The organism is Providencia sp. PROV076 (assembly GCF_028483405.1).
GTDB lineage: Bacteria > Pseudomonadota > Gammaproteobacteria > Enterobacterales > Enterobacteriaceae > Providencia > Providencia huaxiensis.
In genome coordinates this window covers 57,672-115,342 of the sequence record NZ_JAMPRR010000011.1, presented here as the reverse complement: position 1 = coordinate 115,342, position 57,671 = coordinate 57,672, and the positions used below count along the sequence as shown (strand labels likewise).

General features: G+C 41.6%; 42 protein-coding genes (2 of these 42 cut by a window edge). 14 read left to right on the top strand and 28 right to left on the bottom strand.

What is annotated here, in order from left to right:
• The 10 genes from PSF67_RS08150 to PSF67_RS08105 all read right to left on the bottom strand — a co-directional run.
• Positions 1-1,350 carry the 5' portion of a Na+/H+ antiporter gene (locus tag PSF67_RS08150; protein WP_272676737.1) on the bottom strand. It extends 297 nt beyond the left edge of the window, so 1,350 of the gene's 1,647 nt are visible here — the first part of the coding sequence; its start codon is at positions 1,348-1,350; the stop codon falls past the left edge of the window.
• A 267-nt stretch (positions 1,351-1,617) separates the two neighbouring features.
• The gene (locus PSF67_RS08145) at positions 1,618-2,166 is read right to left on the bottom strand and encodes a MarR family winged helix-turn-helix transcriptional regulator (protein ID WP_102139144.1); all 549 of its coding nucleotides are present in this window, start codon (positions 2,164-2,166) and stop codon (positions 1,618-1,620) included.
• Positions 2,167-2,245: 79 nt separating this feature from the next.
• Positions 2,246-3,001, bottom strand: coding sequence for a maleate cis-trans isomerase family protein (locus PSF67_RS08140; RefSeq protein ID WP_272524509.1), 756 nt, complete (start codon positions 2,999-3,001; stop codon positions 2,246-2,248).
• Entirely contained in the window at positions 2,998-4,029 is a 1,032-nt protein-coding gene (locus PSF67_RS08135) for a carbon-nitrogen hydrolase family protein (RefSeq protein WP_102139146.1), read from the bottom strand. Before PSF67_RS08135 ends, PSF67_RS08140 begins: the two co-directional genes overlap by 4 nt.
• A 9-nt stretch (positions 4,030-4,038) precedes the next feature.
• Positions 4,039-4,950 (bottom strand): fumarylacetoacetate hydrolase family protein, encoded by a 912-nt coding sequence (locus PSF67_RS08130; RefSeq protein ID WP_231068837.1) that lies wholly within the window; start codon positions 4,948-4,950, stop codon positions 4,039-4,041.
• Positions 4,951-5,049: 99 nt separating this feature from the next.
• Entirely contained in the window at positions 5,050-6,177 is a 1,128-nt protein-coding gene (locus PSF67_RS08125) for a cupin domain-containing protein (RefSeq protein WP_102139148.1), read from the bottom strand.
• A gap of 29 nt (positions 6,178-6,206) precedes the next feature.
• Positions 6,207-8,504: a bifunctional salicylyl-CoA 5-hydroxylase/oxidoreductase gene (locus PSF67_RS08120; RefSeq protein ID WP_195698135.1), complete on the bottom strand. Its 2,298-nt coding sequence runs from the start codon at positions 8,502-8,504 to the stop codon at positions 6,207-6,209.
• A 16-nt stretch (positions 8,505-8,520) separates the two neighbouring features.
• Positions 8,521-8,943: an acyl-CoA thioesterase gene (locus PSF67_RS08115; RefSeq protein WP_102139150.1), complete on the bottom strand. Its 423-nt coding sequence runs from the start codon at positions 8,941-8,943 to the stop codon at positions 8,521-8,523.
• 10 nt (positions 8,944-8,953) lie between these two features.
• Entirely contained in the window at positions 8,954-10,483 is a 1,530-nt protein-coding gene (locus PSF67_RS08110) for an indolepyruvate oxidoreductase subunit beta family protein (protein ID WP_206275870.1), read from the bottom strand.
• 9 nt (positions 10,484-10,492) lie between these two features.
• Positions 10,493-12,691 (bottom strand): thiamine pyrophosphate-dependent enzyme, encoded by a 2,199-nt coding sequence (locus tag PSF67_RS08105; RefSeq protein WP_166267243.1) that lies wholly within the window; start codon positions 12,689-12,691, stop codon positions 10,493-10,495.
• A gap of 747 nt (positions 12,692-13,438) precedes the next feature.
• On the opposite strand from PSF67_RS08105, the gene PSF67_RS08100 reads away from it, so the two are divergent.
• Positions 13,439-14,446, top strand: coding sequence for an AraC family transcriptional regulator (locus PSF67_RS08100; protein ID WP_166267241.1), 1,008 nt, complete (start codon positions 13,439-13,441; stop codon positions 14,444-14,446).
• Positions 14,447-15,364: 918 nt separating this feature from the next.
• Here PSF67_RS08100 and PSF67_RS08095 read toward each other — a convergent pair.
• The 11 genes from PSF67_RS08095 to soxR all read right to left on the bottom strand — a co-directional run bounded on the left by PSF67_RS08095 (position 15,365) and on the right by soxR (position 27,508).
• The gene (locus PSF67_RS08095; RefSeq protein WP_166267237.1) at positions 15,365-16,360 is read right to left on the bottom strand and encodes a fimbrial protein; all 996 of its coding nucleotides are present in this window, start codon (positions 16,358-16,360) and stop codon (positions 15,365-15,367) included.
• Complete coding sequence (locus tag PSF67_RS08090) at positions 16,351-18,834, bottom strand: fimbria/pilus outer membrane usher protein (RefSeq protein WP_210848795.1); 2,484 nt, start codon at positions 18,832-18,834, stop codon at positions 16,351-16,353. Before PSF67_RS08090 ends, PSF67_RS08095 begins: the two co-directional genes overlap by 10 nt.
• Positions 18,835-18,852: 18 nt before the next feature.
• Positions 18,853-19,557 carry a fimbrial biogenesis chaperone gene (locus PSF67_RS08085; RefSeq protein WP_166267233.1) on the bottom strand — a complete coding sequence of 235 codons (705 nt, stop codon included), beginning with the start codon at positions 19,555-19,557 and terminating at the stop codon, positions 18,853-18,855.
• A gap of 59 nt (positions 19,558-19,616) precedes the next feature.
• Positions 19,617-20,243 (bottom strand): fimbrial protein, encoded by a 627-nt coding sequence (locus PSF67_RS08080; protein ID WP_102139157.1) that lies wholly within the window; start codon positions 20,241-20,243, stop codon positions 19,617-19,619.
• 536 nt (positions 20,244-20,779) lie between these two features.
• Positions 20,780-21,676 (bottom strand): SphA family protein, encoded by an 897-nt coding sequence (locus tag PSF67_RS08075; protein ID WP_102139158.1) that lies wholly within the window; start codon positions 21,674-21,676, stop codon positions 20,780-20,782.
• A gap of 71 nt (positions 21,677-21,747) precedes the next feature.
• A complete protein-coding gene (locus PSF67_RS08070) occupies positions 21,748-23,361 on the bottom strand; it encodes a phytoene desaturase family protein (protein WP_272676736.1) in 1,614 nt (537 codons plus the stop codon).
• Between the two features lie 3 nt (positions 23,362-23,364).
• Positions 23,365-24,147 carry a cyclase family protein gene (locus PSF67_RS08065; protein ID WP_272676735.1) on the bottom strand — a complete coding sequence of 261 codons (783 nt, stop codon included), beginning with the start codon at positions 24,145-24,147 and terminating at the stop codon, positions 23,365-23,367.
• Positions 24,148-24,161: 14 nt separating this feature from the next.
• Positions 24,162-24,698 carry a flavin reductase family protein gene (locus PSF67_RS08060; RefSeq protein ID WP_229597520.1) on the bottom strand — a complete coding sequence of 179 codons (537 nt, stop codon included), beginning with the start codon at positions 24,696-24,698 and terminating at the stop codon, positions 24,162-24,164.
• 14 nt (positions 24,699-24,712) lie between these two features.
• Complete coding sequence (locus PSF67_RS08055) at positions 24,713-25,957, bottom strand: styrene monooxygenase/indole monooxygenase family protein (RefSeq protein ID WP_210844386.1); 1,245 nt, start codon at positions 25,955-25,957, stop codon at positions 24,713-24,715.
• A 35-nt stretch (positions 25,958-25,992) separates the two neighbouring features.
• Complete coding sequence (locus PSF67_RS08050; RefSeq protein WP_102139162.1) at positions 25,993-26,778, bottom strand: SDR family oxidoreductase; 786 nt, start codon at positions 26,776-26,778, stop codon at positions 25,993-25,995.
• Between the two features lie 232 nt (positions 26,779-27,010).
• A complete protein-coding gene (gene soxR / locus PSF67_RS08045) occupies positions 27,011-27,508 on the bottom strand; it encodes a redox-sensitive transcriptional activator SoxR (RefSeq protein WP_102139163.1) in 498 nt (165 codons plus the stop codon).
• 98 nt (positions 27,509-27,606) lie between these two features.
• Between soxR and PSF67_RS08040 the strand changes: the two genes are divergently transcribed.
• The 4 genes from PSF67_RS08040 to PSF67_RS08025 are packed head-to-tail and all read left to right on the top strand — an operon-like array spanning position 27,607 to position 32,445.
• Positions 27,607-28,035, top strand: coding sequence for a DoxX family protein (locus tag PSF67_RS08040; protein WP_102139164.1), 429 nt, complete (start codon positions 27,607-27,609; stop codon positions 28,033-28,035).
• Positions 28,036-28,047: 12 nt separating this feature from the next.
• Entirely contained in the window at positions 28,048-29,157 is a 1,110-nt protein-coding gene (locus PSF67_RS08035) for an efflux RND transporter periplasmic adaptor subunit (protein WP_210848792.1), read from the top strand.
• 10 nt (positions 29,158-29,167) lie between these two features.
• Positions 29,168-32,272, top strand: a complete 3,105-nt coding sequence (locus PSF67_RS08030) for a MexW/MexI family multidrug efflux RND transporter permease subunit (RefSeq protein ID WP_102139166.1) — start codon at positions 29,168-29,170, stop codon at positions 32,270-32,272.
• On the top strand, positions 32,269-32,445 hold the full coding sequence (locus PSF67_RS08025) for a hypothetical protein (protein WP_166267225.1): 177 nt from the start codon (positions 32,269-32,271) through the stop codon (positions 32,443-32,445). The genes PSF67_RS08030 and PSF67_RS08025 overlap by 4 nt, the downstream gene beginning before the upstream one ends.
• 67 nt (positions 32,446-32,512) lie before the next feature.
• On the opposite strand, the gene arnT is transcribed toward PSF67_RS08025, so the two are convergent.
• The 6 genes from arnT to PSF67_RS07995 form a co-directional block, all read right to left on the bottom strand.
• A complete protein-coding gene (gene arnT / locus PSF67_RS08020; protein ID WP_336313782.1) occupies positions 32,513-34,159 on the bottom strand; it encodes a lipid IV(A) 4-amino-4-deoxy-L-arabinosyltransferase in 1,647 nt (548 codons plus the stop codon).
• A gap of 364 nt (positions 34,160-34,523) precedes the next feature.
• Positions 34,524-35,798: a bifunctional O-acetylhomoserine aminocarboxypropyltransferase/cysteine synthase gene (locus PSF67_RS08015; protein ID WP_102139168.1), complete on the bottom strand. Its 1,275-nt coding sequence runs from the start codon at positions 35,796-35,798 to the stop codon at positions 34,524-34,526.
• 286 nt (positions 35,799-36,084) lie between these two features.
• Positions 36,085-37,344: an aromatic amino acid transport family protein gene (locus PSF67_RS08010; protein ID WP_102139169.1), complete on the bottom strand. Its 1,260-nt coding sequence runs from the start codon at positions 37,342-37,344 to the stop codon at positions 36,085-36,087.
• Between the two features lie 276 nt (positions 37,345-37,620).
• Positions 37,621-38,979 carry an anaerobic C4-dicarboxylate transporter DcuC gene (gene dcuC / locus PSF67_RS08005; RefSeq protein ID WP_102139170.1) on the bottom strand — a complete coding sequence of 453 codons (1,359 nt, stop codon included), beginning with the start codon at positions 38,977-38,979 and terminating at the stop codon, positions 37,621-37,623.
• A gap of 251 nt (positions 38,980-39,230) precedes the next feature.
• On the bottom strand, positions 39,231-39,686 hold the full coding sequence (locus PSF67_RS08000) for a regulatory protein RecX (RefSeq protein WP_102139171.1): 456 nt from the start codon (positions 39,684-39,686) through the stop codon (positions 39,231-39,233).
• A 270-nt stretch (positions 39,687-39,956) separates the two neighbouring features.
• Complete coding sequence (locus PSF67_RS07995) at positions 39,957-41,414, bottom strand: DUF4026 domain-containing protein (protein WP_195698124.1); 1,458 nt, start codon at positions 41,412-41,414, stop codon at positions 39,957-39,959.
• Positions 41,415-41,667: 253 nt separating this feature from the next.
• On the opposite strand from PSF67_RS07995, the gene PSF67_RS07990 reads away from it, so the two are divergent.
• From PSF67_RS07990 to PSF67_RS07950, 9 genes are all read left to right on the top strand, one after another.
• Positions 41,668-41,850 (top strand): hypothetical protein, encoded by a 183-nt coding sequence (locus PSF67_RS07990; RefSeq protein WP_102139173.1) that lies wholly within the window; start codon positions 41,668-41,670, stop codon positions 41,848-41,850.
• A gap of 237 nt (positions 41,851-42,087) precedes the next feature.
• A complete protein-coding gene (locus PSF67_RS07985) occupies positions 42,088-43,074 on the top strand; it encodes a hypothetical protein (protein ID WP_195698123.1) in 987 nt (328 codons plus the stop codon).
• Positions 43,074-44,219 carry a BamA/TamA family outer membrane protein gene (locus tag PSF67_RS07980; RefSeq protein ID WP_102139175.1) on the top strand — a complete coding sequence of 382 codons (1,146 nt, stop codon included), beginning with the start codon at positions 43,074-43,076 and terminating at the stop codon, positions 44,217-44,219. The genes PSF67_RS07985 and PSF67_RS07980 overlap by 1 nt, the downstream gene beginning before the upstream one ends.
• The gene (locus PSF67_RS07975) at positions 44,219-45,364 is read left to right on the top strand and encodes a DUF4056 domain-containing protein (RefSeq protein ID WP_166267814.1); all 1,146 of its coding nucleotides are present in this window, start codon (positions 44,219-44,221) and stop codon (positions 45,362-45,364) included. The genes PSF67_RS07980 and PSF67_RS07975 overlap by 1 nt, the downstream gene beginning before the upstream one ends.
• A 492-nt stretch (positions 45,365-45,856) precedes the next feature.
• Complete coding sequence (locus PSF67_RS07970; RefSeq protein WP_102139177.1) at positions 45,857-46,666, top strand: protein bax; 810 nt, start codon at positions 45,857-45,859, stop codon at positions 46,664-46,666.
• Between the two features lie 342 nt (positions 46,667-47,008).
• Complete coding sequence (locus PSF67_RS07965) at positions 47,009-48,427, top strand: MBOAT family O-acyltransferase (RefSeq protein WP_210848787.1); 1,419 nt, start codon at positions 47,009-47,011, stop codon at positions 48,425-48,427.
• A complete protein-coding gene (locus PSF67_RS07960; RefSeq protein ID WP_210848786.1) occupies positions 48,414-49,583 on the top strand; it encodes an SGNH/GDSL hydrolase family protein in 1,170 nt (389 codons plus the stop codon). The genes PSF67_RS07965 and PSF67_RS07960 overlap by 14 nt, the downstream gene beginning before the upstream one ends.
• A complete protein-coding gene (locus PSF67_RS07955; RefSeq protein WP_166267820.1) occupies positions 49,555-50,781 on the top strand; it encodes an SGNH/GDSL hydrolase family protein in 1,227 nt (408 codons plus the stop codon). The genes PSF67_RS07960 and PSF67_RS07955 overlap by 29 nt, the downstream gene beginning before the upstream one ends.
• 627 nt (positions 50,782-51,408) lie before the next feature.
• A complete protein-coding gene (locus tag PSF67_RS07950; RefSeq protein ID WP_229597518.1) occupies positions 51,409-52,119 on the top strand; it encodes a helix-turn-helix domain-containing protein in 711 nt (236 codons plus the stop codon).
• Positions 52,120-52,193: 74 nt separating this feature from the next.
• On the opposite strand, the gene PSF67_RS07945 is transcribed toward PSF67_RS07950, so the two are convergent.
• On the bottom strand, positions 52,194-57,671 hold the 3' portion of the coding sequence (locus PSF67_RS07945; RefSeq protein WP_272676733.1) for an Ig-like domain-containing protein. It continues 1,179 nt past the right edge of the window; the window shows 5,478 of its 6,657 coding nt (coding positions 1,180-6,657); its start codon lies beyond the right edge, outside the window — the gene reads right to left on this strand; the stop codon is at positions 52,194-52,196.

Below are 57,671 nucleotides of genomic sequence, written 5' to 3'. Positions count from 1 at the left end.
ATTCATCAGGTCACGTAAATGTGCCATTGCAGCTTCATTTAAGGCCAAGCGCGCTCGAATTTCGTCATTATCATAAGGTAAGTCTTGTACCAACCCTTTCGTTAAAATAGGCAGTGCAATACTGGCAATCAGTAGTGAACATAAAATCACCCCCATCGCTAAGAAAATAGCCACGTCACGATTCGGAAATAATGAACCATCAGGCATCAATAAAGGTAACGTGAGAATACCCGCTAATGTAATCGCTCCACGCACACCCGCTGTCGCCATCACCGCCATCATGCGAATATGCATAACATCCGCTTCTTTACCGCGACGGTGCTTATGGAAGACGGTTAAAGTCATCGAGATCCACACCCAGCTAAAGCGTAAAACGGCCAATGCCACGGTAATAATTGCCACATAAACAAATAGCATCCAAGGATGGCTCGCACCCGCGGCCTCTGCTACAGCAGGCATATTTGTCCACATACCCGGTAACTGTTCGCCTAACAAGATGAAAATCATCCCGTTCAACGCGGTTTGTACCGTATCCCACACCGCTTTACTTTGCATACGAGTGGCGGCTTGCATACGCCCTGCGATTTTTTCATAGTGCATGGCAATACCGGCAACCACTGCCGCTAAAATACCAGAAACATGTAAATGTTCAGCTAACAAGTAAGCCGTAAATGGCATCAATAAGCTGATCATTATCTGAATAGCAGGTTCTTCCCCTGTACGCTTAACCAATAATTGGTTTAACCAACCAATTGCCCAAGCCACTAGCAAACCAATTAAAATTCCGCCAAACGCCACGAATACAAATTGCCCAGCCGCTGAAGCAAGAGAAAATGTGCCAGTTAATGCAGCAACTACCGCAAAACTGAAACACACCAAACCCGTTGCATCATTCAGCAATGACTCCCCCTCTAGGATATGCGCCATTCGCGATGGCAATGGGGAATTGACCGTCATGGCAGACACGGAAACTGGGTCTGTAGGCGACAAAATAGCTGCCAACGCAAAAGCGACGGCCAAAGAAATAGCTGGAATTAACCAATGTATAAAAAAGCCCATACCAATAACCGTTACTACCACTAGACCAATAGCTAACGACATGATCGGCTTAATTTCTTGAAATAAGGCTTCTTTAGGAATACGCCAGCCATCAAGAAACAATAAAGGGGGAATAAATAAAAACAGAAATAGATGAGGTTCAAATTCAACTGTAAAACCGTATAAAGACAAGCCAGCCCCTAGTGCTATCTGGATCAGGGGTAATGGAATAATATCTTTGAGCAGTCGTGAAACAAAAACGCTCACAACAACGGCTAATAAAAAAACGAGTACAAGTGTCACTACTGACATTGATTGCTCCATGTTTAGCTAATCATTAATTATCAGTTATGAAGTAAATAGATAAATTGAATCAATGTAAAGTGGCAATTAATCAATCGATACAAAAATAATAAAATTAAGAAATAGCCTATCTATCATCAGGTTGCGAAGAATCATCACTGACTTAAATACCCATAAAAAACTTATTTATCTATTTGATAAATAGATAGTTAAACGCAATATCAATAATAAGCTGTGTATTGCCATCAAAAATAGGACTAAACCATCATTAATCGACTACTTTGTTGTTTCTTTGGATAAATTTTGACTGCCTGATTTTTTCCTTTTTACCATTTTTGCATTATTTTTATCCGAAGTACTTTTATCAGCTGTATTGGTGTTTTCTATACTGTGCCGCTCAACAAGTTCTTGTAGTACTTGCTTAAGGAGCTTACTTTTACGCAACCCCAAAGGGGCTAAAACGGCTTCTTCGTGTTGCTGAGCTGCAACAAGTAAACCATCGACCAGTGACATTCCACTTGATGTCACACTAACAAGTGTTATGCGCTTATCACTTCCATTATGGTTACTGTGGCGAACCACGTGTCCCTGCTGCTCTAACCGTTGTAGTACGCGAGTAATTGTCGGTTGTTTGCTGACCGTTTTTTGTGACAGCTCAGTGATCCCCATCGAGCCATTGCCTGCTAGTGTGGATAGCACTCGCCACTCTAAGACTGACAACCCTTTTTTTTCAACAATGGCATGAAATTCCGATGAAACTAACATCCAAGCCTGCCCCAACAGGGCAGGCAAGTAATTATCAACAAAAACCTTTGAGTTTGCCATTCGCTCCCCTTGATAAACTCTTGAATTATTGCATTTGATTACAACCGCTCAAGAGTAGCAGAAGTCGGCGATAATTCAGCTAAAACTTTCCACTCAACAATGAACCAAACCCATCGACACGAGTTTCTAAGCCTAGCTTTTTTAGCATCATATAAGTAGTTGCCACCGAAGAAGACAGTACTGGTAAACCAACTCGGTCTTCAATTAATTGTATTGAGGGTAGCGAAGGCATTTGTACACATGCAGAAGCCACAATTGCATCTACTTGGGTGTTGAGTTTTTTCGTAATTTCCACTGGTGCTAATGGGTTTTGCCGCCCCACGTCTAAATTATCTGGAATTTCCAATGAAATACTATCTACCACTTCGATGCCTTCGCTTTCAATATAATCAATCACTAACTGCGTCAACGGCTTCATATACGGCGTTAAAATAGACACTTTTTTAGCCCCTATCGCATGTAGGCCATCAACTAATGCCCCTGCACTCGTCACTACAGGTGCTGGATGGCCGTTATCTACCGTACGTTGAAATAAACGTTTTTCTGAAATGCGATGGTAACCTTTCCCCATGCTCATAATCGCAACTAAACAGGCATATCCCAGAACATCAACTGCAGCATCTGACAATTCAATAGCGCAGCGGTCACTATCGGAGTCCATTTTTGCCAACTCCTCTTTGGTAACTTTTTGCATACGCATACGGCTTGAATGAAAGGTAAAGCGCTCCGCAAACAGCGCTTCTCTTGCGCGTAATATAGCCGGAATTTCTGTTTCCATCGTGGTATTTGATGACGGGACAATCTGCCCGATACGATATGTACGTGCTAAACTCATATCTCGTTCTCCCCAAATGACTCACTTGATTCTGGAAATGTGTTTAAGGCTTCACTTTCTTGCCCATTACCGTGAAAACGTGCTGCCGTTAATGGTCGGCGGTTTACTTGTAAATCAAAGATATCAAAACGGTTATAATGCCCTGTAATATCATGCATTTGTCGTGGCTGAATACAGCGGTTCAAATCAATTTCGCCGTAAACAATCCCTTCTTTGTCAATCAAAGGTTGGCCTACAACCCGCCCATCAGGACCAATGATCCCTGAGAAAGCACTGTTTGGTCGAGCCAGTAACTCACGTGCTTCTGGATGAGTTGCAGACATTGCATCAATAATTTCTTCTGACACTGTCGAACACGAAACAACCGTAAAAACTTTGCCTTCAAAACAGTGGGCTGAAGCACGTAAACGGATCGCCTCGGCCATGTCATAATCTTTTGGTGCAACGGGTAAGGCGATATAGCTCGCAATATGGACTAACTCGCCTTGCGCCAATAAGGCAAAGCGGGCCAATGTATTGGTATTTTCCCCACACGCCAACGCCCCAAGTGGCCCAATACTGGTTTGGTGAACTTTTAGTGAAGAGGCATCTCCATTTGCCCACGTCAATTTTTCTGCCCATGTTGGGACTAATTTACGGTGACGTCCCAGAATTCTTCCTTCATCAGAAATTGTCACTAATGTATTATATAACGTAGCAATGCCATTAGGATTTCGCTCATTCACACCAATCACAACATTGATGTGATGGCGTGCGGCAGCTTGAGCAATTTTTTGTATTTCAGGCCCCGGGACTTCAATGGCAGATTTACACAGTTTTTCAAACCATGGGCTGCCATCTATCGGGTTCATCACCCAACTCCAATAAGGGTAACCAGAAATAAAAACCTCTGGAAATGCCACCAATTTTGCTCCGTTATCAGCCGCCTCTTCAATTAAATGGCAAACTTTATCTACCGTCGCATTGGTATCAAGAAACACCGGAGCAGCTTGTACCGCAGCGGCTTTAAATGTCTGCAAATTAAGCATGCTTCCCCCTTAAACGGCGACAACTGGATGGCGCAATTCACCAATATTCTCAACATATGCTTCAATCACATCGCCTGGCCATACCCATTCTTGTGGCGTTCTCCCCGCGCCGACCCCTTCAGGGGTACCTGTGGCAATAATGTCACCGGGTTCTAATGTGATCCCTTGGCTAATATCTTCAATCAATGTATTCACATTAAATAGCATATGGCGTGTATTTGAGGATTGTTTGGTTACACCATTCACCTTCAAGCTTAGATCTAAGGTGTGAGGATCTGGGATCTCATCAGCAGTCACAATGCAAGGCCCAAATGGCGCATAGGTATCTTGCCCTTTTGAGTAAATCCACTGTCCTGCACGGCGGCAATCACGCGCACTCATATCAATCATCAAGCTGTAGCCAAACACATAATTAAGCGCATCTTTTGCCGCGACACTTTTCGCACGCGTGCCGATAATCACTGCCAACTCGACTTCCCAGTCTAATTGTTGGGTAATTTTGGCATTATGTTCAATAGCATCTCCCGGTCCAATCACTGTGGTTGGTGGTTTAGAAAAAATAACGGGTTGTTTTGGAAGCTCTTTTGAAGTGTCTAGTGTGCGGCTGGACTCCGCCACGTGTTCAACATAGTTCAAGCCAATACCAAAAATATTTTTACGTGGACGGGGGATCGGTGCCAAGATTTTCACATTTTGTACCGGCCACGCAGTCCCTGCGGGGAATTGCCCTTGATATGTATTTAGAAGTTCTGTACCAACACGCACACCTTGTGGACCTAAATCAATAAAATCCAACATGTTGTCAGGCAAGTACAACCCTTGCTCTTGAGCAAGAAGAGCTAAATCAACTACTTGATGGTTAACAATTGCTCCTAAACGAGCTGCCGCGGTCACATCAGAACGATAAGTTATTAAGCGCATTCTCTTTCTCCTTGAATGAGGTGGTTGCCTCACTCACTTCTTCACGTAAATTGGAATAGTAAAATAATTAAATTAATCAATAAGAAACATGACATTCACCTAGGTAACGACTTTCTGGTGCCCCTCATTTTCGACTAGAGCTTCTTCATAGTAGAGCCCCAAAGAGTGCATTACGGGTAAGTCATTAAAGCAAAACAGACATGCATCTTCGGTTTGTGAGGTATTCACATGTTCATGGAACATCCACGATGGCACGCAGAAAATATCACGCTCTTGCCAATCAAAACGTTGTCCATTAATCACGGAGTACCCTTGCCCTTTCGCCACTTGATAAATAAAACTCCCCGTATGGCGATGAGCCTTACCTACAAATCCCGGACGCAGTAATTGCATGCTTGCCCCAATAGTTGGCATCACAGGTCCGCCAGTTAGTGGGTTGGTGTAGTGCATTAAAATGTCATCAAATACTGAGCCATCCGCTGCTTTCGCCGCACGGCATAATGCCTCGTAGGTTGGCCCCCATTGGTATTTAAATAACGGTGAATAAGGTTTATCCCAGCCAATATCGTGAGGGCGTAATGCGGTTCCACCCCACATACCAACTGGGTAGTCGATAGGTCGTGTTTGCACTTGATGCAAGTCAGGATGCACTTTATAAAACCCAGCTTCCATGGCATTGACTAAGGGGATATCTAACCCATCTTGCCAGATACAGGGTAAGCCATCCTCCGCAACACCGTGTTCATGCCATGTCCCATTCGGTGTCAGTACAAAGTCATTGGCTTCTAGCATCATTTTTTGCCCTTCGACAATAGTGTATGCCCCACGCCCTTCCATAATAAACCGCAATGCAGAGGACGAATGGGCATGAGCCGAAGCGGCTTCTCCTGGGTGCATGACTTGTAGACCTGAATATAACCAACCGACTGCAGCAGCGACATCTTGGCGGCCTGGGTTATTTAAATAAATCACGCGACGCCCCGCTTTTTCTGGTGTCACCAGTTCAACTGAGCGCAACACATGTTCGCGTAAATCACGGTAGCGCCACAACACAGGAACTGAGCTTGATTTGGGCTGCCACGGTTCAATCTTGTTTGCAACCGTCCATAATGCACCTGTCTTCAACGCATCTAGTTCTTGGTAATACGCCACTAGCTCAGGGGTGTCTGCCACATCAGCGCGCCCTGCCACATTTTCTCGATATTGGTCATGGGAGTGTGTACTCATGCTGTTTTCCTCTTTGTTTGCCAAAGCCTTTAACGCGATTTCAAGGATTGAACGAGTTGCTGACGCCCATATTCATACGATGCCGGCCAACGAGTTTCCCACCCATAACGCGCACATTCATGTAGGACCCATGCAGAGTCAGAAAGTAATGGTCGAGATAAAGCACATAAATCCGCCCGTCCAGCGGCAATAATGCTGTTGACTTGGTCTGCATCAGTAATAGCCCCTACAGCAATAACCGGTATTCCAGCTTCATTACGAATACGGTCTGCCATTGGTGTTTGGTACATCCGACCATAAACTGGTTGCTGTTGCGGTGACACTTCACCTGAAGAGCAATCAATCATATCGGCCCCCGCTTGCTTTATTGCACGACCAATTTCTACTGCGTCATCAACTGTCGTCCCACCATCCACCCAATCCGTCGATGAAATACGAACAGTCAAAGGTTTTGACCACACTTGACGCACAGCACTAATGACGGCTAACGGAAAACGTAAGCGGTTTTCCAACGTTCCACCGTAGTTATCTGTACGCTGATTAGTTAACGGCGAAATAAAGCTTGAGAGTAAATAACCATGCCCTGCTTGCAGTTCAAGCCAGTCAAAACCCGCCATTTCCGCTCGTTTTGCTGCAGCAACAAATTGATCAATCACCGTAGTCATTTGCGCCTCGGATAGCTCTACCGGTGTTTGTGAGATATTCGGTAAATAAGGCAATGCTGAAGCAGAAACTAACGGCCAGTTATCTGCATCCAGTGGGTGGTTTTCTTTCTCCCACCCTCGCTGAGTTGAACCACGACGTCCCGCATGGCCTAATTGAATGCCAATTTTGGCATCCGTTTTTTGATGAACGAAATCAGTCACTCGCTGCCAAGCAATAACTTGTTCGTCATTCCAAATACCGGCACAGCCTTTTGTCACACGGGCATCGGGGGCTATAGCCGTCATTTCAGTCATCACTAGACCCACACCGCCTAATGCACGGCTACCCAAATGTACCAAATGAAAATCGTCGGGTACGCCCTGACTAGCGCAATACAATAGTGTCGGTGATGCAACCACTCGGTTATTAAGCGTGACACCCCGTACGTGATAAGGCGTTAGCATAGGCGGTGTTTTTGCCGTTGAAGTGACACCGGTTTGTTCTGCAAACCACTGCTCATAGTTTTCCAACCATACAGCATCACGCACACGCAAATTCTCATGGGATATACGCTGTGAGCGTGTTAAGAGGGAGTAAGCAAATTGCTCTGGTGCTAAGTTTTCATAACGACAGACATTTTCAAACCATTCTGTCGAATTGCGTGCCGCATTCTGAATTTTTAGTACTTCGACACTGCGAACCTTCTGGTAATGCTCAAGCCCTTTACGTAAATCACCCCCTGAAGTTTTCAAGCTTTCACACAGCTCGATAGCATCTTCTAGTGCTAATTTAGTTCCAGAGCCAATAGAGAAATGGGCGGTATGAGCGGCATCGCCCATCAATACTACGGGAACGTCTTTACCTTGTGTGGGCTGCGTCCAATGCACCCAATTTCCACAAATGACCCGAGGGAAGCGGATCCAAATTGCGGCACCACGTAAATGCGCTGCGTTAGCAATCAGTTTTTCACCATCAAGCCACGGCGCAAATAGTTTTTCACAATAAGCGATGCCATCCTCTTGGGACATTTGGTCAATACCAGCTTTAAGCCAGGTTTCTTCCGTCGTCTCCACAATAAAGGTCGATAACCCTTCTTGAAATTGATAGGCATGAACTTGAAACCATCCGTGCTCATTTTTAGCGAATAAGAAGGTAAAGGCGTCAAAAATCTTCTTTGTACCTAGCCAAACAAAACGGCAACGACGTTGGTCAATATCGGGTTTAAATACGGTTTCATAACGCGTACGTACCGCACTATTAATGCCATCAGAAGCGATAAGCAAATCAGCTTGGTACTCACGAGCAATCGCTTGGTCATCCGTTACTTGGGTTTCGAATACCAGCTCCACCCCCAATTCCACACAACGGTCTTGTAATATATTGAGTAATTTTTTACGCCCAATGCCGATAAACCCATGACCACCGCTGCGGTTACATACACCTTTAAAGTGCACATCGATATCATCCCAGTGACTAAATTCTGCAGAAATCGTTTTGGCAGAAACTGGGTCCGCTTGGCGCAAATTACTGAGCGTGGCATCAGAAAATACTACTCCCCAGCCAAAAGTGTCATAAGGACGATTACGTTCCACCACCACTACACGGTTCTTTGGGTTCTGTAGTTTCATCAGCAACCCGAAATAAAGCCCTGCGGGACCACCGCCAATACACACAATATTCATGGAATTTCTCCTTTACTTACACTGGTTGCTGAGCGGTTAATGCCTGATACAAGGCGTCTGGAATGGGGATGGCTTGATGCGTTTCTAATGACGTCGTGACATAAGTTTGCGTCACTTGCATGCGCAGTACTCCATCAACACCGACACAGCGTTGATGTAACGTCAGAGACTTGCGACCAATACGCTGTACATGCAGCTCTAGCATCACGTTATCCCCCATTTTGCTAATGGCCTTGAACTCCGCTTCTAGGTGTACCGTCGGCAAACCAAAGCGTTGTTCCATGATGTAACCCGCAAAGCCTTGAGGGACTAATTCATCAACCCAACGTTCAAGTAAATTGTTAAACATCACGAAATACTGGGGGTAAAACACAATCCCTGCGGGGTCACACTCCGAAAAATGAATTTTATGTGGCTTAGTAAATGTCAGTAAACTCATGATGTTATCCTTAATTCATCGCTAAACGTTGACGGCATTTTTCCAATTCTTTCCCATGTTCATCGGCCAATGCGGCTTCACGTAGTTCACGTAAATTAATGGGGGTGAGTTTGTTCCCTTGCTGCGCAACGATGTCCATTAAGATTTTAAAATTACGCAACCCTCTCGCATGAGTGTCGCTATACCCCTTAACCACGCGTTGGCATTGGGTAATTTCGGTTGCAAGTGCAGGGTTAGCTTTCGCTGCTTCAATTACAGCCGCTAGCCACTTTTCGATACGCTGCGTTTCTAGTTGATAACGTAATGTCGAACGCCGACCTTTTCGCCATGTGGCTAATACATACAACTGTAAAAAACCAAATAAAGAACTGGTAGTGATCGTGCGCCCTTTTTCGGTCATTTTGCGAAGCGCTTTGTGTAACCAATGTGGACGCATTAACCAACGACCTAAATTTTTGGGAAGCGTTTCGCAAATCTCTTCAATTCTTGGATGCATGAATTCATTGATATCCAACAATTGGTTATCTTTTGCCTGTACTTCATTACGAACGCGAGCAAAACGGCTATCACGAATTTTAAGATCAGCCACTCGGATAGTGTCTTCATAGGACATCCAAAGGGCTAAGTGGCGCGCAAGCGCACGTTGCAAACGCTCATCTTGCCCACCTTTTTGGGCAAAGAGGTTATTGAGGCGTTCCAAATACAAAGTGGCATAAGCAAGGTCTTGGTAATCGATAAGTCGTCGAGTCCCTTCAATCACGAGATACTGCACATGAGGAGAGAATTCATGTTGGATACGAGCTAATAATTGCGATACCTGTTTATTTTTTGGTGAATATATGATGTTCTTTGTGGATTCAGGCTGATATGCATCTTCGGGTTTAGCTGCTTTTTCTGCTCCTAATGTAAAAGCTCGCAAACTTGGTTTTACGCCAACACCCCCACGTACAATCGTTTCTTCAAATTGTGCGCGGCTAAATGGTAAAACACCGGAACCAAACAGCGCACCAAATAAAACAGCACTAATCACACTGCCACTTTCTTGTGCTGCTTGAGCCATATCAAAGTGAATAAACTGACGCGCAGATGCCGCAGTGTGGCGAATTAATGCTTGGCTATCGACTCGCCCATCGCCCATAGCGGATTTTTCCGCGATGGAGTAAACGCGGTGTGTTGAACTAATCAATGTTGTGCGCTCTGGAGTAACAAAACCGCGCTGTACTGCTCTGCCTGCTTCCATTAACTCAGAGGCCAAAACGACATCAACATCACCGGGCATCGGCATAAGCGCTAATACAGGAGAAGGCGTTTGTGGGTTGTCAGCACCTGGGAATAATTCCACATAATAAATTGTGGCCCCCGTGCGCTGTGCCACGCCAGGCACTGAAGTCGTTTGAGCAAAATAACCGTTTTCTTCACCTAGGTTGACAACCCAGTCGGCAAGTACTCCACCACCTTCGCCGCCCATGGCTAAAATGGCAATTTTAATCGGCTGTAATGTGACTTTTGTTGATGGTAATGCAGTTGATAACGAATTCATGCATCCCCCTTAGAAACTAAATTGTTCACGACGACGTGCGTCACGACGCTGTAAATAGCCAATAAACCAACCGCGTACACGATGGCGCAATTTGTCCCAACCATTAGGGTTAGTAATAATTTGAGCCTTAAAAAAAGAAGGGCACAAAACAGCAGCGTGAGAGACTTCGCCACATAGCCCACAACCAACACAGCTATCCATCACTGTTGCAACCGGGTCTGTTCTTAAAGGGTCTTGGCTGGGTTTAATTGATAAAGACGGGCAACCAGATAAACGAATACAAGAGTGATCGCCCGTACAGGTGTCAGGGTCGACACCAAAACGCTCACGTACCACTCGTTTGCCTGCGGCAACATCACTACGCACTTTTTTCTTTTCGCGGCGTTGTTTGTTCAACATACATTCGCTTTGCGCAATCAGAACCTTGGGCCCTTGCTCATCGGTTGTTAAAGCTTCACGTAACGTATTTGTCATGGTTTTTAAGTCATAGGTGTGTTTAATGGTTTTCACCCAATTAACACCCACGCCTTTCACTGCTTTTTCAATTTCATGACCAGTACTACGGGTTGGATTCAACGCCGTCGAAGAGAGAATATCTTGCCCTCCTGTCGCAGAGGTATAGCTGTTATCAACCACAATAGTTAAGTTATCACTGCGGTTAAAAACACTATTGGCAATACCACTGGTTAAACCGTTATGCCAAAAACCACCATCTCCCATCACTGAAATCGCGCGTTTCCCAGCTTTTGCATTCAAAGCCGCAGCCCCTGCGCCTCCTAACCCATAACCCATAGTGGTATTCCCCAAATTAAAGGGCGGTAGAATAGAGAATAAATGACAGCCGATATCTGCACTGACATGGTGTTCACCTAATTCACGCTCCACCAACTTCATCGCAGTGAAAATAGGCCTTTCGGGGCAGCCTGTGCAAAACCCTGGTGGGCGCGCATGGACAGACTCGTCTAGCGTTGGCTCAGCTGCATTCACATATTCAGGAAAGGATCCTTCAGATTTTTGAGTGGCAATATTAATCGTTGGAATACGGATCTGTTTTGCAGCCGCCTTGACTTGTGGAGCTATCTTTCCATAGCATTCAAAAAACGAACGTAAACCCGCAAGCACTGTTGCAGTATTATATTCCCCCGCCATTGGCAGCATATCTTTGCCATGTAGGGCAATATCAATCTTGCGTTGACGTAAAATATTCGCCACATTTTGCTCAACAAAATTTGGCTGGCCTTCTTCCAAGACTAAAATGGCTTTTTTGTGGCGACAAAAACGTTCAAATTCATCATCAATCAATGGATAAGCCACATTCATCACATATAAAGGAATTTGGCTATTACCAAAAACATCCGCTAGCCCTAGCTGATTTAATGCGCGGATCAACGTGTTGTAACAACCGCCTTGTAGCGCAATTCCAACATCATCCGAGTCTTCTGCAAAAAATTCATTTAACTTATGTTGTTGAATAAATTTAATTGCAGCGGGCCAGCGAGCTTCAATTTTTTCTTTTTCATGTAAGAAACTAGCGGGGGGTAATACTATGCGACTGACGTCTCGAGTTGGGTTCTCGAGTGCATCTTTCACTGTAAATTTAGGGGGTTGATTATCTGCGCAAACAAATTGTCCGTGAACATGACAAGAACGAATACGCATTTGTAACATAACAGGTGTATTACTGGCTTCAGAGAGTTCAAAGCCGTCTTTCACCGCTTGAACAATGGACGGCAAGTTGGGCCGAGGGTCGAGTAACCACATCTGCGATTTCATTGCGAAAGCATGGCTGCGCTCCTGCATAATAGAAGAGCCTTCACCATAGTCTTCACCAACAATAATTAAAGCCCCACCTAACACGCCACCAGAAGCTAAGTTAGCTAAGGCATCAGATGCGACATTCGTTCCCACGGTTGCTTTAAACGTCACAGCGCCACGTAGTGGATAATTAACTGAGGCAGCCAAAGTTGCCGCTGCAGTTGCTTCACTTGCGCTATTTTCAAAACGAATACCATATTCGGATAAAATATCTTGTGCATCAGCAAGGACATCCATCAAATGGGAGATAGGAGCACCTTGATATCCCGCAACGTAAGATACACCAGACTCTAACAGCGCTTTTGTGACAGCAAGGATCCCTTCACCGCTGAAGGTTTCACCTTGCCCTTGCCGTAATTTTTGAACTTCTTGTACAAACGATCGCTCAGCCATTTTAACCTCACCAATCAACATCAGAACGTTTTTATCTTTTTTGTGTTTCTTATTTGTATATCTTTTGTTAACGCAAGGTCAATCCATGATTAATCATGGAAATTAGATTTATGCAGAGAGTGGATAAGGCTTGCAGATTGGGGACAAAACGAATTGAAACAGCTAGAAGGTAATCTCTTTCACAAAAATAGAGAAGAAAAGTTACCCATAGAAAATAAGTGAAAAGCATTCAAAATTATAAAATAGTAAGGGCTATACCCTACAAAAATAAAGGTTTCAGTTATTAAAACCTACATAAGCAAATTAAATAAATTATTGATTCAAAATATAGGCGAGTGACTAGGCAAATAGAAGCAACAATATGATAAATCATGAATATTTTACTATTCAAAAAATAAAATAACTTTATTTTTTATATTGTTATCAATGTCACAATAACCATACAGTTTCTATTTTTTTGCATTATTTGGATAGTTTCTGCACACTTTTAGCTAGGTAACAAAAGTTGTTTATGTTATGTTCACCTCACATTAGGTTACACAATAATTAACAAAATGTTAAAAAACAAAGAGGGTTCTTAGATTATTTAGGCATCCCCTTACCTCTAACATAATCAGTCACTAAATTCTTTTCTACATATAATAATTATTTGAATTCATTGAGAAAACATATAATAAGCAATAAAGTCAGGCCAATACATGATCTTCTATGAAATAGGGCTGGCAAATAATTTTGGAGGTATCTCCGATGTTGAGCAACTCGTGGTCCCATTCAGCTGCACCTCAGATTGAAAATCAGCTCTGTTCTTCAGAGCGTTTACTATTTACATCGGCCGATCCTGAAGAGATAAAATCAATGGTTGGCCGAGTGATGAAACCACATCAGTTTAACTTACTCAATCCACACCAACGTCTCGATGCTCGGATGCACTATATTCCTATGGGGGATATTTCTCTAAGCCGTTTACGATACGGTGCTGATGTCTCTATTGCTCCGGGGCAATTACAAGATTTCTTTCTAGTTCAAATGCCGCTTTCAGGTAGCGCAATCATAGAAAGTGGTGGAAAATGCATAGAATCCACCCCACAAATGGCTTCATTACTCAGCCCTGAAGAGCCAACTACGATGCGTTGGAATAGCGATAATGATCAGTTGATGTTACGCATCTCTCGATCATTATTAGAGAGATCTTTAGTTGGCCAGCTTGGTCATACTTTAGATAAACCATTGGTTTTTGAACTTGGATTTGCATGGCAATCTTGTATTGCGTGGCGAACATTGATGAATTACCTCATTGAATGTGCTACTCGAACCCCAGATCTTTTACAGCATAAATTGATCGCCACACAAGTAGAGCAGCTGGTCTCGGTGACACTTCTTTCTACTCAAGGTCATAATTATACTGAAAACCCCAGTTTGAGGAGAGCCACTATCCGGCCTCGCCATGTTCGACGAGTTCAAGAGTATTTAGAAGCTCACGCACATGAACCTATCACTGTAGAGCAGTTAGCTCTTATTGCTGGTGTCAGCTTGCGTAGTTTATATGCAGGATTTAAAGAGTTTTTAGATATTAGCCCAATGCAATATTTACGTGATTTACGGATGGAGCGAGTCCGTGCTGAGTTACTTTCAGGAGAAGCTACCAGTGTCACTGGCGTTGCACTACGTTGGGGCTTTACACATATGGGGCGTTTTAGTGCTGAATATAAACAACGTTATGGTGAAACGCCGAGTAAAAGCATGAAAAAAGCCTAATTAGCTATAAGCTTAATTAGATATAACAGTCAGTTAACAACATAAAATTATTAATATCAAAAATACCATATATTATTTTCTATTTATAATATTAATTTAAAAAACATCCCCCCTTTCTAATTTATAGATTAAGGGGGTGATCGAAGGCCAAAAATGGAAAAGGACAACGTATATTCTTTATTTACTGGTATTATTACCTATATGAAATAGTCGTAATTGCAGAATTCATTGATATCTTAGATAAATTAATATCAGAGATTTTAACTGAATCAATCTTAGTTTCATTTTCATTTAATGAAGAAATTTGATAATAATGTTTTTTATTATTATCCCTCTCATTACAAGTTAATACTATATGGCTAACTGTTTTTTTATAATTACAAGGTTCTTCAAAGACATACCCACCGAAATAAACCTTCCCTCCACTACTTTCCATGCTGCATGTAAAAAAAGAAAACAAAAAAGAGAATAATATAACGATAACTTTCATTGTAACTCACTCTATTCATTGAATTAATTTTAAAAATTAGTTTATAAAGGCCGTATACAATCACATATAAAATTAAAAAAATAAAATTCAATGGTTTGAAAAAAAACATTGCTGTGAAATTAAATTAACCAACAACCAAAAACGTATTTAAAAACTAAGTAATAATACGCTTTAAAATAGATTATATTTGACCTTAGTTAAGGCGAGTGGAATGATACTAAGTTAAATTTTCATGTCAACACACTTTTTAATAAATAATTACACTCTGTCGATTTAATTTATTTTTCAGAAGTAAAAAACACATTTACATTCAAATCACTAGACAAAAAAACATGCCTAAAAATAATTAAAAAAATGGCTCTCTAATAAAAAGCTAGAGAACCACTCTCATTTAATTAATATAGATATATTTACTATAGATATATTTACTAATCGTAAGAAATATTAAAAATCATCTTAGCTTGTATTTTCCCTGGTGTTATTTCTTTTTTATATTGATAATATTTAGCTATGTAATTAAGATTTATTGCTTTTTCTTGAAGTATTCCCACGCTTCCTACCAAATATTTTTTATCCCATTCCAATGGTTTATCTTCTTTAGTCAGAACCTGTACCCCGACCCCATCCGCAGCTTGAAGCTCTGTTGAACTATTTTCAAGTACACCTTGAGTTTTATTTGTATCTGGTGCAAGTTCCCCATTAAATGACATATAAATATTAGATGTATTGGACGCATTAACACCGCCACTACATAACATAGTAATCGCAAATGGTGTTAAACCTGCGGTTGATCCTAAACCTGTAAACTCACTTTTTTTCACTGATTTCATTATTACATTTTGGTTTACGCCAGAGGTTATTTTGCAGGAAGGAGAAACAATCGTGATAGCATCGGCATTCAAACGTGTAATCAATGCAGGAGATATCGAGTCAGGTAAATAACCATAGCGGGTGTACTCTCCTTGATGGATTGACCCCGAGCCAGTGACATCTGCAATTTTAATCACTTGAATAGTAAACGTAGATCCCGCTAGTACAACATTTTTTGTACCTTCCCCAGGCACGGTATAATGGCCGGGATAAGTGATTTTTATCTTCCCGCCATCAGCATCACGAATAAACCGTAAGCCAATTCCAGGAACATTCGTTTCGATAATATTATCCCCAGACATAGGCTTACTTGCGACAACTTTCGCATCTAATACCGTACCGCCGCTACATTCGGCCCATACAGCTGTTGCCATATCCATATTCCATGTTCGCTCCCGAATTATAGTACCAACGGGTAATTCAGGGCTCACGACCACTCGACCTAACTCCATGTTAATATCTACGGGAGGCACTGAGGTACGAACACAGTCAGCCATCACAGGAGAGCTAATGCAAAAAATAGCGGAAAAATAATATAAATAAACTATTCGCATATTATGTTCCTATTCAATTCAATTTGTTTGTTAAGCAAGAATGAACACTCCCCCTCATGCCAAACAACCGTTGCCTTACCTTCATATTCATCATTAACAAATATATTACTACCTTGCCCAACACTGCCTATCGATGCACCCGAGTCCCCTTTGATTTCAGCACCAAATGGAAGTGGTTGATTGTTAATGCGTTTAACTTCAAATACTTTGCTCTTTTCAACTTTCGTACCAAAGCTGACTTTAACGATACTCCCTTCATAAGGAACTACGTTTTTAAGTGTATTTTGAAAAACAATATCTTCTGAGCTTCCTTTAGGATCGAGTTCAATAGTATTGACGCGATATGGGCGCATATAAGATGCGAGTGCATAGCCTTGACTATCGATATGAGTCCCCGGAGATCCTACAATTGAAGCTCCCTGAGCATCTTTCGCTTCTATCAAAGCCATCGTTTGGGATGTATTTGGCGAAAAAGTTACGCCATCAGCATGAAGCACCATTGAACCATTAGCCCCTAGGGCATACTGACGATAACGTTTTCCATGGCTATAACTTGCATTTAAAGAAGAGTAAGGGGTTCGATAAGCAGTATTTAATGCAATGTTATTATTACTATTATTTGAGAAAGAAGAGTTTATACCATAAACCCAATTGTTATCTTCATCGAGAGAGCCATTAATACCTAGTTGGGTTGCATCGAATGATGAGTTATTGAAGATAGTATTTGATGTCAATGAGATATGTTGGTTATCACCAAAATATAATGGATAACTAAGGTTAATACTTATCCTGTCGTCTTTACTGTTTTTATAATTGTCGGAATAAAGCCGTATAAAAGAAACGGAGTAAGATAACTTATCAAAATGATTATAATAGTTAAATTGGTATTGTTTTTCAGTGTCCCTATCATCCCAATAATCAACTATCCGCCCGGTAAAATAAAAACCGCCATAGCTTTCGGGAAGTTCTTGGTTAATTGTGTAATTGAGACTTTTCTTTTCATGCCGTAGTTGGCTAGTTGTTTGGCGCTTTTCATTATCAATAAGGTAAAGTGATTCATTCAGATCATAGTAAGACTCATTTGAGCGAATATTACCGCTAACAATAAAATTGGTTTTTGTATCTGAAAATAATTTATTCAGTGTTAATTGATGCTTAAAACCATTTTCTCGATGGTTTTGTGTTTTCACTCTTGCACTCGTAATGTCGTAAGCCAAAGCCCCGACTTGTGTATTAATAGCAGTACCCAGCATGTATGCTTGATAATCATCATACGCATTAACACCCGTATAGAATGTGAAATAATTATTGTAGCCATGCTGTAATGTCCCTTGAATAATATAGGGGCGATGGCGATAACTATTTTGATCTAACTTACCTGTTGCAACTTGGTAGCGGGTAAACTTAGGTCTTAAGAGTTGGGGTAATGAGGAATACGGAACAAAGAAAGAGCTTTCACTTCCATCCGCTTCTTTGATAGTTACTTCAAGGTCATTACCATAGCCTGACGGTGTCACATCTTGTAAATTAAATGGCCCCGGAGGAACAGTAGTTTGATAGATAACGGTGTTATTTTGTCGAACGGTGACTAGTGCATTACTTTGGGCTATTCCACGTATTTCCGGTGTATAATTTGTAACACCATCAAGGTACATACTGTCATCCGTTGCTATTTTCACCCCCCGTAAACTCACACTATCAAATAAGTTACCTTCGGTATAAAATTGCCCTACCGTCATGGTTGATTTCATAGAAACTAATGGCGCCTGGAGATAAGTTTGATTGCTATCCCATCGAAAACTGTCACCTTCCTGCCACGCGGCATTACCGATGTGTTTTAATTGCCAACCGTTATATGAAAAACCCGAATTAATGCCAAGATACATCGTGGAATAGCGTTCAATGGATGAGTCTGAAAGGTTATTACTATAAAAGTTAGCTTGATATGCTGTATTTAATGCAGGAATTCCTTTATCCCAGAATTCAGGCGGCACATAGCCAGCTTGCGACTGTATAATATAGAGTTGAGGTAGCGTTAAATCTAACCTGAGGCTGGTCGGGTCGAACGTTTCCTTAATATTTCTATCGTTGTTCCATTCCTTCAGAAAACCACACGACTGTTCGCTACGACTAAGTGTTGGGTTCAATGCGGCAGTGTTAATTGACAAGCTCATTAGCAAAGTATTTGAATAACATGCTGCTATATTTTGCTTACCTCTTTTGCTTAATTGAATTTCATGTCGACCTTTCCAATAGCCATTAACATAAAAATCAATCGAGTAAACCCCTTCCCTTAATTCATTTTCATTAAAATGGGTAAGATCGATACTTTCCTGGCTGCCTACAATAAAACCACTATTGAACTCATATATTTCATCTGAACTTTGCTCTTCAGCATGAGCCTCACTGGTTACAACCAATATAGGTATAATCGACAATGTGAAAAAGATAGTTTTATTTTTTTTAAATCGCATATTCATCCTTGCATCCGATCATTTCACTTTTATTTTTGCTGGAACCTCTGCACCATAATCATTGATATTATTGATTATTATATTATCTCCTGGATTTACGACTCCATTAATCTTGATAGTTTGAGATTCTCCCGGTGCTAACATAAATGCTTCGGTATTAAGTGTTGTCTTTTCGTCATTGATAGCAGTGATTGTAATAAAAAAGGGAGTGGGGTTTTTAACTTGGATATTTTGTTTACCTGCAAAAATCTGTAACTGTTCAGGAGCTAACTCTCTACTACCCAAATTTTTCGGACGATACATAAATTTAAAGCGAGAGCGGATTGCTAGTTGCAGCATATTTTGCTCAGCGTTTTTTTCTGATTTTGTAATTGGTGGAATATCCAATAAATTCAGCCAATATAAAGTCTCCTTATCTGTCGACAATAATGTTCTATCAACCAATTTTATTCGAATTGTTTGCCCGCCACTTGCAGAGATTTTTGATATTGGCGGTGTTATTTGAAAAGGAGTTTTAATTGTTTCAGGAAGGGCCTTTGGGTCACCTTCATCAAGCCAAACTTGAGCAACCGCAGGTCTATTTGCTGTATTATTTAGCTGGACCGTAATTTCTTTGTCATTTTCAGCGTAAATAAACCGAGTACCATTAACAATAATATTATTGGCAAAAGAAAAGTGACAAACAAATAACAAAAAAACATTTAATAAACTCAGTACTTTCATTTTCACCTCTTTTAAAGGCGGTAGTAAAACTACCGCTTGTTATAACAAAAATGCAAAAATTACTTATACGTTATTTCATAAGTTGCATAGCTATTAACTAAACCCGTTGTCACAATCGCAGGGTTTGGTGCCGAATAACCAATAAAATAAGTAAATCGAGCACCATCTTTAATCGATGTTAAGTCTGTAACAACTTTTGCTTGATTTGGATCACCAGGGATAATTTTAGTGCTGGATAAAGAAGAATCACCTTTTGTTGCTAACACAAGCTGGATATTTTTAGCTCCTGTTGACTCTGTATTTGCTAAATACCCTTCAGCTCCTGTAGGCGGATTCTGTAATATATTACCGCCATTCCAATATACACCAATTCGTTTCATATCTAATTTAACATCAACGTCTGCACGTGTTGATGTTGCTGTTTGAGTACAGTTTGTTACATCAATAACAAATGATTTTGGTTTTAAATATGTCAAAGCTGCGGCTGCTTTCACTTCTTTAATTGAAACTGGCGCTAAATATACGCTAGCGTTACTTCCTTGACCATCAACTGAAATAGTACAAGAAATATCAGTGACTTTACCAAAGAAATTCACCTGACCACCACCAACAGTATCTGTTGCGGCAAATGAATTTAATGAAAAGCAACTTGTTGTAATCATCGCAGCTAATAATAGTTTTTTCATGATATGTTCCTCTAATTAAAGAGCAGTATTTACATTAGACTTTAATTAAACAAACTGAAGTAGGGTGTTTAATTATTAATAAATGTTAGCAAATGTTTCTTCATTAATACTTTGAAAACTAATACTAGATATTACTTCATGATAAAAAACCAGATTTAAAATAACCAGCGTCTGGATGACATTAATCATAATACATAAAATTACATCAAATAAAATGTTTTATTTGATATTTAATATTTATTTAATAGAATTAAAAAAATAACCAGAATAAACATAAAGATAAAAACTTAATTATTTAAGAAAATTAAATAGCAGAGAAAAACCCAGACAATAAATACACTAAAAACGGGTATAAGTTTAATATATCATTTAAGTTTTTATACATATAAAACACGTATATATACTTTATATTTAAAATAAGAATAAAGGGAATTTAAAATGCGTAGAATTACTATAAATTTAAGTATTAATAAGCATAACGCCGTATAATATTAAAACTATAAGGCGTTATAGAAAAAAGGAGTGTCTATAATTAGTTAGAATGGAATTGATGCTTTCAAATAAATTTGTGAACCTTCAGGTCGGTTTCTAACTTCAAAATCTTTTTCCCATTTTGCAGTAAATAACCACCCCTGAGGGTTTGCATAACGAATCGAAGGCCCTACTGAGTATGCGCGAGCTTTGCCTTGAGCTGAATTCGGGCCGCTATCATCAGTCATTTGCAAAAATGCATAGCCACCAATACCTGCCACCCAACCATTTCCAAACCCCCACCCTAGTGCATAATCAGCGTGAAATGCTTGCCCTGAGCGGGTTTTCGTATCGTTATTACGGAAGTTAAAGTCATACATCATTTTCAAATCTGCATTTACACCAACAGGCGGTATATAACTGATTGCCCAAACCGGTTGCAGCGCCCAATAATTTTTACCTAAACTTGATGGGTCTGTCTTGCTGTATTTACCTGTTGGGGCATACGCATCTAGCCCAACCACATAGTGTAAATCCGCCGATGGATGAAACCCTAATGCAGGGCCAAATGTGACATCGCCGAGACCCCGACTGGTCTCTTTTTGGCCTGCCGCTTTTGCGGTTACATCTAGCAATGGCACAATGGTATGGAAAGCCAGATCACCACCGAAAACTTTTTGATCAGTCACCCAAATAAAACGCGGTGCCAATACGTTAACATTCACACTAAAACCTGGAACCGGTATTTTATCCCCTTTATTATCACGAACGCTGTCATAATGTGCATTTCCCCCATACATCAGTACATGTACCCCTTGCGGTGGCAGTGCCCCTGACATAAAGTTTTCTAGCCCATCGGGATATACCCCTAAACCGCCACCTTCAGTGGCAATCGCACCAAACGAAAGTACGCTGAGACACGAACCTGCTACAAGCTTACTGATTGTTATTTTTTTCATCATATTTCCTGCCATAGTGGGTTGTCTTACTGTGTGTGCTTTACCTGTTATGTCGCAAATCCTTTGTCGATTTATTATGTCCTGCGTTTGACTGCTAATTTTTGGGCAACAAGGTAACCTGAACCGCCACCCAAACCGGGGCCGGGGTGCGTTGAAGCGCCAATATGAAAAAGGTTTTTGACTGCAGTTTGATGTGTTTTTGTCTGGCCAGTCGCTGCGAAAGGCCGCAACCAGAAGAACTGATCGGGGGAGCACGTCCCTGAATAAGGATCGCCACCAACAAGGTTACAGTTGTAGTTTTCTAAGTCAGCGGGAGAGATTGCCTTACGTCCCACTATCAAATGAGAAAAGCCAGGCATTACCAGCTCTAAACGCTGTTGAATTCGATCGGCAACAGCCTCTCGCACTTGCTCATTCCAACGTCCATCATCGGGTATTGAAATTTCACCAGCAGAATCCCCTTTTAAGACTCGAGGTAACTCTTGCATCTGGATCCATAAGATCCACCCACCATCGGGGGCTCGACCGGGATCAAGTGCAGTAGGTTGGCCAATACCAAATGTCGGTTTATCGGGTAAATAACCATTATTTGCCTGTGTCACCGACAAACACACCTGCTCCATGCTTTCAGTGAAATGCACCAGTGGTACATTTAACAGCTCAGGATTGCACCAAGGGGGAGGGGCGCTTAAAGCAAAATGAATTTGCATACCTGCACGCCCATAACGGTAACCTCTCGCTTTTTCCCTCACTTGTGGCGAAATATTTTCGAGTAATGAACCATACAACTGTGTTGGGGTAACGTTACAAACTACGCTTTCAGAGGCTACAATGACTTGCCCATTCACCTTCACACCTGTTGCCCGTTGGTTTTTCCCCTCACCTGTGGTGATGATTTTTTCAACGTGCATACCCGTTTTTAACTGACCGCCGTGCGCTTCAATAACCTTTGCAAACGCTTCCACGATACGAGCGCTACCGCCTTTCACCACAGGCATGCCACCAGCGACCACCGCGGCAAAAGTCAATTTGCCAATTAATGCAGAACTGGCTTCATCCGGCCCAAGTCCGGTATGTAATACCCATGGCGCCATCAAAGCTCGGCTAAAATCGTGCTGTAATTCACGTTCTGACCAACGGCGAAAGCTTTCTATTCCAGCTTTTGCAAAATCAAGCAAGCCATCGACCCCACGTTTTCGCCATTCTGAAAATAATAATTTCAGCATATTGGCGCTGTATGGGTTTTGTCCCAATAGGCCAAATGTGAGCGCTGCATCTTGTGTAAATAGTTGTTCCGCCATCTTACGAAATGCAAGGCCATCCCCCGGAGCCAACTGGTCGAGCTGCTTGGCCGCTTCAGAAATATCGCGTTTTAGCGCTATTGATTGGCCATCGGGTTGCACTAGACCCGTTGAATAATCACATTGTGCAAATTCTAATCCATACTGCTTTAAATAGGGTTCGAGCTCTTGGTAGCCAGGGCTACCAACAAATAAGGAGTACCAACAAGAAAGGAGATCGTGGGTATAGCCCTCAAATAAATTTTCAGTGCGAATGCAGCCCCCTAAGCGATCATTTCGCTCAAGAACGAGGACTGATTTCCCACGTACTGCCAACAAGGCAGCACACATCAAGGAGTTCATCCCACTGCCCACCACAATGACCTGAGGGGTTGAGTTTGTTGTCATACCTCACCCCACAAGTGCGAGTACACGTAATGGGCTGCCTGAGCCACCTTCAATTTTAAGTGGCGCAGCAACAATCACGACACCAGTCGCAGGCAGTTTGTCGAGGTTCGTCAAACATTGCAGGCCATATTTATTGTGACCATGCATTAAAGTATGGCAAGGGTAAGGAACCGGCCAACTATATGACTGCCCTGCATCTGTATTTATAGTTTCAACACCAAACCCTTTAACATCACGCTGGTGAATAAGCCATTCTACCGCTTCTTGAGATGGCCCCGGCGTGTGCGCACCATCTTCACGCATACTGACATAGGCAACTGGGTCATTCGCCTTTTTCGACCAATCAGTTCTAAAAAGTACCCAAGCGGCTTTAGGAATTGTGCCGTGCTTTTCTTCCCACTTTTGCAGAAACTCGACAGTTAATACCCAGTCAGGGTTTTGAGCCACTTCCGCACTGGCATCTACCACAACAGCTGGCGCTACAAAGTTTTCCACTGGAATGGTGTCCACCGTATTATTGATTTCGTCTTTACCGCTAATCCAATGAATTGGCGCATCAAAATGCGTCCCGGTATGTTCTCCGCAACTAAAATTATTCCAATACCATGCAGGGCCGTTATCATCGTAGCGAGAAATCTGTTCCATGCTAAATGACCAGACTTGCCCGAACTGTTCAGGCAATTGCAGAGCTGGAAATGAAGGCGATAACGTTTGTGTCAGGTCAATAACTTGAATGTTCCCTTCCTGCAATTGTGTTGCGAATGTCATTAATACTTGCTGGTTCATAGTCTCTTCCTCACTTAAGGCGCGTCATGTAATGCAGTAAAACTACCGCCATGGAACACTAGTGGCTTACCCGTTTCACTGCCGATACGGCGAACATGCCCCACCATCAATAAGTGGTCGCCAATCGTGTCTTGTTTATGGTTTTCACATACCAATGTCGCTATCGCTCCGTGCAATGCGGGAATACCTTCTGGTGTAAGGTGAATCGCCACATCTTCAAATTTATTTTCGATACGCGGGTTCGCAAAACGCATTGCAAGTTCTTGGTGCCCGTGACCTAAGATATTGATAGTGAAATGAGAGCAATCACGAAATACGGATAAGTTTGGTGAATGGTTCACTAAGCTCCATAACACTAGCGGTGGGTCAAGTGATAGCGATGCAAACGAGTTGATAGTCAACCCAACATCACGGCCATCTGCAGTTCGAGTGGTAACAATCGCAACCCCTGTTGGATAGCACCCCAGCAGATTACGCAATATTTTTGATTCAAATTCGGTATCGCCCCATTCCCTATCACACATGAGTGTATCCTCTGCAATCATAGACATACTGATATCCCCCATTAAGCTCGAGCTTCTTCCATCATTTGCGATTGAATATAGGCCTCACAGGCAGCCCCATCTTTCCACCAAGGGAATAATACGGGCGGGTAATTAAAGGCATTGGCGATGGTGTGTGCTAAGGATGGCAACTGCTGGGCTGCATCTAATAAGTGTAAAATATGGGGCTCAGGAGGGGCGAGTAAGGAATTGGTCCATTCCACAACATGGCGGCCATACTTCCAGAACTGCTCAAATGTGTCATTCATCCACTCGGCAGTGTAAGGCTTATCACCATGGGCTAAAATAGCGTCATAATAGACTTTACAAGCCTTGGTGGCATTATTTGAACCTTGCCCCGTTAGTGGGTCATTAGTTACTAATGCATCTCCTAGACCAAACACAATGTTGCCTGATGGTAGAGTTAACACCGGTTTTCTCACTGTTGGTGCAAATCTTCCGGCTAAAATGCCATTATCATCAGTTAACTCAACATGATGACAACGCTCTGCTTCCCAAGGTAAATAGGTATTGAGAATTTTTTTACTGTAAGCCAAATGTTCCTGTGGAGTACGTGCGTCATTCCACTGATCCATCGGCCCGCCGGGGATCCCTTCAAACACCATAATGTGGCAATCACCGCTATTCGTCAGTGATGGGAATACAAAATACTCACCAACACCGGGGATCAAGTTGAAAGAAACTTGTGAGAACTCTGGCGTTGGTAACATGCCATGCACATAAGTCAATGCCAAGGCACGTTGTGGTTTGTCATAAGGTGAGCGGCTAGCATCGCGCTCAAGCAGTTTAACAATTTCCCCTTTTCCACCCGCTAACACGACTAAATCATGCGTTTGCGCTAAGCGTTCCAGTTCTGCGACACCAACATCTTCAATACGTAAATTACCGCCACGAGCAGCAAATAACTCCATCCAGTAAGGCATTTTGATACGTTGGTCGACCGCTTGGGCATAATTATCGAGGCGCGAACGCCAAGAAATCACTTTTTCCCCTGCTTTTTCGGGATGAGGAACGGTAAAACCAATGCCTTCAACTGGAGGGCACTGTTCTTCCCAAAAATTAATCCCTAAATCACGTTCAAATTGCAGTGAAATATCGAACATGCACTGGCTCGACATCACTCGGCCATTTTTAACGTCATCTGGAGTGCGGTTTGTTGCAACCGTGACTTCATAACCTTTATTGAGTAGGCCTAAAGCTAATGGCATACCCGCTTGACCACCACCGACGATAGCAATACGACGCATAGTATTTTCCTCTACAAAATAGTTAAAGTGGTGTCTTACTGTGCAAGACGGGGAATTGCGGGTTTAGCCTGTTCAGGCCCCATAGCGGAATAACCGCCATCGACAGCGTAATCTGCACCTGTAACAAAACTGGCCAAATCAGATAGCAGGAACGCGACAACTTGAGCGACTTCTTCCGGGTCACCGACGCGTTTTAATAAGTGGTAATCAGCGGCAACACGGTCTGTTTTTTGACGGTCACCCCCCGTGATTTCATCCATAACTCGGGACCAAGTCCACCCCGGAGAAACGGAATTCACACGAATTCCTTCAGCCGCATAATCCATTGCTTGGCTACGAGTTACCTCCAACATAGTGGCTTTAGAGGCGGGATAGAGCCAGCGGCCTGTTTGGGCGACAGAAGAAGAAATACTGGTAAAATTGACGATGGCGCCTTTGCCTGATTTTGCGAAATGCACTTTGGCAAACTGCGCTGCCATCACCGCACTCACCACATTGATATTCAACGCAGTAAGCCAATCCTGCCTTGTAGATAACTGGCCTTCATCAAGATAAGTGGCTGCCAGATTAACTAAAAAATCGAGTTGGCCATATTTTTGCGCAACACGATCAATGCCTTGTTTAAGTTGTTGGTCGTCAGTGATATCGACAGGAAGAAAATCAATATTGGGCTCACTTTGAGCTACCTTTTCACCATTCAAGGTATCAATATCAAAAATCGTGACTTTAACGCCGTAGTCACTTAATACCTTCGCAACGGTTGCACCAATTTTGGTCGCTCCCCCAGTCACAATGGCAATCTTATTATTCAAGCCTTTCATCTTTGCTACCCTCTTTTCTTCTCACTTAGTTACAATGAGTTCACAAAAAATTAACATAACGAATAGTTACGCAAATATGTTGGAAAGGGGTAGCCGATGGACGCAAAAAATATCCACTATGTGCGGTAATTTAAATAGCAAGGTGATGATATAAATCGTTAAATAGCCACTTTCAGCAGTGGCTATCCAAATAATGAAAAGTATGATTAATCGCAGAAATTAATAAAGTAACTCATGGACGCTCTAAAATACGGGCTCCGGGTCCTCTCCTACCAAGTACATCATCAGGGTTACGCAACGGGCAGTCACTGAGTGATAAGCAACCACAACCAATACAGTTATCCAATTCATTACGTAAACGAGTCAATTGCCGAATACGCTTATCTAAAGACTTACGCCACTGTGTCGACATCTCCTTCCATTGCTCTGAAGTTAGTGCGCTATTTGCAGGGAAACGCCCTAATGCCTCTTGAATTTCATGTAATGGGATCCCCGTACTTTGTGCAACTTTAATAATGGCGATATAACGAAGGACAACAGAATGAAATCGTCGCTGATTCCCTTGAGTGCGAGTACTTTGAATTAGCCCCTTTGATTCATAAAAATGGACTGTGGAGACAGGCACTCCAGCGCGTTTTGCCACCTCACCCACCGTTAATGCCCGCGTAAAATCAATTTTTCTCCCCTCATTTTTCTGAGGTTTTATCGTTTTTGTGTCTTTGTCCGCCATTTTAGCTCACCTTTGCTTGACCTCAACTTAACTTAAGGTTTTATAGTGCGACCCTGCTAGTTTGTCAATTGAGGTTATTTTTTAAAGGGGATAGGTTTATGCCATCGGTGATTACCAAAATGTTAGAAAGCAATAGCTTATGGCTTATTGCTCGCTTACTAATCTTGGTTTTATTTATTTCATCTGGTTTAGCCAAAGTTTTTGATTATGAAAATAGTCTGGCTGAAATGCGTGCTGCAGGTCTTCACCCAGATTGGTTTTTCAATATTGCTTCTGCTGCTGTCATGTTAGTTGGCTCCGTTCTTGTGCTATTTAATCGTCTTTTATGGCTTGGTACTGGGGCATTAGCCGTGTTTTTGTTCCTCACTATTGTGGTTGTCCACACCTTTTGGAGCTACACGGGAGAACAAGCTCAAATCGCGATGTTTTGGGCTGTTGAACATATCGCCGTTATTGGGGGCTTAATCGCTATCGCCATTGCAGGGCATTTTAGAGGTCTTTATTTCGCGCTAAAAGCGCAGAAATAGAAGGAAAATTTAATGAATAAAAAAACAATAATGACACTTTGTTCCGTTTTAGTTGCTGTTGGGGCGGGTAGCGCGATTTATTCGACCTATGCCCAAAATGAAGAAGACGAACAAGCAGCCTACCAGTATCCCCCCGTAAAAGTGGCGTTGGCACCTGTTAGCTTAGATACCGCACCTCGCACTTTTTACGGTGTGGGTGAATTAGAAGCTGGCAGCCAAGTCTTAGTCGCGGCAGAAACCAATGGCCGTATTACGAAAATTGCATTTGAATCTGGCCAACAAGTCAAAAAAGGCCAATTATTAGTGCAACTCAATGATGCTGTTGAACAAGCTGATTTATCACGCTACCAAGCACAGTTGCGTAATGCGGCTCGCTTATACGAAAGAACCCGTTCATTATCTGCGCAACATTTAGTGGCAGAGGCTCAAGTAGATAGCACGCGTGCTGAACGTGATATTGCCCAAGGCCTGATCCGCCAAACCCAAGCATTGATTGCGCAAAAAACAATCCGCGCCCCGTTCGATGGGACAATTGGTATTCGCCAAGTTCATGAAGGACAATATTTAACCCCCGGTGAAGCCATTGCCAGCTTGGTGGATACCCAAACCTTAAAGCTCAATTTCTCTTTAGATGAACAGGCCTCACCGGAACTGCATCAAGGACAAATTGTTGATATTACTGTGGATGCTTATCCCAATAAAACATTCCCAGCCCGTATTACGGCCATTGACCCACTCATCGGTAAGTCACGCACTATCGCCCTGCAAGCCACTCTAGAAAATAGTGATGGCACATTAAAAGCCGGGATGTACGCCAATGTGAATGTGGTTCGCCAAGCCAGTAATGAAGTCATTACGATCCCAGAAACCGCTGTTACATATACCGCCTATGGCGATACCGTGTTTATTACACAAGGTGAAGGGGATGCGATGACCGTCAAGCGCGTATCTGTGAAAACAGGGCAACGTTGGGATGGCAAAATTGAGATAGAGCATGGCTTGAGTGCTAACGATAAAGTCGTCACCTCTGGGCAATTACGCTTAAATGACGGCTCTGCTGTCACCCCAGTTGCTCAAGATACATTGTCTGAACCTATCGCTAACATGGCTCAAGGTTCATAAGGAAGGCGCAATGAAATTTACTGATATTTTTGTTCGCCGGCCTGTTCTGGCCCTCGTAGTCAGTGCGCTGATTGTGTTAATTGGTTTATTTGCGTTGAGTAAGTTGCCTATTCGCCAATATCCACAGCTAGAAAGCTCGACGATCACCATTGCTACGCAATACCCTGGCGCATCGGCTAAATTGATGCAAGGTTTTGTGACGCAACCCATCGCACAAGCGGTTTCCTCAGTGGAAGGCGTCGATTATCTGTCCTCTTCTTCAGTACAAGGAAGCAGCCTTGTCACGGTACGAATGGAACTTAACCGAGACTCAACCCAAGCCCTTGCGCAAGTCATGGCGAAGGTGAACCAAGTTCGTTATAAATTACCGAAAGAAGCTTATGACCCTGTGATTGAGCTTTCCTCTGGGGAATCCACTGCGGTTGCTTATATCGGTTTTTCCAGTACCAATTTATCCATTCCAGCCCTGACAGACTATATTTCTCGCGTTATTGAACCAATGTATTCCTCAATTGACGGTGTCGCTAAAGTTCAAGTCTTTGGTGGCCAACAGTTAGCAATGCGTTTATGGCTGGATGCCGATAAATTAGCCGGCCGGGGGCTAACTGCGGCAGATGTTGCGCAAGCGGTTCGCCAAAACAACTACCAAGCAGCTCCCGGTAAAGTCAAAGGCGAGTTCGTAATTTCTAATGTTTATGTCAATACCGACCTCACTAATGTCGATGAGTTTCGTGATTTAGTGATCCGCAATGACGGTAACGGGTTAGTACGTTTAAAAGATGTGGGAACCATTGAATTAGGAGCCGCTTCCACAGAAACCAGCGGTTTAATGAATGGTGAACCCGCAATTTACCTTGGTTTATTTGCCACACCAACCGGTAACCCACTGGTAATCGTTGACGGCATGAATCAATTAATGCCAGACATCACCAAAACATTACCTCCCGGTGTTAAAGTCGAAATGGCATTTGAAACTTCGCGCTTTATTAAAGCGTCTATTGACCAAGTTATTAACACCTTAGTTGAAGCGTTACTGATTGTTATTGCCGTTATTTACCTGTGTTTAGGGTCAATTCGCAGCGTGATCATCCCAATTTTAGCTATTCCCCTATCAATGTTAGGTGCCGCAGCCTTGATGATGGCATTTGGGTTTAGTATTAACTTACTCACGTTACTCGCCATGGTATTAGCGATTGGTCTCGTCGTCGATGATGCTATCGTGGTGGTTGAAAACGTCCATCGCCATATTGAAGAAGGGAAATCACCGGTTTTAGCGGCTTTAATTGGCGCTCGTGAAGTGGCAGGTCCCGTTATCGCGATGACGATCACCTTGGCAGCGGTATATGCCCCAATAGGGCTAATGTCTGGGTTAACGGGTGCTTTATTTAAAGAATTTGCGCTCACGTTGGCTGGTGCGGTGATTGTTTCCGGTATTGTAGCGTTAACCCTCTCCCCTGTTATGAGTTCCTTCATGTTGAACTCAAAACAGAATGAAGGACGTATGGCGCGTATGGCAGAAACTTTCTTTTCTACCTTAGCCCACTACTATACCATTGTATTGAATTTCTCTTTGAAAAACCGTTGGTTAACAGGTGTTATTGCCATTGGTGTATTCATTAGTTTACCACTGCTTTATCAATCTGCTCCTCGTGAATTAGCCCCTGTAGAAGACCAATCTAGCGTATTAACCGCTATCAAATCGCCTCAGCACGCTAACCTCGAGTACGTAGAACGTTTTTCACGTAAATTACATGATGTTTTCATGGAGTTACCGGAAACAGAGAGTACTTGGATTATTAACGGAACCGATGGCCCTTCCGCCAGCTTTGGGGGAACTAACTTGACATCATGGGAGCAACGCGACCGCGTCGCGTCTGAGATCCAAGGCGACTTACAAGGGCGCGTTGGTGATGTCGAAGGGAACAGCATTTTCGTTTTCCAATTGCCCGCATTACCCGGTTCAACCGGTGGCTTACCAATCCAAATGGTTCTCAGAAGCCCGCAGGATTATTCGGTACTCTACAAAACCATGGAAGAGATCAAGCAACAAGCACGTGAAAGTGGCCTGTTTATGGTGGTAGATAGTGATCTTGACTACAACAACCCAGTAGTAGAAATCCGCATCAACCGTTCAAAAGCGAATAGCTTAGGCATTCGTATGCAAGATGTCGGTGAATCGCTGACCTTATTAGTGGGAGAAAACTATATTAACCGCTTTGGGATGGATGGCCGTTCCTATGATGTGATCCCGCAAAGTATCCGTAGCCAACGCCTGACACCGGAAGCCCTTTCTCGCCATTATGTAAAATCGGAAGCGGGAACGATGATCCCACTCTCAACCGTGGTCGATATCAACACCCAAGTGGAGCCAAATAAACTCACACAATTTAATCAGCAAAATGCTGCAATTTTCCAAGCAATACCAGCTCCTGGCGTCACGTTAGGCCAAGCTGTTGCCTACTTAGACGAGATAGCCAATGAGCTACCCGCCGGTTTTAGCCATGACTGGCAATCCGATTCGCGCCAATATAAACAAGAAGGAAACACCCTCGCCTTTGCCTTTATGGCGGCGCTCATCATTATTTACTTAGTCTTAGCCGCGCAGTATGAAAGTTTAGTCGACCCATTGATTATCTTGATTACTGTTCCACTTTCAATTTGTGGTGCGTTAATTCCATTGGCACTTGGCTATGCGACATTGAATATTTACACCCAAATCGGCTTAGTCACATTGATTGGCTTAATCAGTAAACATGGGATATTGATGGTTGAATTTGCCAATGAATTACAAACCAATGAAGGATTAGACAGGCGACATGCCATTCTCAAAGCGGCACAAATTCGTTTACGCCCAATATTAATGACAACCGCAGCAATGGTGATAGGTTTAGTTCCACTACTCTTCGCCACTGGAGCGGGAGCGAATAGCCGCTTTGGTTTAGGCTTAGTAATAGTCACCGGGATGTTAGTTGGCACACTATTTACCCTGTTTGTTTTACCGACCATTTATACCTTACTCGCCCGTAATCACAGTGCAACCGCGCTAACACCAAGGCGCTATGAGCTTGCCGAAGCGAATCGCCTAATCAAAGAAACTGAGGAGACGTCCCAATGAGAAATACGTTAACTAGCCGTCATCAACGTAACAACCGTACAATCGACGAAGTGGAAGTGAATGCGATGAGCAATAGCATGGCGATGCTATTAATTTATCATGGTCTCCCCGCGGGTCTGGGAAAACCCCATTCCACCTCAAACTCGAACACCTTAAATAAGCCTACGCGCTAAATGTAAATAGCCGCCAAACCTAAATGGAATGGCGGCTATTATCAAACAACATCCCAACCTACTATCGCTATTGGCCTTCATAAAAGGCTAAAACAAGATTACCTTCCCGAATAATAATTGGGTTGCCGGGTAATGCGTCCAACAATTCACGTTGGGAATTTTCTACGACAACCGCCACATCTTTATAATGATAATTTTTTAATAAATCAGGTAGCTGTTTTAAGCTATAAAACCGATTAGCGGCATCTGGGTATTTTAACCCGTAGCCTAACTCCCCAGTTTGGTGAAGCATCGTAATATCACTGCGTTTAAGTACCCATGCTAATGCCGTACCTAACCCGACATTATTGGTTAACAGTATAGGTTTATCCGCTAACTGACGATGATACTTCGCAATCACCTCTTGCGGTGTATTATTACTGGCAATACGCGATGGGATGATATGACCCACCGTTAAACTAATTGCCACCGTACACATTGCAGCTAAATACCAAAACCGTTGTTTGAAAGAGACCAAGGCAACCAATAACCAAAAAATAAACGCGCCCGCGGCTAACCATAACTTCCCACTTTCATCGGCCTGAAACACGCTCAATTTAGGGTAATAAGCAGAAGCAATAATTCCCCCAGCAATAACGAAACCTATCAATGAGTTAATCAATGCATTCAAACGAATAGGCCGTGTTTTTTTCTCCGTAAGTATTTTTTCAATGTAGGCAGCCATAAGAACCGCAATTGGTGCAATACATGGCAAAATATAGGTCAGTAATTTCCCTTTAGTAATACTGAAGAAAACAAATGGCACAATAAACCACAATAGAAAATAAATATGTAACCCTTTTTGTTGCCATGCATGGCGTAGCGCACCAAAAAGGTAACCTAACCAAGGTAATACCGCGGCGAGCAAAATAGGAATATAAAACCAAAATGGGGATTTATTTTGCGCATTATTCGCCATAAAACGTTGAATATGCTCAACCCAGAAGAAATAATTCCAGAAATCAGGCTCACGGCTGGCAATAACAAAAGCCCAAGGCAAGCACACGACAAAAGCAGTAAATAGCGAGACAAATGAAAAAATAAACACTTCTTTGAATTGCTTAAAGTAAATAGCGGCAACCGAACAAACAAGCACAGGCAGCACTAACACAAGAAAGCCTTTTGTTAATACCCCTAACCCACAAGCTACCCCCATCATGATAAAAGCGAGCAATTGATGAGAGAAGGATTTTGTTGTTAACCCCCATTGGAAAAAGAAAATTACCATTGTGATAAATGCTGTCACGATGGGGTCAAGAATATTGTAGGTGCCGATAGTAAAAACCATCAACATGGAAAGATAAATAAACACCGCATTGAAAGCGAGCCGTGAGTTTTTCCAAGCCATTTTGGCACTGAGGTAAACAAATAGCCCACTGACTAATGTGCTAAATACCACGCCAAGGCGAACCGAAACGTTGTTTTCACCAAATAACATTTGGAAAATAGCCCCGACCCAATAACCAAAAATAGGTTTTTCAAAATAGCGGATATCTAAAAGTTCAGGAACGCTCCAATTATAACTAATAATCAATTCCCGGCTAATTTCTGCATACCGTAGTTCATCTGGTTGCCACAATAACCTACCGTTTAACGGTAAAAAATAGGTTACTAGAACAAAACCAAATAACAGACACCATTTTAGGTAGGCAACTTTATTGTTTGCCATAATCATCTCATCTCAACCATTCTTGTTATTGATATTTAATAATTTTATTTCATCTGAACAAACATACTCTTTTTATGTAGCTATTATCGTTATGCCAATTAAACCCCATTTAAACAAGTCAAAAGTTGATTGGTATAAATATCGCTGTATATAAACAATTAATAAATGGAAACTCCATTTTATCGATAAAGAGATAAGAATTGCAGATTAAGACTAAATATATAAAGAATAGTTCAGTCTTTAAAAATAAGGTAAACATTAATGTGTTCTTAATATTAACCATTAATACAGAAACGTGTACCGCGGTCTATAAACAACAAAACCGGTCAGGGCATTCACCATAACCGGTTATTATTCATACCAAATAGTTCTATTTAGCCGCGACGAGTGCTTGTTCAAGGTCGGCTAGAATATCATCGATATGCTCTATCCCAATTGATAAGCGGATCATGTCTCGGGAAACCCCTGCTTGTGCTAACTCTGCATCATTAAGTTGACGATGCGTCGTTGATGCAGGGTGGCAAGCGAGTGATTTAGCATCACCAATATTCACCAACCGCACAATCAGTTTCAAAGCATCAATAAAGCGCGCCCCCGCTTCTTGTCCACCTTTAATACCGAACGACATAATACTGGCTGGTTTACCGTTCATATATTTTTGCGCCAAACCATGTTCAGGGTTACTCGGTAGCCCTGCATATTTTACCCACTCTACTTGTGGATGATTTTCGAGGTAGTTCGCCACTTTTAGCGCATTTTCGGTATGCCTATCCATTCTTAGCGCGAGGGTTTCTAAACCTTGTAAAATCAGGAATGCATTAAACGGTGATAATGCAGCACCCGTTCCGCGCAATGGCGCAACACGGCAACGAGCAATAAAGGCCGCTGCGCCAAAATGTTCGGTATAACTGACGCCATGATAAGCCACATCCGGCTCTATCAATAACGAAAAGCGATTCGGGTATTTTGTCCATGGGAACTTACCTGAATCAATAACCATTCCACCAAGTGATGTGCCGTGACCACCGATATATTTGGTCAATGAATGAACCACGATATCTGCGCCATGTTCAAATGGACGACATAAATACGGTGTCGCCACCGTGTTATCGACAATCAAAGGAATACCATGGCGGTGCGCAACTTCAGCGAGTGCTGCAATATCAACAATAAAGCCCGCAGGGTTTGAAATCGACTCACAAAAAATAGCCCGCGTCTTATCATCAATCAGCGCATCAAATGCAGCGAGATCGTCATGCTCCGCAAACCGTGTTTCAATGCCTAAGCGCGGCAGAGCATGGGCAAATAAGTTATAGGTTCCACCATACAATTTAGCGACAGAAACAATGTTGTCCCCTGCTTGTGCGATAGTTTGAATCGCATAAGTAATTGCCGCCATACCGGAAGCAACAGCTAAACCAGCGACACCACCTTCAAGCGCAGCAACACGTTGCTCTAGAACATCATTCGTTGGGTTCATAATTCGCGTGTAAATATTACCCGCGACTTTTAAATCAAAGAGATCGGCACCGTGCTGAGTATCGTCAAAAGCATAAGAGGTGGTTTGGTAGATTGGCACGGCAACGGACTTAGTGGTAGGGTCAGGAGAGTAACCGGCGTGAATCGATAATGTTTCTAATTTCATTAGTTATCCTTGTTACGACGCACTGGAATAGGTACAGCCAGAGGTAGTGATTACGTTATTATGATGCTGTGATAACCTTAGATATTACCTAAGCCGCTACACCGAGCAACTACTTGCACTTGAAATTATTTCACATTGATAGATGTGGTGAGGGTGATTATCACACTCTTCAGCTTAAAAATTAGTTATATCAATGTCTATCCTTATAACCTATTTCATATTGATATAAAAAAAGCCACAACCTTTACAGGTCATGGCTCTGCGTCTTATAAAACTTTATTTATAATTATAGAAAAGCACCATAAATAACTGAAGTAATAGAAGCTAGCCCACAAATAAAGGTGAATATTTGGGCAGGCTTTGACGTACTGTATTTCTTCATTGCAGGAACAATATTCATCGACACAACAGGTAGAATGAATAGGATAGCGGCAATCATTGGTGCCCCCATCGTTTCAATCATGCCTAAAATACTTGGGTTACGAATAGTCACAATCCAGGTTGTAATCACAATAAACAACATGGATGCCATTTCAATTTTCTTCACAGAGAAAGAAGAACGAGATTTAATCAACCCAACTAAACCTTCGTGAGCCCCTAAGAAGTGACCAAAGTAACTCGATACAATCGCAGCAAAAGCAACAATTGGCCCTAAATAAGACAAGATTGGCGATGGATTGATATTCGCGATATGTGATAACACACTGATATTTTGTTCTTTCGCAACGGCAAGCTCTGCTGGGCTTAGTGATAACACCACAGAGAAAACGAAAAACATCACAAAGCCTGTCAGCATTAATGCAGCACCACCCGTGATCATATCTGTTTTCACAATAGCATTATTACCAAACTGCTGACGTTGGTCTTTAGTAAATTGACTGATGATTGGGCTATGGTTAAATGAGAATACGATTAGTGGGATCGCCATCCAAACAACCACAGGCATTGCACTCCAATCAGGAGCCACCTCTAACATTGACGTATTCCATTCAGGAATTAAATATAATGATAAAGCTAATAAAATGAACACCAGAGGGTAAACCATTAGAGAAGTAAGCTTTAACATAAGCTCACGACCAAACACCACCCCAGCAGTCATTGCAGCAATCAGGACCCCAGACAGCAACCATCGTGGCAGTGGTTCTATTTCGAGTTGATTTACCAAGAACGAATCAACGGTATTTGTGATACCTACACCGTAAATCAATACGATAGGGTAAATAGCGAAGAAATAAGCGAATGTAATAATATTTGCGCCTACTTTACCAAAGTGCTCTTCTACCGTATCTGTAATATCAGCATTTGGATTTTTTGAAGATAAAACAAAGCGTGCTAGCCCTTTATGAGCTAACCAAATCATTGGAGTTGCAATTATTGCCAATATTACTAATGGCCAAAACCCCCCGGCCCCTGCTTTAATTGGTAGAAATAAAACACCAGCCCCCACTGCGGTACCGAATAAAGAAAGTACCCAAGTAAAATCCTTATAGGTCCACTTACTAACAGGTTTATCTGCTGTATCTACTGTTTTTTCAATTGTGCTCATCTTGTGTTCTTCATCATTAACGTTATTAAAATAAGATGTGCAGATTTTGCATTAAATAAGCAACAGTGCCTAATTTAATTACGCTATTTTTTTCAACTTTTTGGCGTAGATCTCGTTAATAACGTAAAAAAAATAAATACCACGTAATTATTCTGTGAATAAATAATTTCGCAATTAATTAAAAAAGTAAATTTTAGATATAAAGTATTTAATTTTTAATTTGAAAAATGGCTGAGCCATTTGCTCAGCCATTTTTTTACCTGAAAAACTGAAGTTTTATAGGTAGACTGGAACTAATATTTCTGTCGCAATCACCACCACAACCAATCCAACTAATACTGGAATTGACGTTCTTTTTACCACTTCAAAAGGAGAGATTTTTGCCATACCAGATACAGCCACGACCACACCTGATACAGGCGATAAAGTCCGTCCTAAGTTAGAGGCTTGCAACATTGGGATCACTAAATAAGCAGGATTGACGCCCATTTGTTTTGCTAAATGAGGGATTAGCTCAACAAACGCATAGAACGGTGCATTCCCCGAGCCCGTTGTCATCGCAGCTAACATCGTAATCACGACCAAGGCAATCATCATCACAATTGCACCTGAACCAAATGATTGTGCGAGGTCAATTAGCCCTTTGATGAAACCAATGGTGCTTAAACCCTGAGCAAAGACCCCAGCGGCGACTAACAACATCACAACCGTTGCAAATGCATCGGCCATTCCTCTATAACAAACTTCTAAACCACCATAGACGTGTTTAGCGCTGAAGCTGCGTAAGAACTCAATGACTGCCGCTAAAATAATGCAGCCAACAATAATAGTTACAATATGCAATTCAGGCGCCCATTTACCATCAAACACTAAAACACCGATAATTGGCGTAAAAGGTAAGATAGCGTAAAAAGCAGGTGCGTGTGTTTTGATTTCATTGACGTCTAACATTTCTGTTTTGACATTCTCTTTTCTGTCTAAATAACGTTGCCAGAAGAAGTGTGCAATTGACATTGCCACAATTGCCGCAATAGAAATCGGTAAGGTTGTTTTAAACGCAAAATCAATTAATGGCATTTCAGCTGCTTTTGCCGCCAAAATAACGTCACCGGATGTTGGCGCTAAAATAATTGCCGCTGGCGATGCACAAATTGCCGCTGCTGCACCACGACTGATCCCAACATTCACCATGACAGGGAATAACGTCGCCATCAGTAATACACCAAGGCCTGTCGCAGAGGAAACCGCTAACGACATCAAGCATGCCACAATATAAGCGGCAACCATCAACAAATAGGGGGAGTTGATCATTTTTAATGGCTTAGAAGCAATTTTTACCACAACATCATTTGCCCCAATGTGAGTCATATAAGATGCAAACCCACATAACACCATGATCATCATACCAAGGTCGCCACCTCGGCTCATTAATAGGAATTTTATGTATTCCAGAATATCTGTTACGCGCCACCCCGTCGTCGGAACAGAACCTGGTAAAATACTTTTGCCCATAATCGCAGTAATGATCAGAAGTAAAATACCCCCTGTCATTAGCACACCCGTTGCGGAATATCCTTTTATGATATAACGCCCAACTCCAATGGCGACAATAACGCCGATTAAGAGCTCAATCATTTATTTCTCCTGCCTGTCTTATTTTGTAATTATAAAAAATCACTCTGCCTAATCATTAAGCAAAATTCACTGACTATGATCATATCAACAGATGATTTTTAATATAGAAATACGTTAAAACACAAGAGGAATAAATAAAAAATCTTTTTTAGGCGGCAGTTTACAGTCGATATCCCCATATATTAATAAAGAATAGGAAGATCAGCTTAGTTTAGCTATGTCATGTTTTTCACATTAAGGAGGGAAATTGATTAACTAAATAACTCATAAATCATATCACCAAAAAAACCGCGATATTGCAGATAACGAATTTGCTTACTTTTTTCTTTAAAGTCTTTAGGAATACTATCCCCAAATTTCTTACTGCGTACCAGTGCGGCCTTTTCAAACCAATCTACATCTATAGTGGCAAAATGTTTTTCCACAATCGTTTCAGTAAAACCTTTCTGTCGCATTTCTTGTTTTATCCGCAATGGCCCATATCCCTTGCGCAGATAACCTTGCATTAATAGCCCTGCGACACGGTCGTCATCAAGAAAATGTTGCTCACTTAATCTTTCAAGCACCAATTCAATTAAAGGCTCATCAATAATACCTTCATTTTTCTCATACATACGCCGTTTCATACGCGCAAATAGCTCAGCTTTCCCATAATCACGGCGGGAAAGCATAAACAAGGCATATTGGTAAAGCTCGGTTTCATTCATGGCGTTAAACTTTCATCATTAAATTGGGCGCATTGCGCGCCCAGTCTAACATAAACCTTTGTACTCTAGCTTGAATAAGTATGTGATTCGGCTGGCGGAGCTCAGTCAACACCCATGCGGTTTGAATCGTGACGCGTATATACTCTAAATAATTCAAGTTGCATGTAGGCGACAAACGAAGACAGACCGATGAGCATACATAAGTATGTGATTCGGCTGGCTGAGCGCAGTCAACACCCATGCAGCTTGAAGTATGACGAGTATGACGCGTTAGTGAACTTGAGCACCACTCAACAATTTATATATCGTATCAGGAGTATAACTGCCATCTTGGAAATAAATTGTCCAATCCGTAATATCGTCGCGCGTTAATGGATAAACTTCCCCTTCTTGCATATTTTTCACATAAAAAGGATGGTTAATTAAACGCCCTTCAAACTGGTCACCATTCCAAGAAACGGGTTCAAACCACATATGTTCATGACCATCGAAGTCTTCTTCTGCGTCATGATAGCCAATACCGCATTTCACCAAAAAGCGCCATTCTGAATCTTCAGCTTCCTCGTTTTTACCGAGGAATTTGGCAAAGAAACCTTTCTTCTGAGCCACTGGCTTTGGCCCGTAGTTATCTAACATATGCGTGAAATATTCCCAACGTAATTTGGCTTTACGGGACATATCAGCGGTTTCTTCATCTGTACGCATAAACATCATCGCGTTTTGGTCTTCAAAGCCTTCAAAGAAACTTTCTAATACAGGGTTTTCTTGTGTCACACGGAACAACATCGCGGATGGGTGCTGATGAGATTCATCTCTATCATGCCAATCTCCCATAAAGCGCTCTGATGACGCATCTCCAAACTCGAAATTCATCTCTTCAAGTGGCTTCAAGTCATCAATTGGCGTTGATTTACCCACGTGCAACAGACCTTCTTCGAACGGTACTGCAACTAAATACTCATAGCCTGCTTGAGTTTGACCAATAAAAATAGGTTCATTAAACACGATTTTTCCGTGAGTAATACTGTTATTTACGAAGCTCCAAAACAGTTCGGGAATACCATAATAAGAAGCGATCGGGTGAGGTATAATAATTTCCGCTTCAGATAAACCACAGCGAGCCAAACCGTGCGTATGGAACCAATACATGGTCGGGGCGCGCTCTTCTTCTGGCTTGTCTTCATTATCTTCTTGGTCATAAATGGCATGAACAACATACAAAGAATCAATACTTGGCATTAAGTCATCAATGAGTTGGAAATTAAGCCACTCACGAGTAAACACTTTCCCTGCGGCAGAAATATCCAGGCCCAGTAATAAATCGGGTACCAAGATTTGAATGACCTTCAGCTGCTGAAGGTAATTAACCAATGGTTGCCCTTGAAATAAGCACTCAACAATCACCGCTTGAGGGGCTGCGCTTGCCTCTGCGTACAGTTCGGGGCTGATTGGGTCAGTGGCAAAATAAGGGTTGATAGTATATTCCGGGTCGCTATCCACTAAAGCGATATAAAAACGTAATTCTTCTTCATCTTTTTTGCAGCTAAAGAAAAAGCCGCCGTCCTCTGGAATATAATCTATTTCACCATCAGTAAAATACGTTTGCTCTTCTAAACGCTGCTCAAGTAATAAAGACGTCAGCTCAGAGCCTGGGACAGCAACCATCATTGATGCTTCTTTTTCGCCCTCACCTGCTGCGGTATCAAGGTAATATTGTTTATTATTCATTTTCAGACCTATTAATAAGTGACTCTGGCGAGGATATCAGCTTATATTCATTAAGAATATTGTGATTATTCTTAACAAACAGAGATTGTGATTTGATCCTTCATATTGTAACTAAGTTAATAAATAATCATTATTCGACAATCAGTTATTCTACTTTTCATACTGTATTGACTGAGGCACAATAATGCTCTTTCTTTAGTTTGCTTTAAATTGATAAAGCAAAAAGTTCTATTTCAATAAAGGTAATTCAAATATGGCTGATTTAACCAAAGCACAAAAAGAATATGTCGATGACCTCGCAATGCAACGTGTTTTCGATATGAACAGCGATGAAGTGTTGGTCAACGCCTTAGAACAAAAAATTCACCAAATGGAAGACCATTTGAAAGCCTATTTTCATGAGCGTGTTAAGTTTCATCAGCAAACTAAAAAATAGCCTTTTCCCCGCTCAGTGCCGATGCTGTTCATGATATCGGCACCTGTTTTGCCCCTTTTGAGCGGCTATTCTTAAATAAACAATAAACGCATATTTATTTGGTTCTATTTATCAACAAAAAAGCATTAAGCGCCATCTAAAAATGGGCCTCTAATGATAGAATTATCATCATCACTGTACGACTAATAACAATTTATCTATTACACTTCTTTTTTGTCCAAATATTGAGCCAATTTTATGAAACGCATTCAATTCAGTACTGCACTGATCCTTTCTTCTATTATGAGCATGTCTGTGAGCTTTGCTGATAGCGATCGCCCATTATTTTCAGTCTCTGTAAGTGAATCTGGAGTACCCCAAAATAACAGCGAAGGCGGCATTACTCGTTCTTCTACCTCAGAGTCACGAGTACTGCCGATTTGGGGCGATGAAGCCCGTGCTCGAGGGTATGATTTACCGGAACCATTTGGGGCAAGTTATGGTTATATGAATATGCGCCAAGATATTGTGGTGGATAGAATCGGGTTTATTATGCCTAAAAACCCAGATACCGCAGCTGCGCTGAGTATTGATGCTGGCCACACACGACAAAAAAGTGAAACTCACACTCTAAAGATAGACTCTTGGATTTTTCCTTTTTTAAATGTTTACGGCTTATATGGCCACACTAAAGGTAAATCACATACTACATTAAATGGTGGTAGTTTAGGTGGCTTATCCTTAGATTTTTTACTTAAAGATCAACCTTTCGATTTAGATTTTAAAGGGAAAACTTATGGTGCTGGTTTTACTTTAGCCGGAGGTTATAACGACTTTTTCACAACATTAGATTTAAACTACACCAAAACCAACCTTGATGTTTTAGATGGTGACATTAAAGCTTTAATAATTTCCCCTCGTATTGGTTATCAATTCACTTTTGATCCACTAATTGATGGGCAAGGTGATACAAAAATTCAAATTTGGACTGGTGCCATGTACCAAGATATCACCCAACGTTTTAAAGGGAATGTAAATAAACTTGATTTACCTCCTGCATTTCAAGGTTTTATTAATGCCCTAGATGATCCAGGCATGAAATTCGATGTAAAACAACACCTTGCTCATAAATGGAATAATACTGTCGGTGCTCGTGTCGAATTTACGCGTAATTTTAATGTGCTCACTGAATTCGGTTTTAATAACCGTAATACCTTCTTTGTGTCTGGAGAATTCCGTTTTTAATGTGGCATTCGGCAATTATTCAAAGGCTGGCCTTGCTCAGCCTTTTTATTATTTTTCCCGCTAAAGCTGATTTCCTTCCCGATCGCCAGCAAATCGATGGCTGGCTAAACGATCTCGGGGGGGAAAATAGCTTTGATGAAAGTAAAACTGTTGATTGGGGCATATTGCCAGGGCCATTTTATACCCCCGAAATGGGCATTGGTATTGGTACCGCTCTGGTTGGTTTATATCGAATAGATAAAGAAGATAAACAAACCCAGCCATCGTCTATTGGCTTAAGCGGTTTTGCGTCGTCTACAGGTGCATTTGGCTTAAATTTTACCAATTATAATTTTATTGATAACGACCAGTGGAGATTATTTATTTCCGGCACAATTAACAATATTCCCACTTATTATTGGGGTAAGGGATATTCTGCAGGGAAAAACGATCACAATAAAGAAAAGTACCATTCCCAAGAGTTCCAAATAACCCCAAGAGCCTTATACCAACTGGCTGATTCTACTTATGTTGGGCTCGGTTGGAACTTTTCGTCAATCAACGCCAGCGATCCTGATGATGGCGCCAAACACTATTTCTCCAATTCAATTGGGGGTCGCTCGGTATTAAATTCAGGCATCAGTGCATATTACAGTTATGATACTCGTGATTTTTTGCCTAATGCCTACCAAGGACAAGCTTTCGAAGTGGTTTATACCTATTTTGCCCCAAATCTAGGGAGTGACACTCGTTTTCAAACCACCCAATTGCAATATGCGTACTATCATCAGTTAGCCGAAGAGACTGTTATTGCGTTCGACAATTATGCAAGGTTTTCAAGCGGAAATGTGCCGTGGAACCAGCTATCATTACTCGGTAATGGTAACCGTATGCGCGGGTATTACGAAGGCCGCTATCGTGATAACAATATATTCACCAGCCAAATTGAGCTTCGCCATAAACTCGATTGGCGCCATGGTATTGTGGGTTGGTTAGGAACAGGAACCATGAGTGATACGGCGTCCGAATTAGGCCAAGGGCATTGGTTACCTACCGTAGGTGTAGGCTATCGTTTTGAATTTAAACCAAGAATGAATGTCCGTTTGGATTTAGGTGTCGGCCGCAACAGTACAGGGATCTATTTTCAGGTTGGGGAGGCATTCTAATGTCCAAATGGGTTACACCAATAGGGATTGCGCTTTTATTAGCCGCCTGCCAAAACCATGACAAACTAGAATTGCCCACTATTGAGCCAGTCGTTACCCCTTATACCGTTGAGGAGGCCTCACAAGCTTGGCCTGTTATTGCTTCTTTAGCCCCTCCACAAGGTTTACGGGCTTGCTGCGCTTTCGGCTACAACTTGCAAGCTGAACTATGGGGACTACCTGTCCCGTTTTACACTATCGATAATATCGTTGAAGCAGATAGCCTCGGTGAACATCATTATAATGACAGCTTTTTAGGTGCCTCTGCGGCATTAATGGGGCTCAGTAATGAAAAAATAGGCTTACTCTATACGGATAAAAGCGGGTTTATTGATATTTCCCATGTCAGAGATACTGCAGATTATACTTTTTACTTATTTAGCCAAATTTATCCACGCCTTGGTCAACAATGGTCGCTATCTCTTAGTGAGGAGCTAGCGGATAGACAAATACATTTCAGCGCATTTGAACCGCCACAATCTGCTGAGCAGCGCTATACCCTTAGTGCCTATTTAGCCGCAAAATTAGCTTTTCAACTCGCTGTATGGCATGAAATTGCGCAGTGGTATGGTTACCAATCTGTACCAGGATTTTCTGAAGGGATTTCCGCATTTTCCCCTGAAGACCTGTACTCCAATTTACTCGGTTCTCGTCTGGCCTTAACCCTGATACTACAAGGCCGAGCTGGCTCTTTAGCCACTTACTCTCAATCAATGGAAAAGATTCTTCCACTGGCTCTTCACCAGCTAGGCAGCAAAGATAGAAAAACCACACGGAAAACATTTGATAGCGTTGATGGTTTGTGGTGGAACAGTTACCGTAGAGTACCGGAGAAATTTCTTGTTTTAACAAGAGATTACCATACAAATGACCAACGTTATCCTTTGATGCCCCCACAAATTATGCCATCTGAAGGTTTACTTTTAACCTTGCCCGAACGCTACCTCAAATATGATTTGTCATTACTCGCGCAACTGCGCTTGCTCCCTACTGACAATATGAAGCAACTTCCCAAGCCTGTCTCTTATTGGACGGTGGCAGATTTTCCAAAGTTGGCGGAAGATGCGAAGCAACAAGATTTACTGCAACAAGTTTTAAAGCCTTAATCAGCAGATTTGTGATATTCATGTAAACCGCTTTATCGGACTTTGTCCTGTCATTACCGCACTTAGAATTTTAAGTTAAATGTCACTTTTTACTCATTTGCAGATAATAATGTTATTTCACTTTTACCGCCTCGATAGACTTTAATAAAACGATGAAGATCTCATTTTGGTTAAAAAATAGACATTCAATCGCTTATTTTTCAGACAAAATAACCCTATAATAACTGAATGAATAGTATGAATTTCAATCAAATTTAACTTAAGTTAACGCTAAGCGCCACGAGAATAAACAGTTTAATTTATCATTCATCACATGAAAATATACCAATAGAAACATTCAACCATGCAAAAACAGCAAGATCATAATAATTGAAAAAAGTCTACAAAATAATACAGAAATTTCCCTAATGTCACCCGGATAAATGTAGCTCGTAAAAAATTAATCTGCTAATATTCGCTCGAATTTTGTTCAGAGATACTTAGGAGAAGCAAATGCCCTCTCGAACGATGAGGACAAACGCCGTCTTCGCTTTCTTATTTTTACTTTTATTTTCGAGCCTGAGTATGGGCTCCACCAGTACCAGCACAATGCTCAATAAAGAGTATACTAATAAAACTGTGCAGCAGAATGTAAGTCAGGCTAAAACCTCACTCCCTGATTTACGTAAATACCCTTCTGGTACGCCTCGAAAGAAAGCATTTTTGAAAACGGTTGTCCCTGTTATAGAAAAAGTGAATAAGCAGATTATGGCTGAACGTACTTGGTTGTTATCAGTACGAGCTAACAAGAAGTGGAGCGCCCAAGAGTTGCGCCGTCTTGAACAAATCTGTAATAGCTATGGTATGAAATGTAGTAATCCAAAACGTTTAAATTGGAACAAACTATTGAGTCGAGTCGACATCATGCCAACACACTTAGTTGCAACACAAGCAGCAACAGAGTCTGGTTGGGGTACATCACAACTCGCTCTGCAAAACGGTAACTTATTTGGTATGCGCTGCGGTAGTGGCTGCCAGACCAAACAAGGAAAGATTAAAGGCTATTCTACATATTCTTCTGTAGAAGATACCGTTACTGCTTATATGAAAAACATGAATACCCATAACGCTTATGAATCTCTACGAACTTCACGAGCAAAGCAGCGTTTATCAAAAGATGAGCTGGATACGAAAAAGCTAATCAATGATATGAAGGGGTACTCAGAGTTAGGTTCAACCTATAACCGCTATTTACAAGAGATGTACGCGAGTAATGAAGAATTGATTACACAAGCTCAACAAAGAGCAGCCACTCGCATTTAATGTTGTATCACCAGGTACAAGACATGAAAAATCCACTTAACTAAGTGGATTTTTTTTATCCCTCACAAACAGCATTGAACTTATTTTACTCATTCAACCAATTCAGTTTTTTAGATTTACTCTATTGCTCTAAATAGTTCGAGTGGTGGCGAGGCGGCAAGAGAGGATATCCCTAGGAGCATACATAAGTATGTGACTAGGGTAGCTGAACGTAGCCAACAAAGTCACCGCTCGAAATATGACGAGCAATATGACAAGCAATATTCTGATTGCATAGAAAAAGAGATCAAATATCATATACCCTAACCTTCTAACAAAATAATTAACATCTTTGAGTCTAATATGAATTTCTTCTCTTTTGAGTTTCTTGGCTCTTTCTTGATTTTTTTTCTTATTTATTGGGGTTGTCAGCCCAGTGCAAAGTTACAAAATGGCTTATTAATCACTGCTAGCTATTTTTTTGTTTATTCATTTAGCCCTGACTTTGCTTATATCTTATTTAGCTACACACTGATTATTTATTTGCTTACCAATGTGGCAACTAATTGGCTTTCGAGTAGATGGATATACGGTATTCTTACCGCGGTCATTGTTGGATTCTTTACCACCTTTAAATATTATTCATTCTTCCAAGAGACCATTCAGCAAACTCTCGATAAATTTGGTTTTAGTGTTGGTCTTCCTATATTGGAAATACTCGCACCACTTGGGCTGTCCTTTTATGTATTCCACTCGGTTAGCTATACAGTATCGGTTTGTCGCAAAGAAATTCCTAAAGCCGATTTCTTTGATGTAACACTGTATCTTGCATTTTTTCCGAGCATCGTCGCAGGGCCAATCAACCGCGCAAAGAACTTTCTTCCCCAAATACAAGCGGAAAGCCGTGAGATTTTAGATCCTCGAAAAGCCATATTGCTTATTTCATTAGCACTAGTGAAATTGTTTTTATTTAGCTCATACTTGTCTGAAAATTTTGTCAACCCAGTCTTTGACGCTCCCGTGGGTTACAGTGCGGGGGAGATCCTAGTAGCAACCTATGCCTATGCTTGGAATATTTACTTTAACTTCTCAGGTTATACCAATCTGGTGACGGGCATCGCGTTATTATTAGGATTTAGAGTCCCTGTTAACTTTAATGCGCCTTATTTAGCTGCAAATTTAAAAGAGTTTTGGGCCCGTTGGCATATCAGCTTATCGACCTTTATTCGCGACTATGTTTATATTCCTCTTGGCGGTAACCGTAAAGGTTTTAGCCGTATGAACACCAATGTATTCCTTGCGATGGTCATTTCAGGATTATGGCACGGCGCAGCAATGACATTTGTCGTTTGGGGAGCCATTCATGGACTAGGAATTGTGCTACTCAATCTTAAGAGTTTATGCATGGAAAAACTAGGGTGGACCCAAGTAATCCCCAATAAGACATTATCAGTTTGGGTATCACGAATTATAACTTTCCATTTCGTTTGTTTTGCGTGGATTTTCTTCCGTAGTGCCTCATTTGATGATGCACTGTTAATGGTCAATCAAATCATTGCCCCTGGTTTTATCGCTTCTATTAATGCAAGCTTAGGGTTATTAGTCGCGTTTTGGCTACTGTTGATTGCCTACCCTTATTTTGTACAAGGCTACCATTATGTGGCCAAAAAATACCAAACCATTCCTTGGTATTATTATCCTATTCCGCTCGCGATTATTCTAACCATTATGTTTATGCTTTCTCCTTCAGGTATGCCGGGGTTTATTTATGCTAACTTCTGAGTTTAAAAATACCCTAATCAAAGTTGGACAGATTTTATTTATTGTCCTAATTGCTGGCCTATTATTAATTTGGTTGAATCAAAGCTCGCTAGAACGATTTTGGCAACAGAAATATCACCAAGATACCCCATGGGCGAAAATGGCAGGTAATCCTATCTGGGATTATGGCGCTTACTTACATGATGGCGCGCTTGAGGCAGGAAGCCTATTCACTTACTACGCATCAGGACAAAAAGCGCAGGAAGACAAACAGGCCGCGGCGCTCGCACTGGCCAATAAAGATAAAAAACTCAATTTCCCCAAAGAGTTTCAAATTGGTCTTCACTTCGTAAATGGCTACATTTATCCGGCTGAAAGCTTATCGGTTACCTTCCCTGAACGGCTGAAACGACCACAAGCTTGGGAGAAAAACCAGAAAATTAGCTTTGGCGGTTTCACAATCAAGAAAGATCAGCCAATCGTGGCAAAACATATTGCCAATATCGAAAAAGGCCAACAAGTTCTGTTTGCGGGGGACTCCATGATGCAAGGCGTCGCTCCACATGTTAAAAACATGCTCTTGAAAAAATATAATATCGATAGCATTAATCTAAGTAAGCAAAGCACAGGGCTAGCATATCCACGCTTTTTTAATTGGCCCCAAACCATTGCCAAGGCATTGAATGATAACCCCAACATTAAGGTTTTAGTGGTTTTTTTAGGGCCTAACGACCCTTGGGACATGCCACCACAAACGGGTTATAAATACGTCAAATTTAAAAGTGAAGATTGGGAAAAAGTGTACCGTGAGCGGATTAGTGATATAATATCGACCGCTCGCCAGCACAATGTTGATGTTATTTGGGTTGGCCCACCTAATATGCGTAAAAATACGCTCTCCGATGGTATGAAATTCTTAAGTAGCCTCTATCAATCTGAAATTGAGGATAACGGTGAAATTTACTTTTCGGTCAATGACGTCTTTAAATATCAAGGCGATACCTATTCTGACTATATCGGTGATGCAAGCAGTACCATTAAATTGCGAAGTGGTGACGGGATCCATTTCAGCGGAAAAGGCCAACAACTGATTGCTGAAAAAGTATTCTCACTCATTCATTTCGAAGAAGAGGAAGAAAAGGAACCTCATGAAACTGAACAAACTGTGTCAAGCTAAGTCCAAAATATTAGCGGGTAGCGTGATTGCGCTTTTGTCGCTGGGATTATTGTCTTGCCAGAACACATCAGACAAAACTCGCACAACTAGCTTGCCTAAAAACCAGCCTGCGGTTGCACAAGGGCAGCTGGTCAATAACGCAGAGCCTAATTTGCCACAGTTGGCGAATAAGTTACGCCAAGGCAACCAGCAAGTACACATTGTCCAAATTGGCGACTCACACACCGCTGCTGACTTTTTCAGCGGCAATTTAAGAACATTATTTCAGCAACGCTATGGGGATGCAGGCCCAGGTTTCATTCCACCTATATCAGTGCCGGGGCAACGAACAGCAACCATTAACCGCACGAGCGAGAAGAAAGAGTGGTCGCTGGCTTCAAGTCGTAAAGATGAACGCTTTGATTACCCACTTGGTGGGCTAATCGCTGAGCCGCAAGCAGCCAACAGTAAAGTGGTGCTCAAGCCTTTACAGCCAGCGCTAGGGGCTTATCAGTTACAAACTCTATACCAAAGCACAGGTGATTCACAAATGCGTGTTGCTCCTGCTGTTTCCCCCAATGTTGCATTGCCAACCACAGGCAACCAGTGGGTATTTTCGTCCCCTGTCAATACCCAACTTCCGGCTCAGGTTACTGTTAATAAAGGTAATGGGTTAAAAATTGGCGGGTGGTTAGTGCGTTCGCAAAAACCAGGAGTCATGCTTTCAGCTCTTGGGCTCAATGGTGCAACATTGAGTATGACAGATAAATGGCAGCCACAATGGAGCGAAACCTTAGCGCAAATGTCCCCTGATATGGTGATTTTAGCCTATGGTACCAATGAGGCTTTTAACGATACGTTAGATTTAGCCGCTTACGAGCAAAATTTGCGCGCTAAAATTCGCTTAATTCGCCAACAAATGCCAAATAGCGTTATTTTACTTATCGGCCCGAATGATTCACTTAAATTTAATGATGCGGCGAGTTGCCAAGCTCAAATGCCAGTGAATTTAACGAGTGTGATTCAAATTCAAAAGGCGGTGGCCGCTCAGGAAAATACGCTATTTTGGGACTGGCAAGCCTTTATGGGAGGCCCTTGTTCAATTCGTACATGGGCAGCACAAGATTTAGCACGACCTGACAATGTGCATCTCTCCGTCGAGGGTTATAAGAAGAGTGCACAAGGGCTATATAATCAGTTAAGCCAAGTATTAAATTAATTACGGACTTAACACACAATGAGGCAGAGGTATTTTCAATATCCTCTGCCTTTTGATTTGTGACTATTTTTAATATTTAGCGCCTGAGCTTTGCCATTTCACTTTGGCTTTTTTCTTACTTATCTTTTTGTCACCCTAGAAATTCAATTCCAACATTAAAGTTAAAATAATTATTTCAAATAAAAACAATACATTAAGAACACTAAGTTTGGAATAGTACGGACTAATTGCGAATTTATTGCTCCCTCTAAAAAATATAAAAAATCGTGACCATTAATTAAATCAATATACCCCACATAAAATTAGTATCCCTACGTTCCTTTTAGTAAATCACATCGCTGTACGTTGAAGTTTATTAAGTAAGGAGGTAATAACAAATCGTTTTTCAGCTTATCCAAGCACATGGTTTGTTGTTAAAAATATGGAAACCGTGAACAATTCTTTGACACAACCAGAATAATTTTACGGTAGCAATCGTAGGTAATATTTATTTAGGTTCAAAAAATGTCGACTAATTTCTGTGTAAAATCGTTTCATTCTTATATTGAAAACCTATCCAATAAAATAAAAAATAGCTTTTATCTAACTCACTCTCTACTGTTTAAAGTGAGCTCAGGTGAAATTGAAATGCGGATAGAAGAAGGCCAATGGCAAAAGCTGACAACATCAGATATCTGTTTGCTTCCTAAAGGATCTTCAATTGAGATAATTAATCGTGATAGTCACAACCCGCTGGCTGCAGATGTACTTCCCATGACCTCAGATATGTTAAAATCCTTTTACCAACAACATGCTGCATTATTTGTTGATAAGAAAATTGTTAATAAGAAAAAAACTCCCTCAATAAGTCAAATTTGCTGTACTAGCTTACAAGAAAACCCGATTATTGAAGATGTATTTCACGCTGCAATTAAAGAAGTTAATGCCCCTTCCAGCCATAATGTTATTCATATTCATTTAAGTTTTATTCTGTCCTTTTTTTTATTAGTGAATGAATTTACCTCTACACTATATGCATCAATCAATATCTCGATAAAAGACAAAGTGTATGACTTAATTTTTCATAGCGCTGGAAAACAGTGCCATACCCTAGATACTATTGCGAAAAAGCTCCATATGAGTTCCTCAACCCTTAAACGAAGACTTGCCAGTGAATATACGAGTTTTTCCAAAATTAGCTTAATGTCCCGAATGAATAAAGCGATGATATTATCGAGAACAGAGAATATGCCGATGACGCGTATTGCTCAAGAAGTCGGCTATGATGATGTTCCTTATTTTTTACTGGCATTTAAAAGTTTTCATTCCCAGCCAAATCTCACCTACCCTCTGTTTTAATACGCGATATCCCTTTTAATCATCTTCTATAAATACTTGAGCCTCACCATTTTCATGGTAGGGCTCTTATTTAACTAAAAATAGTGATTATCAATATCTATTGGTATCAACGTAGAATCTATTGGAGGAATATCAACCTGAGTCACTTCGCTGTTATCTACTAGTTTTGGGGTTACGGTCGCATCGGGTAAATCGGAATAAATAGTAATACGACTTTTAACCTGTGCCTGATTTCCTGCCTGATCATATACATTGACTTCATAGTCATAAATGCCATCTTTTAAGGGGCTATTCATAGAGATTTCCCATTGGCCCACTTCATTTGATTTTTGCTTATAGGTTTGATTATCAATAGTCAAAAATACCATGGTGTCCGCCTCTGTTACACCACTGAACTTTGGCGTGTTGATACTGGTGATCTCATCCTGTTTATCCGCTGTATTCGTTGAGTCATCTAAGTTCCCACTCAATTCAGGTGCCTTAGTATCAATGATGACTTTCCCTGTCTTTTCCGCGCTATGGCCTACTTTATCCTTTACCTTAATAAGATAATCATAGGAACCATCGTTCAGAGCTTCTGTTACAGGAATTGTCCATACTCCTTTTTCATTGGCGCTCTCTTGGTACGTTTTTTGATTGATAGTGAACTCAACCAATGCATTCGGTTCTGTTACTCCACTGAATGTTGGGTTATTATGGTTAGTCACGGCATCATTTAATAGACCGGAGTCAGTCATCACATCTAGGCTGCATTCCGTAATTTCAGGGGGTGTCGCGTCAACGGTCACTGTTCCGGTTAAACGTTGTACTCCTATGTTACCCGCAATATCAATTGCCTCAATTAGATAGTTATAATCAGCGTCTTTAAGTGAATGAGGTAAAGTAAACGCCCACTCACCACCTTCATTCACCTTAATATCTTTATAAACCTGTTGGCCAATCGTTAGCCGTACATAAGTTTCAGGCTCTGCAATTCCTGCAAAAGTCAGGACAGAAACATCGGTTAAAATATCCTGTTGAGTGGTAAAGCTTACAGGGTCCACAACACCACCAAGAAGGTAGTCAGGCGCTAATGTATCAATCACCAATTGCCCTGAAACTTGGCCTTTAATCCCCTGAATCTTATCATTTGCAAAAATCACATAGTCATGAAGACCATCACTCAATTCAATATCAACAGGGAGCGTCCATTCGCCTTTCTCATTGGCGATAGTTCCAAAAGTTGAAGAGACTTTGTTATCAAAAACCAATCGAATTTCCGCATTTGGTTCAGTAATTCCGCTAAATGTCGGCGTATTTACATTTGTGTGGTTATCGTCCTGAATCCCCGAATCTGAATCTGATGTTAACCCTCCCGCCGCTAAAGCGATGGTTTTTACTGTAAAATCGCCCAATATGGGTTGCAAACTAATTTGGCCCAAAATGTCTCGGGCTTCGATTTCATAAGAGTAAGCCCCCTCAGCAAGTGCCTCTGTATCAGATAATTTAATTTGCCAGTTACCATCGTGACCCGCAGTTGTATGATAAGTCTTTCCATTTATCGTCAAGCGTACTTCCGAATTAACTTTGGTTGTTCCACTAAATGTTGGTTGGCTAACATGGATAATACCTCCACTCGATAGCGGATCATCTAATTCCGCAGTTAATTCAGGAGGAGAGATGTCATAGACTAAATCAAACTCAAACTGCGTTTCACGATTAACTAAATCCTTTGCTGTAACTGATAATTTAATATTTTCACCATCCTGAATACCGACAGGGACGATGTCATTGGGTAATTGTATTTGCCAAATCCCCTGATTATTTGCTTTTGCCGCACCCAGTATTTTTCCATTTATGTCTTTGATGGTAACTAGGCTTGCGACACTCGTCGTCCCCGTGAGTGTTAAGTCATTTTGGTTGAAAAGTAATTTACCGTCCTTTTCAGAAATTAATTGTTTATCATTCACACCAAATTCAATACTTGGAGCGGTCTTACCGGACTCGTCACTGAGCACTTTAATAACCACTTCATGCTCTGTTTTATTTCCAGCAATATCAAATGCAGTTATCTTTGCTACATGCTCACCGTCAGGTAAGGCGAGCTCATTAGCAAACACCGTTTTAGAACCATTATATTTAGTTTGTAGCTTATTATGTCGAGTGGTTTTCCCATTCACGTTTATTAGGTAATAATCCATGTTTCCACGATAAGTGAAAACCAGTTTAGGATTGGTTACATTCGCAACTTGCGTACCTGCATGAAATTGCTTATCAACAAAACCAAAGCCATTAAACACCGGTTCTGTAGTGAGGATATTGAGTGTTGTTTGCCCTACTGAAACTGTACCGTCATCTTGGATAAAGCTAATATGGTAGGCTCCATCCCCTTTAATAGGAACTTCGAAACGCCACTCTCCCTTATCATTTGCTTGTATAGGATAATTATGGCCATTTACTTTCGCTGAAATCGTACCACCGGCTGTTATTTGTCCTTTATAAACGGGTTTTTTATGATTGGTATAGTGGTTACCGATTTCACCTGAATCCGTATCGGGGTCAAGGTAAAATTTAAAGTCACTGATTATTACGGAAGAAGAAAACTCCCTTACCGAGCCATAAACGTCTTTAAATGTAAGAGTATAGGGGACTTCCCCTAGAGGGAGTTGAATATCTGCTGGAACCTTAAAATCCCAATTTTTTCGACCATTAGTCAAATTAACCGAATACGTTTTACCACATATCAGTATAGTTCCACTAAGCTCATCTCTATCCGACGATCCTGAAATCACGCCCTGTAACTTCGGTGAACGACTTGAACTCAATGAGTTATCAATTTCCCCCGTGCTACTCGACTCTGCCGCCACTTCAAATGTTACATTTAAAACACTGTCCTTTATTTGAATACCTTTTTTTTCAATCACCTTTTCTGCCTTCAACCCAGCAGGGGACGTGGCAACTAATGACATATTATCAAGGTCATAACGGTAGTTAACTTGAAGAAGACCTGAAGGCAAGCTAAAAGACCAATTCCCATCTTTATCAATGTCAGTAATGGAAAAAACATGCTCATCTGTATTACTCAATCTAAATTTAAATTGTAAACTTGAACCAGGGGTTACCTTGCCTGTAAAAGTTGCCTCTAAGTCATTAGTCGATTTATCATCATGGAATTTACCTTTCGTCCAAGGTGAAGCCAGAGCAGCATCGGTTATCTCTGGGGGATTAGCATTAATTACTAGTGTATCTATTTTTTCAAATTGATTATCTGCCGCATCCGTAACAGTAAGTTTATAATCACCAACAAAGTTTTTCGGTAATTCATTGGGAAGCTTTAAGTTCCATACTCCATTATTATCGGTTGTTGTCGAAACCGACTCATTGTTTAATTGCAATATAACTTTACACCCCGGCTCCCCTCTTCCCGTAAATACAGGGTTGCGATGTGCGGTAATAAAATTTCCTTTGGTTCCTGTATCCGTTTCTGCACTTAATTCAATCGTGGATACAGGGGCGGTGGTATCAATAAATATATTTCCAGAAACATCCGTTGTTTGTCCATTTACCGGGTGCTCAGCCGTCACAAGGTACTGGCTATTTCCTTCCTCGAGTTCTTTAACGTTAAGTTCCCAGTTTCCTGTCACTTTATCTGCCACAGCCGGAAAACTTTCATTCCCGATTACCAGTGTAATTTTAGCCCCTGGAGTCGCAATCCCAGTAAACTTAGGCGCTTTGATATTGGTGATATAATCACCTTTATTTCCACTATCACATGCCGCGTCTAATGTGACTATAAGCGCCGGAAGCTCCGCATTCCCACCCTCTAATGATGGGGGCAGGTACGTAAAGCTCTGACTAATGGTATTTTGATTACCCGCGGTATCTTCTGCGACAACCTTATAGTGGTTATCCTTACCGACATTCGCATCGGCATCAAAAATCAGAGACCATTTTCCTTGGTGATCCGCATAAACTATTTTAGTTTGTCCTTTAAATTCCGCAGTGATTTTACTTTCAGGATCCGATGTGCCACTGATTTGAGGGCGTTTTAGGTAAGTTATTAAAGCATTCGAATTCTCTTGGCTTGCAGGATCTAAGCCTGCGGTCAGGGTAATATGGCTATCTACAGTGAATTGCCCTTTAGACGTCCCGACATTTCCAATGATATCGGTCACTTTCACCTGATAATCATACACACCGTCTTGCTTCACTGCGGGTAGTGGTATTTGCCAATACCCGTCTTTATCCGCAGTAGCGCTGTACCCCTGCCCCGCAAACTGGACCACGACCGTTGATTGCGGTTTGGTTTCGCCTTCCAATATTACGACTTTTTGTTGGGTGATATTGTCACCTTTGATACCTGAATCACAACTCTCGGTCAAATTCGCTTGCGCAACAGGTGGCGTGGTATCTACCCATACTGTCTCGCTGATTTTTTCACTATTTCCTGCAATATCGGTAACAAGCACTTTGAGTGGGTAACTTCCCGACGTGACTAATGAGGTGGCCATAAATGACCAAGCACCCTGTTCATCGGCCACCGTTGAGTAATTTTGTCCGCTCAAAGAAATCTCTATCTTTGCATGGGGCTCAGATTGCCCTGACAGGGTGGGAGTCAATTGGTTAGTGACAAAATCAGACTGATTATTAAGTTGCAAAATTGTCGGCTGCAATGTGGTTTTGATCTGCACGGACTCAGTAACTATAGTGGTGTTGCCTGCCACATCCATTACCGCTACTTCGTAATGATAGGTACCGTCGGCTAATGCTTTTTGAGCCGCCACGGCCCAATCCCCATGGCTGTCAGCAAAGGTTTTTAACTGCTGCCCATCAATCGTCAACTCAATACGGCTACCCACTTCTGCTTTGCCAGTAAAGTGTGGACGCGTCTCTTTGGTGATATTATCACCGATATTGCCACTATCAGACTGCGCTTCAAGGTAAACAGATAAGCGATCAACCTTAGTATCTACGGTGAACTGCCCTTCAGACGCCCCAATGTTTCCGAGGGTGTCTATCACTTTCACGTGGAAATCATATACACCATCTTGCTTCACTGCAGGTAATGGTACTTGCCAGTGCCCGTCTTTATCCGCAATAACGCTATATTCCTGCCCCGCAAACTGGACCACGACCGTCGATTGCGGTTTGGTTTCGCCTTCCAATATTACAGCTTCTTGTTGGGTGATATTGTCACCTTTGACACCCGAATCGCAGCTCTCTCTGAGCTTAGCTTGTGCAGGGGGTGGAGTGGTGTCTACTAATAGGCTTTGGATAAATATGCCCTGATTCCCTACACTGTCTGTGACCTTAACCTTTAATACATATGAGCCATCCGTTAGATTATTATTGATGGTGAGTGACCAATCACCTTGCGCATTAGCTTTGGTGAAGTACTCTTTTTCAGCGACCTTAACGACGATACTGGCATTAGGATCTGTTTTCCCCGTAAGCGTTGGCGTCACTTTATTGGTCAAAAAAACTGCCGAGTTATCAAGCAGTACGCTTGCATCGGGCAGGGAGGTTTTAATAGTCACGGTCTCAGTGATGGTTTTTTGATTACCCGCTGCATC

Bases quoted from the DNA above. Each gene is read 5' to 3' on its own strand.
- PSF67_RS08145 (WP_102139144.1), bottom strand. From the start codon at position 2,166: ATGGCAAACTCAAAGGTTTTTGTTGATAATTACTTGCCTGCCCTGTTG.
- PSF67_RS08140 (WP_272524509.1), bottom strand. From the start codon at position 3,001: ATGAGTTTAGCACGTACATATCGTATCGGGCAGATTGTCCCGTCATCA.
- PSF67_RS08135 (WP_102139146.1), bottom strand. From the start codon at position 4,029: ATGCTTAATTTGCAGACATTTAAAGCCGCTGCGGTACAAGCTGCTCCG.
- PSF67_RS08130 (WP_231068837.1), bottom strand. From the start codon at position 4,950: ATGCGCTTAATAACTTATCGTTCTGATGTGACCGCGGCAGCTCGTTTA.
- PSF67_RS08125 (WP_102139148.1), bottom strand. From the start codon at position 6,177: ATGAGTACACACTCCCATGACCAATATCGAGAAAATGTGGCAGGGCGC.
- PSF67_RS08120 (WP_195698135.1), bottom strand. From the start codon at position 8,504: ATGAATATTGTGTGTATTGGCGGTGGTCCCGCAGGGCTTTATTTCGGG.
- PSF67_RS08115 (WP_102139150.1), bottom strand. From the start codon at position 8,943: ATGAGTTTACTGACATTTACTAAGCCACATAAAATTCATTTTTCGGAG.
- PSF67_RS08110 (WP_206275870.1), bottom strand. From the start codon at position 10,483: ATGAATTCGTTATCAACTGCATTACCATCAACAAAAGTCACATTACAG.
- PSF67_RS08105 (WP_166267243.1), bottom strand. From the start codon at position 12,691: ATGGCTGAGCGATCGTTTGTACAAGAAGTTCAAAAATTACGGCAAGGG.
- PSF67_RS08100 (WP_166267241.1), top strand. From the start codon at position 13,439: ATGTTGAGCAACTCGTGGTCCCATTCAGCTGCACCTCAGATTGAAAAT.
- PSF67_RS08095 (WP_166267237.1), bottom strand. From the start codon at position 16,360: ATGCGAATAGTTTATTTATATTATTTTTCCGCTATTTTTTGCATTAGC.
- PSF67_RS08090 (WP_210848795.1), bottom strand. From the start codon at position 18,834: ATGCGATTTAAAAAAAATAAAACTATCTTTTTCACATTGTCGATTATA.
- PSF67_RS08085 (WP_166267233.1), bottom strand. From the start codon at position 19,557: ATGAAAGTACTGAGTTTATTAAATGTTTTTTTGTTATTTGTTTGTCAC.
- PSF67_RS08080 (WP_102139157.1), bottom strand. From the start codon at position 20,243: ATGAAAAAACTATTATTAGCTGCGATGATTACAACAAGTTGCTTTTCA.
- PSF67_RS08075 (WP_102139158.1), bottom strand. From the start codon at position 21,676: ATGATGAAAAAAATAACAATCAGTAAGCTTGTAGCAGGTTCGTGTCTC.
- PSF67_RS08070 (WP_272676736.1), bottom strand. From the start codon at position 23,361: ATGACAACAAACTCAACCCCTCAGGTCATTGTGGTGGGCAGTGGGATG.
- PSF67_RS08065 (WP_272676735.1), bottom strand. From the start codon at position 24,147: ATGAACCAGCAAGTATTAATGACATTCGCAACACAATTGCAGGAAGGG.
- PSF67_RS08060 (WP_229597520.1), bottom strand. From the start codon at position 24,698: ATGTCTATGATTGCAGAGGATACACTCATGTGTGATAGGGAATGGGGC.
- PSF67_RS08055 (WP_210844386.1), bottom strand. From the start codon at position 25,957: ATGCGTCGTATTGCTATCGTCGGTGGTGGTCAAGCGGGTATGCCATTA.
- PSF67_RS08050 (WP_102139162.1), bottom strand. From the start codon at position 26,778: ATGAAAGGCTTGAATAATAAGATTGCCATTGTGACTGGGGGAGCGACC.
- soxR (WP_102139163.1), bottom strand. From the start codon at position 27,508: ATGGCGGACAAAGACACAAAAACGATAAAACCTCAGAAAAATGAGGGG.
- PSF67_RS08040 (WP_102139164.1), top strand. From the start codon at position 27,607: ATGCCATCGGTGATTACCAAAATGTTAGAAAGCAATAGCTTATGGCTT.
- PSF67_RS08035 (WP_210848792.1), top strand. From the start codon at position 28,048: ATGAATAAAAAAACAATAATGACACTTTGTTCCGTTTTAGTTGCTGTT.
- PSF67_RS08030 (WP_102139166.1), top strand. From the start codon at position 29,168: ATGAAATTTACTGATATTTTTGTTCGCCGGCCTGTTCTGGCCCTCGTA.
- PSF67_RS08025 (WP_166267225.1), top strand. From the start codon at position 32,269: ATGAGAAATACGTTAACTAGCCGTCATCAACGTAACAACCGTACAATC.
- arnT (WP_336313782.1), bottom strand. From the start codon at position 34,159: ATGATTATGGCAAACAATAAAGTTGCCTACCTAAAATGGTGTCTGTTA.
- PSF67_RS08015 (WP_102139168.1), bottom strand. From the start codon at position 35,798: ATGAAATTAGAAACATTATCGATTCACGCCGGTTACTCTCCTGACCCT.
- PSF67_RS08010 (WP_102139169.1), bottom strand. From the start codon at position 37,344: ATGAGCACAATTGAAAAAACAGTAGATACAGCAGATAAACCTGTTAGT.
- dcuC (WP_102139170.1), bottom strand. From the start codon at position 38,979: ATGATTGAGCTCTTAATCGGCGTTATTGTCGCCATTGGAGTTGGGCGT.
- PSF67_RS08000 (WP_102139171.1), bottom strand. From the start codon at position 39,686: ATGAATGAAACCGAGCTTTACCAATATGCCTTGTTTATGCTTTCCCGC.
- PSF67_RS07995 (WP_195698124.1), bottom strand. From the start codon at position 41,414: ATGAATAATAAACAATATTACCTTGATACCGCAGCAGGTGAGGGCGAA.
- PSF67_RS07990 (WP_102139173.1), top strand. From the start codon at position 41,668: ATGGCTGATTTAACCAAAGCACAAAAAGAATATGTCGATGACCTCGCA.
- PSF67_RS07985 (WP_195698123.1), top strand. From the start codon at position 42,088: ATGAAACGCATTCAATTCAGTACTGCACTGATCCTTTCTTCTATTATG.
- PSF67_RS07980 (WP_102139175.1), top strand. From the start codon at position 43,074: ATGTGGCATTCGGCAATTATTCAAAGGCTGGCCTTGCTCAGCCTTTTT.
- PSF67_RS07975 (WP_166267814.1), top strand. From the start codon at position 44,219: ATGTCCAAATGGGTTACACCAATAGGGATTGCGCTTTTATTAGCCGCC.
- PSF67_RS07970 (WP_102139177.1), top strand. From the start codon at position 45,857: ATGCCCTCTCGAACGATGAGGACAAACGCCGTCTTCGCTTTCTTATTT.
- PSF67_RS07965 (WP_210848787.1), top strand. From the start codon at position 47,009: ATGAATTTCTTCTCTTTTGAGTTTCTTGGCTCTTTCTTGATTTTTTTT.
- PSF67_RS07960 (WP_210848786.1), top strand. From the start codon at position 48,414: ATGCTAACTTCTGAGTTTAAAAATACCCTAATCAAAGTTGGACAGATT.
- PSF67_RS07955 (WP_166267820.1), top strand. From the start codon at position 49,555: ATGAAACTGAACAAACTGTGTCAAGCTAAGTCCAAAATATTAGCGGGT.
- PSF67_RS07950 (WP_229597518.1), top strand. From the start codon at position 51,409: ATGCGGATAGAAGAAGGCCAATGGCAAAAGCTGACAACATCAGATATC.